This window comes from Streptomyces sp. NRRL F-5755 (assembly GCF_001279365.1).
GTDB lineage: Bacteria > Actinomycetota > Actinomycetes > Streptomycetales > Streptomycetaceae > Streptomyces > Streptomyces rimosus.
This window is the reverse complement of record NZ_LGCW01000264.1, coordinates 1-57,433: the sequence shown is the minus strand read 5'-3', so window position 1 is coordinate 57,433 and position 57,433 is coordinate 1. Positions and strand designations below refer to the sequence as shown.

The window sequence follows — 57,433 nt, the reverse complement described above, 5'->3', positions numbered from 1 at the left end:
GCCCGAGCGTTCCGCGATCTCGGCCACGCCCGCCGAGCGAATGCCTTCCCGGTAGAAGAGGTCGCACGCGGTCTCCCACACACGCTGGCCGGCCGGCGAGTGCCGCGGTTGCCCGTCCGCCATCACAACTCCTCGAAATGGTCGCCGCGTTGCCGCCGACAGCGGAATCGGAGGCGGCACCGCACCCGTGCGTACCGATCGGTACGCATGCGACAGTACCGATCGGTACGCAGGGCGTCAAACCGCCGGTTACCGGCGGCCGGAAGCAGCGGCGAGTTGGGTGAGGTCCACGGAGTCCGCGCCCTGGTTCGGTACGGGAAGGAAGAGGCAGGCGGCGGCAACGGCCGCCAGTGCGGCGGCGAAGCAGACCATTCCCGTACGGCCTCGGGCCCAACGGGCCTTGAACCGTATCGGGTCCTCCACCAGGACTTTGGAAAGGAATCCGGCCGCGAGGGAGACGGGGACCAGGACCGCCGTACGGCCCCAGCCGCCGAATCCCAGGAATTTCTCGGAGAGCAGCAGATAGACCGGCCAGTGCCAGAGATAGAGGCTGTAGGAGATGCTGCCCAGCCATCGCAGGGGCCGGCTGCCCAGGAGACGGCCGGCCAGGCCGTCCGGGGCGTGCGCGAGAAGGGCGATGAGGAGGGCGGCGGCCAGGGCGTGGAGGAAGAGGCCGCCCCGGAAGAGGAAGGGCGAACTGGGGCCGTCGGTAAGGAACCAGTACGCCCCGAGGCCGCACACCAGAACGGCACAGAGGCCGCCGGCCAGCCGACCGGGCACCCTGGCCAGCAGGCGACGGGCCGGAGCGGTGGCCATCAGGGCGCCCAGCAGCAGCGAGAAGGCGCGGGTGTCGGTGCCCTCGTACACGCGCGTGGTGTCCGGACCGTGAGCGAGCGCGATCATGACCGCAAGGGAGATGACGGCGCCTGCGGCGGCGACCACCGGCACCAGACGGCGCGTGGCCCGACCCCGGGCGAGGACGGCGACCACCACCGGCCAGACCACGTAGAACTGCCACTCGACACCGATGCTCCACAGGTGGCTGAAGACGCGGGTGTCGGCGTCGTTCCAGTAGCCGACCTGCTCGCTGATGAAGTGCCAGTTCATCGCCTGGAGCGCGGCCCACGGGCCGTCCTCCAGGGCGAAGCCGAGCAGGTACGGCGGCCCCACGGCGACGAGGAGCAGCGTTACGGCGATCATCACCGTCAGTGCGGGCAGCAGGCGGCGTGCCCGGCGTTCCCAGAAGGCGGCGAGGTCGATGCTGCCCCGGCGGTCACCGGCCTCCTTGAGCAGCAGACCGGTGATCAGGAAGCCGGACAGGACGAAGAACAGGTCCACGCCGAGGAAGCCGCCGCCGAAGTGTCCGGCGTGGAAGAACAGGACGCCGAGAACGGCCAGGCCGCGCAGGCCGTCCAGGGGTGCGATGTGCCGGGCCGTCGGGCGCGGGCGGCGGCGTTGGCCGGAGCGGTGGGAGGGCGGCGTGGTCGTGGGCGTGGTCATCGGCATGTACGGGTCCTCGGGGCAGCAGGGAGCGTGGGAGACGGCGGCCGAGGGCGCTGCTCCGGCTGCTGGAGCAGCGCCCTCGACGCGTTGGCGGGCGATGTGGTCCGCTCACCGCCGTCGGTCCCGGTGCACCTCCGTACGTACGGACGCGGCACCCGGGCGACGGCGTACGGGCATCAGCCGCACTTGAGCTGGCCGTAGACCTTGGAACCGGTCCAGGGGCCCTTGGCCCACTTCTCCGGGGCCGCGGGGGTGAAGGAGTAGTGCCTGCTCAGCTGGCCCCCGAACCAGTTGGCGAAGGCCGCGGCGCCCTGCTGGCAGGTGTGGATGCCGTCCTGGCTGCGCTGGGCCTTGGCCGCGGTGCTGTCGGTGCCCCACAGGGCCGCGGCGTCGAAGAAGCGGGCCTGGCCCGCGTTCTTGGCGGCGGCGTCCTGGGCCGCCTTGGGCGCGGACTTGATGGCGGCCTCGTGGCTCTTGTAGAAGTCGTCGATCTTGAAAGGCGGCGCGGAGACGATGACGAGTTCGGCGCCGGCGTCCTTCGCGACCTTGGCGAGGTGCTCGTACGAGCTGGTCTGCTGGGCGGCGGTGCCCCAGTCGTACGTGGTGACCTGGTAGGCGATGACATCCGGGTGGAAGGTTTTGACCGTGTTGGCCAGTTCCTTGTAGGTGTCCTCGGCGAACTTGGCGGTCGGGCCTTCGCCCTTGACGACCGTACCGCCGCCCGCGGAAGCGATGGACTTGAATTCCGCGCCGCCCGCCTTGACGGCGGCTTCGAGGGCGGGCGCTTCGGCCTCGGCGATCGAGTCGCCCATCCAGAGCAGCTTCGAGAGCGGCTTTCCGCCGTTCTTCCCGGCGGGCGGGGCGGAAGCGGCGGAGTCGGCGTTGTCGCCGTTGCCGGACACCGAGTTGCCGCAGCCGGTGAGGGCGACGAGGGACACGCCCGCGATCAGAAGGGCCCCGGCGGCCAGTGCGGGGCGCCCGCGCCGCCCGGGACGGCGCGGGGAAGCGGCGGGGGCGGGGAACTGCTGCTGCGATGATGACGGGCTGTCCGCGATGTGCTTGCTGTGCATGTTGTCGAGGTAAGCACGGCGCACGGCCCGTGCGGGGGCCTGTCATTCTCCGGTCACATACCGCGGAAATCTCCGTCATACGGCGGTCACGGGGCGGCGGAATTCCGGCTCAGAAGGCCCGTCGGAAGCGCGCTCGGCCTGCTGTAGGGGACGTGTCACCCCTACGCGCCGGAGAACTTCTCCGCGCGGTCCCGGTGCCAGTCCGCCACCAGCTTTCCCTGAGCGGGGCTGATGGCCGATCCGAGCATCCGGCTCAGGCGCTCGACCTCTTCCGCGAGGCGCAGGTGCACGCGCCGCGCGTGCTCACGGCAGGCCAGGCACGTGACACGGTCCGGGCGCGGCGAGGTCATCGCATAGGGAACCCGCAGCCCGCATCCGGTGGTGACCCGGCTCGGCAGGTCGCCGGCCAGGCCGAACGTGGCGGCCAGCATCGTGCGGGCAGCGGCATCACCGTGCACCACCTCCGACTCGACATGGATGTGCGGATCGTTCCCTGTCACGGTGTTCCCCCCGGTGCGACGACTCGGCTCAGATCGCCCCCAGCGCCGTCATCATGCCGAGCCCGTCCGAGACGACCCAGTATTCGGCGAAACGGCCGTCGACGACGCGGAAGATGTCCTGCCCGGCGAAGGAGACGCGGGTGCCGGGCTCGGCGGTGGCGCCGGGGATGCCGCCACGGTACGAGCCGTGGAAGGTCCAGTGCGCGGCCACCAGACCGTCGCCGATGACCGGGCCGACGTCGAGGGTGTTGCGGATATCGGTGAAGTACGCGTGCGACCGGCGGATCTGGTCGGCCGCGCCCTTCGGCCCGTGCACGTCCATGGTGGGCCAGTGGCCCACGAAGTCGGGGGTGAAGATCTCCTCGGCCACCGCGAAATCGCCGTGCCAGAGATCGAAGAGCCAGCGGCGGTAGAGCGTTTCGACGACGTTCATACCGCCATTTTGTGTACGCGTACGCAACGGGTCAACCACCGGCGGCCGGACGCGCCGCGCAACGCTGCGGCAGCGTCGCCGTCAGCGCCGTCACCAGCGTGGCGAGATCGTCGGCGAGGTGGCCGCGGCGGTCCGGGGACAGCCAGTACGGGCGCAGCGCGGCCACCGTGGGATACCGCTCGGCATCGGCCTCGGCGGGCAGGCCGACCTGGTACGGAGAGCGCCCCTCGGGATGCGCGGCGTGCTGCGCGAGGTCGCCGAGGACGAAGTTCCAGACGATCCGGTTGGCCGTGGCCGCCTCCTCCAGCGACAGGCCGCAGGCCCGCCAGGCGGCGTAGATCTCCTCCAGCAGCCACAGGACCGAGGGAGCCATCAGGTCGCCGCGGGCCAGTACGTCCACGATCCAGGGCCGGGCCGCCAGCTCGTCGCGCTGCCAGGTCAGCAGCGCCAGGAGGCGGGCCCGGGGCTCGTCGGGCAGGGCGGGCCGGGGCAGATCGGTCACGATGCGGTCCAGAAGCAGCACGAGGAGTTCGTCCTTGTCCCGTACGTGCCGGTAGATGCTCATCGGGGAGCTGCCCAGCGCCTCGGCGACCCGGCGCATGGTCAGCGCCGCGCTGCCTTCCTTGGTGACGACGTCGAGGGCCGCTTCGATGATCCGGTCACGGGAGAGGCGGGCCGGCCGTCCCCGGCGCCCCGGCCCCCGCCCGGTGGCCGCGCTCCGTTCCGTACCTGCTGTGCTGTGGTCGCTCACGGGAGCAGTGTGGCATTGGGGGGCGGCGGGGCCGGTTCGCGAGGAGACGGCCTACGGGCGGCGGCGGGCGGCGTACGCAGGGGGACCGCTGGTCGGTCTCCGGATCCGCAGGCACGTTTCCTCTGTCCGGGAGACGATCACGCCCCCACGGACTCTCCGGCCTGGCGTTCCGCCGCCCGCTGGGCCAGTTCGGACCAGTTGTCCGAGCAGGCACGGGCCAGTTCGGCGACGGTGCGCCGGCAGTCCGCCGGAATGTCCGCGGTGATCCTCTCCCACTCCTGGGGGCTGACCGCGTGGATGCCGAGCAGCCGCAGCAGGGTGCGGCCGGTGTCGCTGTACCGCAGCGCCGGATCGCCCTTGAGGCGCCGCACGGTCCTGCTCCGGTCCGCCGCGGGCATCCGTACGGGCGTCACCGCACCGGCGCTCCCCCGGCGCCGGCCGGCGGGCCGTCCGGGGCCCCGCTGTCCACCGCGCTGGCCGCGCGGGCCACTGCGCCGTCCCGCGAGCAGAGGTTCCTCGCCGCGTCGGATCCGGTTGCGTACGTCGCGCGCGGTTTCCGGTGAGATGCCCGTCGCCCGGGCGATCTGACGGAGCGAGAGGTCGGGGTTCTCGGCGATGAGGTCACCGGCCAGCTTGCGGCCCTCGGCGCCGTCGAGCGGCCGGAACCGGCCGTCCTGGCCGACGCGTCCGCGCTCCGGCGTCGCGCCGCCCGGCATCTTCCGGCGGACCTTGGCCACCGTGGCCGGGGCCAGGCCGACGATCGCGGCGATCATCCGGTTGGACCAGGTGGCATGCGAGGTGATGATGCGTTCGGCCGCGCGCTTGCGGTCCGCCTTGGTCAGCGGCAGTCCGTGGGCGCTGTTGGACTCGACGGCGAGGACGAAGGCGTCCGCCTCGTCACCGTCGAAGAACCGGACCGGAATGGTCTCCTGGCCGCGCCGCAGGGCCGCGCGCAGCCGGTGCATGCCGTCGATGACCCGCATCGTGTCCCGGTGGACGACGATGGGCGGCAGCGGTCCGTCGGCCACGGCCAGCAATTCGACGTGCTCCGCACTCTCTCCCGCGATCCTCGGCGAATCACTCACCGACAGGGCATTGATTTCGACCTCGGCGACCGTGTTCAAGTCGACCTGCGACTCCCCGGGTTCCAAAGCTTCCCTCCTAGGCTCGCGTTCGCCGTTGACTGCCTTTGTTCCGGAGTACCGGACGGCTTACGGCCCGCCCCCTCTTTCCGGGGAGGGCCGACGGCGGCGGACGGTGTTTCGCCTTGCGTCTGCGGATTGCGGAGCAGCGGAGGAAAGGATTCGCACGGTACGGCGCGTCCGCGTCGGGCCCGGTCCCCCGCTTCGGCACTGCTCGGCGCGGCGGGCCGGAAACCGGCGGCCCGTCCCCAAGCCGATGGCCCGCCGCCGCGCCGCCACGGCCGGTCGTCGCCGGTCGGCCGTGGGTGCCCGGCGACTCCGGCCGGCGCCGGTGCGGATTCCGTACCGTGCGCTCCTGGCTCGAAGTCGCCGTCGTAGTGATGATGCTGAGGCGGCCGACCGGGCCCGGGAAGAGGGCCATTGTCCAGGTTTTGTCCAGCACTTGTCCGGCCTGCTCAGCCCGGGTACGGGCCTGGGGCCCGGACAATTCCACGAGGTTTGTTCGGAAGGAATTCCCTGAGACAAGTGTGAGAACGCGCGCGGGAAGACGGCTGCTACGGGGGCCGGTTACGGAAGCGGGCCCGGGCAACCGGCCGTTGCGCGGGGCGGCAGGTCCGCCCCGCGCATTGCCCGGCCCTCTCCCCTACTGGCCGCGGGCGCCGAACACCTGCGTCCAGGTCGGTCCGCCGGACCCTTCGTGGGTGCCTATGCCGATTTCCTTGAAAGCGCAGTTGAGGATGTTCGCCCGGTGGCCGGGGCTGTTCATCCAGCTGTTCATCACCTCGGCGGCGGACCGCTGCCCCCGGGCGATGTTCTCCCCGTACGTACTCCACTGGTATCCGGCGGCCTTGATCCGGCCGCCCGGGTCCGTGCCGTCCGGACTGGTGTGGTCGAAGTAATTGCGCGCGTCCATGTCCTGCGAATGGCGCCGGGCCGCGGTGTCGAGCTGGCTGTTGCCCCGTACGGGCGCGCAGCCCTGCTTGGCGCGTTCGGTGTTGACCAGAGCGGTGACCTGCTGCGCGAACGGCGACTGGCCGCTCGCGGAACCGCCGGCCGGAGCGGGCGCGGCGGACGACGGGCGCGGGGCCGGGGCGGCCGATTCCGTGGGGGTCCGCTTCTTCCTGGGCGTGTGCGGCTCCTTGGAAGGGGAGGCCGGAGCGGACGGAGTGGGCGTCGGGCTGTGGCTCTTCCCGGAGGGCGAAGGGCTCGCGGAAGGGCTGCGCGGCGGCTGCCCCGCCAGCGGCGCCGACTCGGGCTCGGTGGCGGCGCGGGTGGCACCGGGTTCCTCGTCCGGTCCGGAAGTGATCAGCGGGAGGACGCCGCCCACGGTGGCGAGGGCGGCGGCAGCCACGGCGGCCGCGGTGACGGCGCGCCGGCGGCGGACACGGCGGCTCTCGCGCAGCGCGTCACGGAGTTGCGCGCGTCCACCGGCCGCGGTGGGGCCGCCGCCCACCGAGGGAGCTGCCGACCCTCCTGCCGCCGGGGCCATGGCGGGCTGCTGGGTGGTCGCGCCCGCGAGGACCGGGGACTCCAGGGTGTCCGGCGCGAGCGCGGCGGCCAGCGGCACCAGCGCGAGGCCGACGAGCAGCTTGTCCGCGGGCACCAGTCCTGAGGAGAAGGAGGAGCAGACCGTGCACTCGCGGGCGTGCCGCGCGATGCGCTTACGCCACAGCGCGGAGGGCACGCCGTCCCACTGCTCGACGACGGTTTCCAGCAGCACGCACCGCGGGTTCGCGGACAGCGCGCGCACCACCACGCGGGAGGCTTCGAGCTGGGTCTTCATACGCTGGACCCGTACGGCCGTGTGCTGGGGCGAAAGCTCCATGGCCGTGGCGACCTCGGCGCGGGTCAGTTCACCGGCCGCCTCCAGCCACCACAGCGACAGCAGGGCCCGGTCGGTCTCGTCCAGCCAGCGGGTGGCTTCGGCGACCTCGCGGCGCTGCCCGGACAGGCCGAGGCGGACGATGGTCAGCCCGACGAAGTCGGCGCGGGGGTCGGCGACGTCGTAAGCGGCGTCCAGGCCACCGTCCACGGGTGCGGCCTGGTCCTGGCGCCAGTGCGCGCGTATCTGGTTCATCGTGATGGCCACCAGCCAGGACCGGAAACTGCCCGGATCGCGCAGTTCCCCGAGGCCGGCGAGGGCCCGGAGCATCGTCTCCTGCGCCACGTCGTCCACGTCCGCGTGGCCGTGCAGCGCGCGTCCCACGATGTTGTACACCAGGGGCATGGACTCGGTGACGAGCCGGTCCCTGGCCTGCCCGTCCCCGGTCTGGGCGGCGGCGATCACCGCAGGGTCGAGTTCGCTGCTCACGCTGTGTCCACTCTCTTTCGACTAGGGCCTCTTGCGTCCCACACCCAGGAGATGCTGCGGCGACCGGGCGGATAACAGAAATCGAGCAACCGTCCGCGGAAATCGTACGGAGCAGCGATGCGGTGGGGGTGGCGGGTCCTGCCGTACGGGCCGCCCGAGGCGGCGGACGTCGCCCGTACCGGGCCTGTGACCAGGGACGCAGCGGCGAAGCCGGAGGCGGGTCCCGCCTCTTCACCGGCGGCGCATCAGCACAACACCGGCGAATTTTTCCCGTGCGGCACGCATCCTTCAGTCTGTCTCCCGCGTCTCACGAGCGAGCCACTTCCTCATGTGGCCGTACTACAGGTACAATTGGAGAATTTGCATTGAAAACTGGCATTAAGGGCGTACGTCGTCTGTCCGCGACGGCCGTCACCGCCGCGGGTGCCGTGCTGATGGCCGGAGCGTTCGCCGCTCCGGCACAGGCCGCGGCACCCGGGGCCGCCACCTTGCGGGCCGCGGCGACCAAGGCCGCCGAGCAGGCCCGGGCGACGGCCGGCACGCCCAAGGCGCCCACGATCACCGCGGCGGGCGGGTTCGTGATGAACAACGCCACCGGCGCGGCCGCGTTCACCAAGGCGGCGGACTCGCGCCGTTCCATGGGGTCCACGACCAAAATCATGACCGCGCAGGTGGTGCTGTCGCAGCGCAACCTCAACCTGGACGCCCAGGTCACGGTCGACAAGGCGTACAGCGACTACATCGTCTCCAAGACCGCCTCGTCGGCCGGCCTGATCGTCGGGGACAAGGTCACCGTCCGCCAGCTGCTGTACGCGCTGATGCTCCCGTCCGGCTGCGACGCGGCGTACGCGCTCGCCGACAAGTTCGGCAGCGGGTCCACTCGGGCGGCGCGGGTGCAGTCGTTCATCGGCCAGATGAACACCACGGCCAAGAACCTCGGCCTGAACAACACCCACTTCGACTCGTTCGACGGCATCGGCAACGGCGCGAACTACTCGACGCCGCGCGACCTGACGAAGCTGGCCTCCAACGCGATGAAGAACGCCACGTTCCGCACCGTCGTGGGGACCAAGTCGACCAAGCAGAAGGTCACCACGAAGACCGGCGGCTACCGCTACATGTCGTGGACCAACACCAACAACCTGCTGGGCAGCTACGCCGGCACCATCGGCGTCAAGACCGGTTCGGGCCCGGAGGCCAAGTACTGCCTGGTCTTCGCCGCCACCCGGAACGGCAAGACCGTCATCGGTACGGTCCTGGCCTCCAGCTCGGTGGCCAACCGCACCGCCGACGCGAAGAAGCTGCTGGACTACGGCTTCGCGAAGTAGCGGACGGCAGGGGCCTGCCCGCGGCATCCGGCCGCGGGCAGGCCCTTGTTGTTGCCGGGGAGCGGTGGCGCGCGGACTCTTCTCCTGCCGTCGGTCCGGGAGGTTACGGCTGTTGAGTGCCGAATCGGGGTGCAGAAGTCTTCAGGTCGACACGGTGGAATACCGCATTCCCCGGGCCGTCACGGGTCTCTAGCGTCATAGCCATGACCCAATCTCTGCGAACGCTGAGACCGCCGTCCCTGTCACCCCGCCGCCGCGGGCTGCCGGCCCTCGTCTGGACGGTCGGCCTGCTGCTCAAGATGCTGGGTCGAGGTGTGGCCGACGATGGCCGACACCACCGGCCCGGAGCGCAGGCGCAGCCAGGTGAAGACCGGCAGGACGAGGACGCAGCCGACGACCATCACGAACACGGACACATACCAGTGGCGTCCGGGATACTGCCCACCCATCAGGAGCGTGGACAGGTGCCACAGCACGAAGGCGGCGCCGGTGCCCCCGTACGCCCACACCAGGCGCGCTCCCTTGCCGCGCCCGGCGAGATGCGGGAAGAGACAGCCCTGCCGGCCCAGTTCCTCGCCGAAGAACAGGGGCAGCGGGGAATGACCGGCTGGCCCGGCTGGACAGCCACCGGCGCGTTCGTCGCCTTCCTCGCACTGACGGGGCGGCTGCGGCCGGTGCGGTACGGGGAGCAGCGGGGTGCCGGAACGGCGGGCGCCGTCACTGATCGGTGGCGGGTGAGCCGGACACCACTCGACAGCTGGAAACGGCGGGAGGGGTGGCCGCCGTGGGGGTGGCCGCCGTGGGGATGGCCGCCGTGGGGATGGCCGCCGTGGGGATGGCCGCCGTATGCGTGGCGGAAACTGCCGTGGCGGCGGATTTTGCGCGTTCCTCCTCGTAATTCGTCCAGTCCGCTGGCGGCCATGTCGCCGTGCGGGCCGCCAGCGCCTTGTCGATGCTTTCCCGCAGCCCCTCTCCGAAGAAGTCGGAAACCTGGCGCACCAGTTTCAGCGCCTCGATGGTGCCGGAAGTCAGGGGCCTGGCCATGCGGTCGGTGCCGCCCGGCACACTGCGCGGCGAGATATGCGCGCTGTTCGTCGCCCGCAGCGCGTGCGCGTGCAGACCGGCGCAGGCGTAGCCGATCGCCAGGGCGATCCGCCGCACCGCGTCGTCCGCACCGCGCGACAACTCCCCGGCGCCGAGAAGTGTCTGATGGGGGCTGCCGGGGCCTTCGTCCCCGTCCGCCGTGCGGGGCGGCAGCTTCTTCTCCTCGGCGACGAGCAGCCGGTGCGCCCGTTCCATGACGGCTGCCACAAAGGCCAGTTCTTCCAGGTCGATGGACTGGGTCATGGTGATCCTCCCCTGCCGTGTGCGTTACAACGGCACCGTAGGATCGGCCGGTCCCATACATGACCCGATCCGGCAAAAGCAGACCCATTGGAGTTACGGGCCGGGCTGCCTCCGGTATGTCAATCCTTACGTCAGTGCGCGATGGAGTCGATCAGGTCGCGCGCCCCCTGGCGCAGCAGGGCGACCGCGACGGACGTGCCCAGGGTCGCCGGGTCGAGCGGCCCGGCCCACTCGTGGGCGTTGAGCACGGTCTTGCCGTCCGGGGTGAAGACGCAGGCCCGCAGCGACAGTTCTCCGTTGCGCTCGGTCTTCGCGTAGCCGGCGATCGGCGAGTTGCAGTGCCCCTGGAGGACGTGGAGGAACATCCGCTCGGCCGTCGCCTCCCGGAAGGCATCCCGGTCACCGAGCGCGCTGACCGCGTCGATAGTGCCGGTGTCGTCCTCACGGCACTGCAAGGCCAGGATTCCGGCGCCGATGGGCGGGCACAACGTGTCGGCCGGCAGGACCTCGGTGATGACCTCGCGCCGGCCGATGCGCTCCAGCCCGGACACGGCGAGCAGCAGGGCGTCGGCGTCCCCGGCGTGGAGCTTCTCCAGCCGGCGGTTGGCGTTGCCGCGCATCGGTACGCAGGTGAGGTGCGGATAGGAAGCGGCGAGCTGCGCGATCCGGCGGACGGAGGAGGTGCCGATGCGCGTACCGGCGGGCAGCCGGTCGAGGGTGAGACCGCCGGGGTGGATGAGCGCGTCGCGGATGTCGTCGCGCTTGAGGAACGCGGCGAAGGTCGTGCCGGCGGGCAGCGGCCGGTCGGCCGGCACATCCTTGACGCAGTGCACCGCGAGGTCCGCCTCCCCGGCCAGCAGCGCGGCGTCCACCTCCTTGGTGAAGGCCCCCTTGCCGCCCAGCTGGGACAGATCACCCATCCAGCGGTCACCGGAGGTGGTGACGGGCACCACCTCGGTACGGGTCGCCGGGTACCGGGCGGTCAGTTCGGCTCGTACGCGCTCCACCTGAGCGAGTGCCATGGGCGAGGAACGCGAGACGATGCGGATCAGTTCTGGGGCGGGCATGGCGTACACCATAGGGCGTGGGGTGGGGCCGGGGTGCGGTCACTTGGACGCGGGGCGGCACATCGCCCCTCATAGGGCGTCGCTTCGGGCGCGCTCGTCCCGGTGGTGATGTCCGGGCGGGATGCCGGGTGGTGATGTCCGGTGGGGACATCGGGGGCGCGTCCCGAAGCGGGTGGCGGAGCGCGGCGTCACCCCGTTCGCCCGCCCCGGCGTGCGGACCGGCGAGGGCTGGGTCAAGGTCATCTCGTCAGGTCCACCTACATCATCTTCAGGAGAGTCACATGCTTCGTAACGTCGCGATCACCCTCGCCGGTGTCACGGCGGCCGGATTCCTGGCCGCCGGGCCCGCTGCCGCAGACCCGCACGGCGGCGGTGCCGCGGGCGGCGCGTACGGCTCCGGCGCCTACGCGTCGCAGAACACGCTCGGCGGATACCGCCACTACAACGTCGGCGGCCCCTCGGGTGTCACCGCCACCGGCGCCGAATACGCCCACAGCAAGGCCGCCGGCGAGTTCGACTACGGCCGCTACTTCAAGGCCGTCTGGCACTGAGCCCGGTCCCGCTCGCGTCGGTACGCCCGACGGTTGCGCCCCGCGTCCGTGCTACGGCGCGGGGGCGCGTCCGTGCCGTCCGGGCCCGCCGACGGCCCCGTGGCAGCAGCCGGCCGTCACCCCTCCCCTTCTCGCACACACGTCGATGCCCGTCATCGAGGCATCGCGACGGCGGTCGCTGCCACGCACGAAGCCGGTGCCACGGGCCCGGCGCTCCGTGGCGGACGACGGAACGCAGACAGCACGGCCCCCTGCCGGCAGCACGCGGGCAGGGGGCCGTGCTGGTGTCTGTGGTGGCTTGGACGTCCGGCGTCAGCTGTGGCTCGTCTCCGGGGTCTCCAGGACGAAGACCGGGATCTCTCGGTCGGTCTTCTTCTGGTAGTCGGCGTAGTCGGGGAACGCCTCGACCGCGCGCCCCCACCACAGGGCCTTCTCCTCGCCCGTCACCTCACGGGCCACCAGGTCCGTGCGGACCGGGCCGTCCTGGAGTTCCACGCGGGGGTCCGCCACGACGTTGTGGTACCAGACGGGGTGCTTGGGGGCGCCGCCCAGGGAGGCGACCACGGCGTAGGTACCCTCGTGTTCCACCCGCATCAGCGGCGTCTTGCGGATCTTGCCCGACTTGGCGCCCCGGGTCGTCAGGACGATGACGGGCAGGCCGCGCATCGTCGTTCCCTTGGTGCCGCCGCTGCTCTCGTACAGCTCGACCTGGTCGCGTACCCACTTCTCCGGGCTCGGCTCGTACTCGCCCTCAAGTGGCATGGCATCCGTCCCATCGTCGTCGTCCATGGTGCTTCGGTGTCCTACGGTCCCGGCCCCGGCCCACCGGACCGTCCGCGACCGACCTGACCCTTTCTCAACACGAGGGGCCTACGCAATCATCCCGGCGGGTGTCGTGGCTGGTGACGGGCTTGAGACGGGGGTGGCCGACGGTGGCGGGCGGCTGGGGCGGGCCGGTGAGGGGCCGTTAGGGTCGTGGGCATGGTGACGCCGGTGATACGCGCGGAGACATGGGACGGGACGACTGTCGACGCCCCCTCCGAGGAGAAGCTGTTCGATCTGCTCAGCGAGATGAACCTGCGGCACCGGTTCGTGATCGTGGACCGGCTCGACCGCGGGCAGCCGGGTCAGTACTACATGCAGGTCTATCTGAACGACGACATGAGCTGTCAGGTGGAATACCGGGACGGCGGGCCCGCCCGGCACTTCCAGGCGCATGTCCCCGGCCCGTTCGACCACCGGGGTCACGAGGTCGTGGCGTCCGTACTGACGGCCTGGGCTGCCGACCGGCCCGGCTGGCGGGAAGCGCTGGACTGGACGCCGCGTCACTGAGCCGGGTCCCAGGCGTGCCGGGCGCTCCGCATCCCACCGCCCTCCCCTTCTATCGACCCGGCGCGCCCGCTCCTGCCATCGCCGCCTTGTGCTGACGGCCTGCCAGGCGGGAGCCGGATTCCCGGCGGGTTGTCCTGCGAAGGAGGGGGACGGCCAGGAGGAAGCCGGCGATGGTCCATATGGTGAGTATCAGGGCGACCATGGGGAGTTCCCAGGAACCCGTCGGCTCCGCGGCCAGTGCGCTGTCGGGGAGGAGTGCTGACCGCAGGCCCTGTGCCATCCACTTGAGGGGGAACAGGGACGCTATCTGCTGCACGATGTGGGGCATGCGGGTGATGGGGAACATCGTTCCGGAGGTCACGAGCAGCGCCATGGCGGGCAGCATGATCAGGGCGAGCGCTTCGCGGGGGTTGGGCAGGACGGCGCCTATGGCCGCGCCGAGCGGTACGACCGCGAGCAGACCCAGGCCGGTGACCCAGACCAGGGTGAGCCACTGGGCGGGGGTGGCCGGCAGCGGGCCGTCGGCCAGCAGCGCGCCGGCCGTGAGCAGCAGCACGAGGGTGCCGACGGCCAGGCCGAGGATCAGCAGCGCCTTCGCCACCAGGTACGCCGGTATGCCGCCCGGTGTGGCGCGCAGCCGCAGGAGTACGCCCTCCTCGCGCTCGGTGACGAGCATCTGCGGGATGTTCAGCACGCCGAGCTGGAAGAGCAGATAGGCGGCGAATCCGGCCATCATCAGGTGGCCCATGGGCAGCTCCGTGCCGGGCACGGAGTCGCTGATCGTCACGGCGAGCACGATCGCCACGACGATGTTGACGAGATGGCCGCTCAGCTCCTTTTTCGTGCGCAGGAGCTGGCGCAGTTCGATGCCCCCGCGCCGGGCCCCCGCCCGCAGATATCGCTGCGGTCCCGTCCCCCTCATGCGGCCTCGTCCTCTCGGTTGCGTGCGTTCGCCGGGTGTGCGTGTCGGTTCTCGGCGTTGACCATGTGCAGGTAGGTGTCCTCCAGCGTCGGGCGGCGCACCTCCAGGTCGGCTATCGGTCCCCCGGCCTCGCGGTGCAGTTCCCACACCAGCTGGGAGGGGTCGTCGGTACGTTCCCGTCGCGGCGTCCCGTCCCCGTCCGTCCAGCGCACCTCCGCACGCGCCGCGGCCTGGCGGGCCAGTTCGGCCGGGCTGCCGCAGACCCGTATGCGGCCGTCGACCAGCACGGCGATACGGTCGGCGAGGCGTTCGGCCTCGATCAGGTCATGGGTGGTGAGCAGGACCGTGACGCCTTCGTCGCGGGCCAGTTTCTCGACCAGGACGTGGAAGTCATGGCGCGCCTCCGGGTCGAAGCCGGTGGTGGGCTCGTCGAGGAAGAGGAGTTCGGGACGGCCGACGATGCCGAGGGCGACGTCGAGGCGGCGGCGCTGGCCGCCGGAGAGCCGGCTCACCTGCTGGTCCGCCTGGCCGGTCAGGCCGACGAGTTCGAGCAGCGCGACGGGGTCGCGCGGGTCGGGGTAGTACTCGGCGAAGTGGCCCAGGAGTTCGCCGACCCGCCATCTGGCGTGGTCGCGCCAGGACTGCAGGACGAGGCCGAGCCGTCCGCGCCACGCGTCGTCGCCGCGCACCGGGTCCGTGCCGAGGACGCGGACCTCGCCGGACGAGCGCCGGCGGAAACCTTCGAGGATTTCGACGGTGGTGGTCTTCCCGGCGCCGTTCGGGCCGAGCAGGGCGAAGATCTCACCGCGGTGGATGTCGAGGTCGACGCCCTGGAGCACGTCTCTGGAGCCGTAGGACATCCGCAGGTCGCGGACCCGTACGACGGGTTCGGTCACGGTCACCGGCGGGCCTCCGTACGCGTCGAGGCGGATTCCGTCCCCGCGGCACCGCTACGCCCGCCCGCCCCGGAGTCCGCGTGGGCCGAAACCGTTTCGGACCCGGACGCCGACGCGCTGCCCGGTGGCGGGCTCTTGGTGGCGCCTTCGACGATCGCGCGCAGGGCCGCCACGTGCCCCTCGAACGCGCTCCTGCCCCGGTCGGTGAGCCGGACCTTCGTACGGCGCTTGCGCCCGCCGCCCTCCTTCCGGATTTCCAGGTATGCGGCTTCCTCCAGCGTGTGGAGCTGCTTGGAGAGCGCCGAGTCGCTGAGCGAGAGGCTGTCCCGGATGAAGGGGAAGTCGGCCCATTCGGTGGCGGCGAGCAGGGCGACCACCGAGAGCCGCGTGGACGGGTGGATCAGTTCGTCGAATCCGGAAGGGGTGCTCATCGGCCGCTCCCGTCGTAGTTGCGTACGGGGGCGAAGGCCCACCGGTTGGCGGGCGCCGTGACGAGCAGGAAGAGACCGGCGCACACGGTGGCCTGCACCAGGCTGCCGTAGGCCAGATCGGCCCACTCGACGAGCCAGCCGGTGACCAGGATGCTGCTTCCGCCCGCTATGGCGCTCGCGAAGAACACGGCGGTCGTACGCCAGGTGTAGCGCGATCGGTGCAGTCGCATGCGGGACTTGCGGGCGGCCCGTACGCCCATGGCTCCCAGCGCGGCCACATACGCGGCGAGCACCACCCAGACGGCCCACCCGGGCAGGTCGAGTCCGCTGACCGCGACGAAGACCCACATGGCGGCGGCGACCGGCAGGTAGGACCGCCATCCGTTCCCGGAGCAGCGCTCCAGTTCGTCGTAGACCCGCTCCTGCGGGACGCGGATCCGTTGCAGATCCGCCCAAGCGCGTTCGGCGTCGACCGGTGCGCTCATGCCCATCGCCTCCCCAAGACGTTGACGTGCCGAATCGGAATGCCTCGGCAGCCAACCCCGCACCGCCGACTTTCCCACCAGGAAAGTTAGCGCAGACTTTCCTGTCGGGCAAGTCAAAAGTCGATACGGCGCGAAAGGGGCCGCCCAGCACCGCTCTCAGGCGATCCAGTGCGGGCGGCGGTTCGTGAACGAGGAGGTCAGGCCGTCGGCGAGGGTGGCGGCCATGCGGTGTACGGCCTCGCGAAGGGTCTCGGGCGGGGTCGTGTAGGGGATGCGGAGGCGCTGCTCGAAGATGCCCGGGTCGGTGGCGAAGTAGGCGCCCCCTTCGATCCGTACGCCGTAGTCGAGCGCCCGCTCGGCCAGCGCGGCGGCGACAGGCTCGCCCAGGTCCACCCAGAGGGACAGGCCGCCGGGCGGCAGGTGCCAGGTCCATTGCGGGAGGTGTTCGGCCAAGGCGGAGGTCAGGGCGGCGCGCTGACGGCGCGACTGTTCCAGGCGCTGGGGCAGCAGTTCCTCGGAGCGGTCCAGCAGGTCGAGGGCCAGGAGCTGGTCCAGGACCGAGCCGCCCATGTCGGTGGCAACCCGCTGACCGGCGAGTTCGGTGACGAGCCGGGCCGGGGCGCGCAGCCAGCCGATGCGCAGGCCCGCCCAGTGGGTCTTGCTCATCGAGCCGGTGACGATGACCTGGCCGGTGCCGCCCGGCGCGGCGTGGCAGGCGAAGGGCGGCGGGGCGGGTACGTCGAGGGCGAGTTCGGTCAGGGTCTCGTCGATGACCAGCCAGGTGCCGGAGCGTTGCGCGGCGCGCAGGGTGCGGGCGCGCTGCCGCTCGGGCATCAGGCAGCCGGTGGGGTTGTGGAAGTCGGGGATCAGGTAGGCCAGCCGGGGCGCCGCGTGGCGCAGGGTCGCCTCGATGGTCCCGGTGTCCCAGCCGGTGTCGGTCACGGGGACCGGCACGGTGCGCAGCCGGGCGCGCCGGATGGCCTCCAGGGCGTTCGGGTAGGACGGGTTCTCGACCATGATCCGGTCGCCGGGCCGGGCCAGCAGTCCGAGGACGAGGGTGAGCGCGTGCTGCGCCCCGGAAGTCACCAGGATCTGTTCGGGCACGGTGGCCAGGCCCCGCCGGGTGAAGCGTTCGGCGATGGCGGCGCGCAGTTCCGGCAGGCCGTAGGGGTGGTAGCCGGGGGTGTCGACGTGTTCGGCCAGTTGCGGGGAGACCCGGGCGAGGGCGTCGGTGAGCGTCTGCCGGGGCAGGTTGGGAGCGGCCCTGGCCAGGTCGATCGCGGTGTCGTGCGGGCCGAGGAGCCGCGCGACGCCCCGGGGCGCCCGCCCTTCGGGGAGGGCGGTCCAGGTGCCGGAGCCCTGGCGGCTGTGCGCGTAACCGCTCTCGCGCAGCAGGTCGTAGACGGCGGTGACGGTGGCGCGGCTGGTGTTCAGGGCCGTGGCCAGCTCCCGTTCGGCGGGGAGTCGGACGTGCAGGGCGATGCGTCCGTCCAGGATCAGCGTGCTGATCGCCTGGGCCAGGTGGCGATAGGCAGGGCGGGCCTCCGCCGGATCGGGCAGCAGCGCGGCCAGTTGCCGGCTTCCCAGGGTTCGGTCCGTGCGCCCGCCCCCGTGCGCGGGCTGAGTCCGATTCGTATGCGCCATGCCACTCCCCTGGCCGTCCCGGACCACGCCGTCCCTCTGGTGTCAGCCGGCTCGCGCCGTACCACTCCCCGCGAATTGGCCATGTTCTCCAGGCCAATCACTGTACAGAGTCACCCCAATGGCCTCGCAGGCGTACCAGCGCACCGGCGAGCAACGGACGAGTGGAGGCGGTCGGCCCATGCGGCAGGGACACACGGAAGAGGTCCTGTACGAGTGCGCGGAGCGGCGCGGTTACGAGAACGGGCCCGTCGGAAACCGGGCGCCCCTGCCCGCCGAATCGCGGACCGGCCCGCCGGGGCCTTCCTCCCGGCTGCCGCCGCTCACCTACCTCCCCCTCACCGAGCGCCCCCTGTGGCGACTGCCCCAGCTGTTCATCGGCCTCGCCCTCTACGGGTTCAGCCTTTCGCTCATGGTGCGGGCCTCGCTGGGCGTCAATCCCTGGAGCGTGCTGTACGACGGGCTGGCCCGCCGCACGCCGCTGAGCTTCGGCATGATCAGTGCCGTCGTGGGCGTCCTCGTGCTGTTGCTGTGGATTCCGCTCCGGCAGCGGCCGACGTTCGGCACCTTCGCCAATGTCGTCGTGCTGGCGTGCTCGTCCGACCTCGGCCTTCGGCTCCTGCCCGAGTACTTCGGGCTGCCCGCGCGGATCGGGCTGCTCGGCGGCGGTGTCCTCCTCAACGGCCTGGCCGTCGCCGTCTACGTGGGCGCGCGTTTCGGTCCCGGCCCCCGGGACGGCCTGATGACCGGAGCGGCTGCCGCGACCGGGCGCTCGCTCCGGGCCGTCCGTACGCTGATCGAGGTCGCCGTGCTGGCCGTGGGATGGGGGCTCGGCGGGAGCGTGGGGGCCGGGACCGTGCTGTACGCGTTGGCGGTCGGCCCGGTGACCCAGTTCTTCGTGCCCTGGTTCGCGTGCCGGAACGCCGCCGAGCGGCGGAGTCTGCCGCGCCGGAGGTGTCGCGGCGCCCGTCGGCGGATACACCGGTTCTCCGTACGTGGATGATCAACGACCGGGCCGTACGCGCGCCCCGCGCCCCTCAGGAGACACGGTATGAGCAACGAACCGACCATGCGCACGATCACGCAGGACTCGCTCGGCGGCCCCGAGGTGCTGTACCTCACCCAGGTGCCCCGGCCCGCGCCGCTGCCCACCGAGGTGCTCGTCCGGGTGCACTCCGCCGGGGTGAACCCGGTCGACTGGAAGACCCGGCAGGGCGGCGGCATGGCGCAGGTCCTCGGGGATCCGCCGTTCCGTGTGGGCTGGGACGTCAGCGGCGTCGTGGAGGAGGTCGGCTTCGGTGTGCACACGGTCGGGGTGGGCGACGAGGTGTACGGGATGCCGTGGTTCCCGCGGCAGGCCGGCGCGTACGGCGAGTACGTGACCGCGCCTTCGCGGCAGTTCGCCCGCAAGCCCGCCGCGCTCGACCACGACCACGCGGCCGGCGTACCGCTGGCCGCGCTCACGGCCTGGCAGTCCCTGGTGGACGCGGCGCGCGTCGAGGCGGGGCAGCGGGTGCTGATCCATGCGGCTGCGGGCGGTGTCGGGCACTTCGCGGTGCAGTTCGCCAAGCATCTGGGCGCGCAGGTCATCGGTACGGCCCGGACGGCGAAGCACGACTGGCTGCGCTCGCTCGGCGCGGACGAGCTGGTCGACTACACCAAGGAGCGTTTCGAGGAGGCGGTACGGGACGTCGATGTCGTCATCGACCTGGTGGGCGACGAGCATGAGGAGACCAGCACGCGTTCCCTGCGGACGCTGCGGCGCGGCGGCACGCTCATCGCCGTCCCCTCCGGTGCCTCGCCCGGCCTCATGGAGAAGGCCCGCGCCCAGGGGCTGCGGGCGAGCGGCTTCCTGGTGGAGCCGGACGGCGCGGCGCTCACCCGTATCGGTGACCTCATCGACCAAGGGGCGGTGTCGGTCGAGGTCGAGGACGTACTGCCGCTGGCCGAGGCCGGTGAGGCGCACCGGCGGGGCGAAGAGGGCCGTACTCGGGGGAAGCTCGTGCTGCGGGTCGCCTCGTAAGGGCGCGCGGCCGCCGCCCGCCGGGGATAACAGCGATTGCCTTATTCCATCGCGTTTTTACGCGGACAGCGGGTCCGCAGGCATCATCCGACCGGTTATTCCGGAAACGGAATGTGCTGCGTACCCGGCCGGCCGCGGAAGCGGCGGCTTTACGCGTCGACCCACTCGTGCGACTGGGCCTGCTTGAGGAGGCGCTGGCGGGCCTGGAGGATCTGCTCGCCGGTCATGCTCGGAACGCCCGTCACGAGGAGTTCGGTCACCTCGTCGAGAAACTCCTGTGCGGAGAGCGTGTCGCAGAGCACGCCGTCCTCGAAAGGCCCGTCGGAAAGCGGGTTCTGGGAGCGGTGCGAGCCGCCGGAGCGGCCGGGGGCGCCTTCCAGGAACCGTACGTTGGACGCCTTGGGCCCTCGGTCGCCCTCGTCCACCAGGAATTCGACCTTGACGCCGGGAGCCATCAGTCCCTTGTCGAATTCGAGGTCGTTGACGTGCACGAAGACGTCTTCTCCGCCGTGGTCGGGAACGACGAATCCGTAGCCGCGTACCTCGTCGAACCTGATGACCTTGCCCGAAACCATCACAGTGCCCCAAACCCCAATTCCACAACTGCCCGCAATTTCGCATGCACCCGCCGCCGCAGGGGCGGCGCCGTTCCCGCCGGGCGCACCGGCGGAGGTAATCGCCGGGGGCGGGGACGATTCGGTGGATGTCCCGCCCATACTATTGCCGAGCCGCGGCGGAACGTCCAGCCCGGTGCCGACCATGACTCCCACCGGCGTACGCGGGGCGGCGCACACCGGTACGCGGGGACGGTACCGGTACGACGGGACGGCACCGTCCCGTCGGATCGGTACCGTCCCGGCGCGGGCGGGTCACTCGGCTCATTCGGCCAGGGCGGCCCGTACCTCCTCGGCCAGCAGGGACACATAGTCGGCGGCCCAGCCCTCGATCGTGGCGTGGTCCCACAGGTCGGTCGAGTACTCGACGTATCCGGCCAGCGCGTCGCCCGCCGGGACGAGGCCGAGGTTGAACTCCGACCGGGAGGCCGGGACGGCCAGGTCCTCGACGGCGGCGGTCACGCCGGGCAGTTCGATGTCCGTCTCCAGGGAGTTCTGGTACTGGAACCCGAGCGGCACCCGGTCCGGTATCTCGACCCCCAGGTCCTCGCGCAGCGCCTTGGCCAGCCTGCGCAGCGGCATGACATGGTCGATGGCCTCGGTGGTGGTGAGCGTGACCCGGCGGACCAGCCCGGTGAAGGTCTCCTCGGCCGCGGTCCGTACGCGCAGCGGGAAGCCCGCGACCGTGCAGGCCATCAGCGACTCGAAGGCACGGCGTTCACGGTTGGCGTAGGACACTAAGAGGACCGTTTCCGGCTTGCCGGACAGCTTGCCTGCCAGCCGCCCCAGAGCCGCGATGGTGACCGCGTAGGGGGTCGTGCCGCACTTCCTGGCCAGCCGTTCCACGTCGGCACGTACGTCGGCGCCCACGTGGAACAGGACGACGCGCCCCTGTCCGCTCAGGCTTTCCGGGCGCGGCCGGTCCAGGGGCAGGCCGTGCGGAAAGGACGCCCCTTCCAGTTCGCGGGCCCAGTACTTCAGGACGCGCTGGTCGGCCTTGTCCCCGATGGTCTCCCGCTGCCAGCGCGCGTACTCGGTCGGCTGCGGCACCGTACTGGCCAGGGTGTGGGGATCGCCGGTCACCGCGGCTCCGTAGAGGGCCGCGAAATCGCTGAGCAGGATGCTGACGGCCCAGCCGTCGCAGGTGGAGTGGTGCAGGAGGAAAAGCAGGACCCAGGTCGACGGGCCGGTGCGCAGCAGGCGGAGCTTGGGCGCCACGCCTTCGGTGAGGTCGAAGCGGGTCTCGGCAACTTCCGCGCTGATCCGCTTGACCTCGGCCTCGGCGGCTTCCTTCACGGCCCCGTCCGCGGCGTCGCCCGGGCCGGTCAGGTCCTCGACCGGGAGGTCGACCGGTCGCGGCCGGAGGATCTCCTGCCACCACTCCTCGCCGTCCTTCACGAACCGCGTGCGCAGCGACTCGTGGCGGGCGCAGAGCTGGGTGAGGGCGGTACGCAGCGCCGGTATGACCAGGTCACCGGTCAGGGTGATGCGCAGGGCGACGTTGAAGACCTGCGGCAGCGCGTGGCGGTGGTGCTGCTCGATGAAGTTCCGCTGCTGGAACGTGGCCGGGGCCCGGCCGACCACTTCGGAGGCGGTGTCCGCGGCGCGGGCCGGCTCCCCGGTGTCCCCGCTGTCTCCGGCGTCCGTGGACTCCCCCGCCAGGTAGGCCGCCATGGCCCGTACGGTCGGCTCCTGATAGAAGCGCACCATCGGGTACTCCTGGCCGAACACCTCCCGGGCCCGGTTGACCAGCCGGATCGCGGCAATCGAGTGGCCGCCCAGGTCGAAGAAGGACGTCTCCGGGCCGATGGCGTCGGCCGTGAGGTCGAACTCGTCGGCCCAGAGGGACCGGAGACGGCCCTCCAACTGGGAGCGGAGGCCGACCTCCGCACTGGTACCGGCCCCGGACCGCTCGGCCGACGCCCGCACAACCGACGGCCGCGCACCCGTAACGATCTCAGGGTCCGGCAACGCCGCACGCTCCAGCTTCCCGTTGCCCGCGAGCGGCAGCGCGCCAAGCACCGCCCAGGACCGCGGTACGAGGTATTCCGGCAGCCGGGAGGCGAGGTCGCGGGCCAGCCGGTCGGCGTACGCCTGGCGGCCGGCCGCGGTGGTGGTGTCCTCGGCGATCCGCTCGGCCGGTACGGCGTAGGCCGCGAGGTACGCCTCGCCCCGGCTGGTGCGGCGTGCCAGTACGGCGGCCTCGCGCACGCCGTCGAGGGCGTTGAGCGCGCGGGCGGTCTCCTCCGGCTCGACCCGGTAGCCGCGGATCTTCACCTGGTCGTCGAGGCGCCCGCGGAACTCCAGCGCGCCGTCCTCGGTCCAGCGCACGAGGTCACCGGTGCGGTAGTACACGGTGGCGGCCGAACCGCCGCCGCCCGCCCCCGTTTCCGCGCCGCAAGGATCCCCGCCGAACCGTTCCTCCGTCAGCTCGGGCGCGCCCAGATAGCCGCGCGCCACGCCCGGCCCGCCGACGTACAGCTCCCCCACCGCGCCCTGCGGCACCGGCGCGCCCGACGCGTCGAGAACCCGCAGGCGTACGTTGTCGGCCGGGCGGCCGATCGGGATGGCGGCGGTGCCGGTCTCCGGCGTCCGCGGGCCGACGGTCTCGGTGGTGCAGAGCACGGTGGTCTCGGTCGGCCCGTACACGTTGACCGTTTCGTACGCCACGTCCGGATGCGGCCGGGTGCGCAGCACGTCACCGCCCAGCAGCAGGTGGCGCAGCGGCGGCTGTTCGGCGGGCGGCAGGGAGAGCAGGGCCTCCCCGAGGGCCGTGGGCAGGATCGAGAAGGTCACCCGCTCCCGCGCGTACCAGCGGGCGAGCGTGAGCGGGTCCGTGCGGACCGTGTCGTCGGCGATGACGACCGAGGCCCCCGCGGTCAGCGCGGGCCAGATCTCCAGGACCGACGCGTCGAAGCTCTGGCTGCACACCAGCGCGCTGCGGTCGGCCGAGGTGAAGGCGAAGCGTTTGTGGTGCCACTGGCAGAGGTCGACGACGCTGCGGTGCGGTACCGCGACGCCCTTGGGGGTGCCCGTGCTGCCGGAGGTGTAGATGACGTAGCACAGGGACTCGGGACCGGTGGCAGCAGTGCCATCGGCGACACGGCCGACAGTCCGGCCAGGGCCGGGGCGGTCGGTGACGTCGATGACGGTCACCCCGGCGGGCAGATCGAGTGCGTCGGCCGCGGCACCGGTACTGAGCAGGACGCGGGCTCCGCATTCCGCGATCACCGTGGCGGCGCGGGCCCGGCCCAGTGACGGGTCCAGCGGCACGTACGCCCGGCCGGACTTCAGTACCGCGAGCATGGCCACGACGAGGTCGGCGGAGCGGGGCAGCCACAGGGCCACCACCTCGTCCGTACCGCTGCCCGCCGGTGCGGGGGCGCAGCGCTCCCCGATGACCGCGGCCAGCCGTTCGGCCCGGGTGTCCAGGTCGCGGTAGCTGAGGAGGTCATCGCCGCAGCGGACGGCGGTGCGGTACGGGGCGTCCGCTGCGCGCCGGGCGATGAGTTCATGGACGGTGGCGCGGGTCACCGGGCGGAGCAGGCCGTGCTGCCATTCGGCGGGCACCGGCTCGACGGCGGGCGCGGTCGTCCCGGCGGGGCTCTCGGCGCGCCGCGTCTCCGTGACGCCGAGGCGGGACAGCGGCGTCCTGGGGTCCCGTGCGGCGGCTTCGAGCAGATCGCGGAAGGTACGGAAGAAGCCGTCCACGGTGTCCGCGTCGAAGAGGTCGGTGTTGTACTCCAGGTGGCAGCGGATGCCTTCGGGCTGGTCCGTGAAGTACACGGCGAGGTCGGTGAGGGCCTTGTCCGGACCGGCGTCGATCACGGTGGCGCGGACGCCCGGCAGGTCGAAGCGGAACGGGTCGCTGCTCTCGAACTCGGCGAGCACCTGGAAGACCGGCGTGCGGTCGGTGGTACGCGCCGGGGCCAGCTCCCGCACCACCGTCTCGAAGGGCACATCCGCGTGGTCGTACGCGTCCAGGGCGACGCCCCGCACCCGGTCGAGGAACGCGCCGAAGTCCGGGTCGCCGGACAGGTCGAAGCGGAGCGCGAGGGTGTTGACGAAGAATCCGAGCAGGTCCTCGGTGCCCTGCGGGCGGTCCGATATCGGGGTGCCGACGACGATGTCCCGCTGTCCGGTGACCCGGTGGAGCATCGCGGTGAAGCCGGCCAGCAGCGTCATGAAGAGGGTGCCGCGCCGCTGCCTGCTCAGGTCCCGCAGCCGGGCGGACAGTTCGGGGTCCAGCCGGTGGAAGACGGCGCGGCCGTTGGACGTCATGGCCGCGGGGCGCGGGCGGTCGCAGGGCAGCTCCAGGACCGGCAGTTCGCCGCCGAGCGTGCCGAGCCAGTACTTCAGGCCGGCGGCACCGCGGGAATCGGCCGACGTGCTCAACTGGGCGCGGGCATGGTCCGCGTACGTGCTGGTGAGCGTGGGGAGGCCCGAGTCGGAGCCGTCGTGCGCGGCCCGGTAGAGGGCGGACAGGTCGCGGGCCAGGACGGTGGCGGAGGCCGCGTCCACGACGATGTGGTGCAGGGAGAAGACCAGGACATGCCGCTCCTCCCCCAGCTTGATCAGCCGGGTGACGAACAGCGGCCCGTCCACGAGGTCGAAGCGCCGGGCGCTCTCCGCCTCCAGGACGGCACGGATCGCGGCGTCCTCACCGGCCGGGCCCGCGTCCGTACGGTCGAGCACCGCGAAGTCCGGTGCGGAAGGGGGCAGGACGAGCTGGCAGGGCTCGTCGTCGATCTCGCGGAAGACGGTCCGCAGCCCCTCGTGCCGCGCCACCAGCTCGCGCAGCGCGGTGCGCAGCGCGGGGATGTCGAGCGGGCCGTCGAGGCGGATGGCCTTGGTCTCGTTGTAGGCGGTGCGGCCCGGCAGCATCCGTTCGAGGAACCAGATGCGCTGCTGTCCGGGCGAGAGCGGGGCGGCGATTTCGTGTACGGGCTCCTCGGCCGCCGTACGGGTGGGAGCGACCGGTGCCTCGGCCGTCGTACGGGCGGGCGGCGCGGTCTGGCAGGCGGACGGCCGGGGCATCGTACGGACATCCGCGCGCGGCTCGTGGTACCGGCGGCGCAGCGTGTCGATGTGGGTGAGGCCGGTGCGCAGCGCGTCGGGGGCCACGCCGAAGTCGACCAGCGAGACGATCTCGTCGGCGCCCGCCGCGCCGACCGCGTCCACCACCGGGGCGACGGTGTCGGCCGTGCCGATGAGCGCCCGCTGGTCGCAGTAGCGGTCGTAGGCGCGGTGGAAGAGCACGTCGAGGTCGTCCTCGCTGAGCGCGGCCAGGTCGACGTTGTGGCCGAGGCTGTTGGCGACGTTGCCGAACAGGGAGAGCGAGGCGCGCATGTAGCGCGCCAGCGGCTCGTACGCCTCGGTGCGCGCGGTACGGTGGTCGGCGGCGAGGTAGGTGTGCAGCAGGACGGCCACCCGTCCGGCGTCCGGGTCGAGGCCGTGTTCGGCGCGGATGCGGCGGTACAGGGCGATGTTCTCGGCGAGCTGCTCGACGCTCTGGGTCATCAGGTTGGTGACCACGCCGACGTCGTGCCGGGCGGCTGCCGCGTACGAGGCGGGGTTGCCGACGACCGCCGTGTACAGGGGCGGGGCGTCCTGGACGGGGCGCGGGAACAGGCGGACCTCGGTCTCGCCGTCGCCGCCGGCACGCCGCACGGCCTCGCCGCGCCAGAGCCGGCGGACCTGCGCCACCTGGTCGTACATCATCTCCTTGTGCCGCCCGAAGCGCTCGGGGAAGAAGACGAAGTCGTTGGCGTGCCAGCCGCTTGCGCAGCCGATGCCGACGCGGCCGCCGGAGAGGTTGTCGGCCATCGACCACTCCTCCGCGACCCGGACCGGGTCGTGCAGGGGCAGCACGACGGAGCCCGCGTTGAGGCGGATGCGCCGGGTCTCGCGGGCGAGGGCGGCGACGAGCACGACAGGGTTGGGGAACAGCCCGCCGAAGGAGTGGAAGTGCCGTTCCGGCATCCAGAGCGCGTGGAATCCGTGCTGGTCGGCGAAGCGGGCGGTCTCCAGGATGTGGTCGTACTTGCCCTGGCCGGTGGTCGGTCCGGCGTCGTCCTGGGAGTCCTGGGGGTAGTCGCCGAAGAAATAGATACTGAAGTCGGGGGTGCGGCGGGCGCGTACGGAGGGGACGGCGGCCTTACGGGCGGCGGCCGCGTTCCAGGCCACGCCGGGGGCCGCGTCCACCACGCGCTTCTCGGGCCGGGGCGCCGGAGCGGGAGCGGTGGCCTGCGCCGGCATCGGAGCAGCCTGAACCGGCTTCGGAGCCGCCGGCACCTGCTTCGGAGCAACCGGCACCGGCTTCGGCCCGCCAGGGAAGAAGCCCGCCCCGCGCAGTTCCCGCAGCGAGCCGCGCACCGCGTCGGCGATGAATTCGATGTCGCCGTCGGAGTGGGCGGTCGACAGGAAGAAGTTGCGCCATTCCCAGACGTGCACTCCGCGCAGCATGAGGTGGTGGTACAGCAGCTCCATGTCCGCGCGGTGCTCGAAGCGGAACTGGGAGCCGAAGTGGCTCACCCGCAGCGGGAATTCCTCGTCCTCAAGGAAGCGGTTCAGCGAGCCCGCGAGTTCGCCGGTGCGGGCGTTCAGCCGTTCCTGGAGCCGGGGGCTGTGCTCCTTGAGGTGGGTCAGTACCGCGCGGGCGGCGACCATCGACACCGGATGCTGGATGTAGGTGCCGCCGAAGAACGTGGTGTCGGCGGGCGGGTAACTGGCGTCCCCGTACTGCCAGAAGCCGCCGTCCACTCCGTCCATGATGTCGGCGCGGCCCGCGATGGCGCCGATCGGGAAGCCGCCGCCGAGCAGCTTGCCGTAGGTCGCGAGGTCGGGGGTGACGCCGTACAGCTCCTGGGCGCCGCGCGGCGCCGGGCGGAAGCCCGTCAGCATCTCGTCGAACATGAGCACGATGCCGTGGCGGCGGGTCAGCTCGCGCAGCTGCCGTACGAACTCGACGGGCTGCAGCGACGGGTGGCGGCTCTGTACGGGCTCGATGATGACCGCGGCGATGTCGTCCGCGTGCGCGGCGATGGCCTCCAGGCTCGCGGGGCTGCCATAGTCGAGCACCAGCAGGTCGGCGACGCTGTTGTGCGGGATGCCGGTGGAGACCGGGACGGTGGTGCGGTCGGCGCCGGTGCCGGCGGAGCGGCCCAGGACGTTGTCGGCGTGGCCGTGGTAGGCGCCGTGGAAGGTGACGATACGGCTGCGGCCGGTGGCGGCGCGGGCGAGCCGGATCGCGGCGGAGTTCGCCTCCGTACCGGAGTTGGCGAACGCCACCCGCTGCATGCCGGTCAGCTCCGCCAGCAGTTCGGCGGCCTCGCCGGTCTCGACGTTGCGCGGGCCGAGCTGGATGCCGCGGGAGAGGTGCTCGCGGACCGCCTCGCTCACGAACTCGGGTTCGTGGCCGAAGAGGAGGACGCCGAAGCCCATGGTGATGTCGACATAGCGGTTGCCGTCGACGTCCTCCAGCCAGGAGCCGCTGGCCCGGCGTCCGGCGATCGGGTACAGCATCTCCTTGGTCTTGCTGCGGAAGCCGACGACGGCGCGGCTGTCCGCCAGTACCCGGCGGTAGCGCTGGGCGATCTCCTTGGAGGTCGCGGTCTTGGCCGTGTAGCGGCGTACCAGGTCGTCGAGGTGGGCCTGCTGGGCCTCGGAAGCGGAGCCGCCCACCATGCCGGAGGCCCGGGAGACGGTCACCCGGGGACCGTGCACGCGCTGCCGCCGCTCGGCGGCCGGTTCCTCCCGCTCGGCCGGCTGCTCCGTGTTCCCGGCCCCGGCCGCCGCCTCGATCCGCTGCGCGATCTGCCGGGAGAGGTCGGCCATGGCGGCCAGGTCCTGGTCCACCGCCGCGCCCGCGGCGCTCAGGCCGGTCACTGCCCGCCCGCCTTTCCGTTGGCCACGCCGCCGCCGGTCAGGGCGCTCGTCGCCTGCGCGGTCAGCAGCTGGGAGAGCTGGTGGATCTGGGACATCATCTGGAGCTGAATCTGGGAGAGCTGCTGCACCTGACGGACGAGGTCGGTCAGCTCGGCGCGCGTCACCGGGTGTTCCGGGCCGGACGGCACGGCGGGCGCGGGCTCCTGAGCGCGTACGGGCTCGGCAGGCGCCGCGGCGACGGGCGGTTCGTATCGTACGGGCTCCTCGGCGACCGGCGGTTCGTACCGTACGGGCTCCTCGGCGACCGGCGGCTCGTACCGTACGGGCTCCTCGGCGACGGTCTCGCCCGACCCTGCCGAAGCACCCGACCCGCCCGAAGCGCCCGGCACCCCCGAACCACCCGATCCCCCCACCATCCGCCCCACGATCAGCTCCGCCAGCTGCCCCGGAGTGCTCGCCTCCTCGAACAGTTCCCGCATCGCGACCTTGACCCGGTGTTCCTGCTCCAGCTCGCGCAGCACGCTGATCATTTGCAGGGAGTCCGCACCGAGGTCGAAGAAGGAGGTGTCCCCGGTGACCGCGGCCGCGTCGTGCCCGAGGTGCTTGGCCACCAACTCGATGACGTGCGCGAGCACCCGCCCGAACACTGCCTCGTCCTGTGCCACGTCTTCCTCTTCTCTCGATGGTTCTCGCGGGGGTCGACCGGCCGGGACGACGGTGAGCTCGGGTCCCGTCCAGTGGTCGGTGTGCTGGAAGCGGTAGCCGGGCAGTGCGGTTCTGCGGCCGCCGGTTCCGGCCAGCAGGACCGGCCAGGCCAGGTCCGCGCCCGTGCAGTGCAGCTGCGCCACCGCGTCCCAGAAGGGTCCGGTCCCGGCGCCGCGGCGCAGCGTCGGCACCGCCCGTACGGTGGGCAGGGCGGTACGGGCGAGGCCGCTGAGCGTGGTGTGGGGGCCGAGTTCGACCAGTGCCGCGGGGCCGGCGTCGCCGAGCGTGCGCAGTACCGCGTCGTACCGCACCGGCTCGCGTGTCTGCCGTACGAAGTAGTCGGCGTCCGGCACCCAGCCGGGTTCGTGCAGACGCCCGTCGAGGCCGCTGACGAAGCCGGTCGTGACGGGCCGGAGAGTGACGCTGTCGAGCAGTTCCCGGAACTTGTCCAGGACCGGGTCCATCAGCGCGGTGTGGAAGGCGCGCGTCACCGGCAGCCGCTGCCCGGGGACGCCGCGCTCCTCCAGGAGGGCCAGCAGCCGGTCCACAGCCGTGACGGGGCCGGCGAGCACGTGCCGCTGTTCTCCGTTGACGACGGCGAGTTCGAGGCCGGTGATCTCCGTGGCCAGGCTCTCGGCGGTCCGCAGGTCCGCGGACACCGCGGCCATCGCGCCGGGGGCGCAGTGCTCCTGCATCAGGCGGCCGCGTTCCGCGGTGAGCCGCAGGCCGTCCTCGACGGACAGTGCGCCCGCCGCGCAGAGGGCCGCGTACTCGCCGACGCTGTGTCCGGCGACGGCGTCCGGCACGACGCCCGCCTGGCGCCAGAGTCCGGTGAGCGCGTATTGCAGGGCGAAGAGGGCCGGTTGGGCGATGCGGGTGTTTTCGGTGGTGGTGCGGTCGGCGGTGGGATCAAGGAGCACGTCGAGCAGGGAACTGCCGTACAACCGCTGGTGGTGGCGCTCGCAGACGTCGAGCAGGTCGCGTACGACGGTGAAGCGCTCGTACAGCGGCTGTGCCATGCCGGGGTACGGGCTGCCCTGGCCGGTGAATTGGAAGGCGATGCCCGCGCGCGCTTCCCGAGGGGCTTCGCCGGTCGTTACGGCGGCGGGCCCGGCCGGGGCGCCGGTGCCCGCGAGCCAGCTGTCCAGGGCCGCGGCGAGGCTCGCCGGGTCCGTGCCGCGGACCGCCAGGCGGTGCCGGTGGTGGATGCGTCCCGCGGCGGTGGTCACCAGGTCGGCGAGGTCCATGTCGGGATGGCGCGTCAAGTGGTCGCGCAGAGCCTCTGCATTGGCTGTACGGGCGGTCTCCGACTGGCCGGACAGGACCACAATGCCCGGAGGGGCCACTGTGGCGGAGCGGGGCGCGGGTTCGGGGGCCTGTTCCACGATGACGTGGACGTTGGTGCCGCCGACACCCAGCGACGTGACGCCCGCCCGGCGCGGTGTGTCGCCCTGCGGCCAGGGGCGGGCGGCCTCGGGGATGTAGAAGGGGCTGCTGTCGAGGTCGAGCGCGGGGTTCGGCTCGCTGAAGTTGGCCATCGGCGGGATGACGCCGTGCTTGAGGACGAGCAGCGTCTTGATGAAGCTCGCCAGTCCCGACGCCACGTCGAGGTGGCCGATGTTGGCCTTGACCGAGCCGAGGGCGCAGTAGCCGGTGCGGTCGGTGTCGGCGCGGTACGCGGAAACGGCGCCCTCGAATTCGATCGGGTCGCCCTTGAGCGTGCCCGTACCGTGGGTTTCGAGGTAGCCGACGGTGTCCGCGCCGATGCCCGCGTGCTCCAGCGCGCGGCGGATGGCGGCGCGCTGGCCCGCCGCGCTCGGTGCGGTGTACGCCTGTTTGGACGCGCCGTCGTTGGTGATGCCCCAGCCGCGGATGACGCCGTGGATCGTGTCGCCGTCGGCCACCGCCCGGTCCAGGCGCTTGAGGACGACGGCGGCGACACCGGTGCCGCCCACCGTGCCGTCCGCCCCGGCGTCGAAGGCGCGCAGGCGGCCGCTCTTGGAGAGGATGGAACCCTTGACGTACTCGTAGCCCAGCACCTGCGGTACGTGGACGGCCGTGGCGCCCGCCAGCGCGATGTCGCTGTCGCCGGTGACCACCGACTGCGCGGCCAGCTGGAGCGCGGCCAGCGAGCTGGAGCAGCCGGTCTGGACGCTGACGGCGGGGCCGGTGAGGTCGAGGCGGAAGGACACACGGGTGGCGGTGAAGTCGGTGTAGTTGCCGACCATGACCTGCATCCGGGAGAGCCAGTCGTCGCCGATGGGGCTCTTCAGGACGTTGTTCAGGAGATAGTTCTCCATCGTGTACAGGTGGTATCCGGTGGTGGCGAAGACACCGGTGCGCAGCCCGTCGCGCTCTCGCGGACAGCCGGAGTCCTCCAGGGCGTGGTAGGCGCACTCCAGGAACATCCGGTGCTGCGGGTCGGTGAGCTGCGCCTCCCGTCCGCTCATGCCGAAGAACGGGGCGTCGAACCCGGCGATGTCGTGCAGGATGCCGCTGGCGCCGACGAAGTCGTCCGCCCGGTACTTCTCGGCGGGTACGCCGGCGGCCTCCAGTTCCGCTTCGGTGAACCGCCGTACGCAGTCCCGCCCGTCGCGGACGGCCCGCCAGAACTCCTCGGGGGTGTCGGCCCCCGGGAAGCGGAAGGCCATGCCGATGACCGCGACCTGCGAGCCGGCCGGTGCGTTCATGAGGTGCCGCCCTCCGCGGCGGTCACTTCCCGGCCGGGCGCCGGGCCGCCGCTCTCCCGGGCCGGTGGTTCCTTCGGGAACAGCGCGCGTCCCCGGGACAGCACCACGAGCAGGGCGACGCACAGCACGATGGCCAGGCCCTGGAACGCGCCGACCACCTGAAGCGGCGAGTAGCGCTCCAGCAGCGCGGCGCTGACGATCATGCCCAGACCGAAGCCGCTGTTCTCGGCCGAGGCGGACAGGCCGAAGAGCCGGCCGCGCTGCTCGTCGGGGGCGGCCTGGAGCCGGGAGACGTACGCGATCTCCGTGAACCCGTCGGCCATGCCGGCGACGAGCGCGGCGACCGCGGCGGGGACGGCCGGCAGGCCGCTGAAGACCACGATGAACGCCGCCGACATCACACAGGAGCCGAGGGCGAACGCACGCTCCCCCGGTGACCACCCGGTCTTGCGGGTGCGGCGGGAGCAGACCTGCTGTGCGACGATGTTGCCGATCGCCCAGGTCGCCCAGAACTGGCTGACGAAGGTGGCCGGATGCGACGGGTCCAGAGCGCTGGAGTAGATGGGCAGCGCGACGTTGTGCGACGAGGAGCCGAGGCCGTCGGCGGCGCGGACCGCGACCATCACCGCCAGCAGGGGTGCCGCTTTCAGGAGCGCGAGGGAAGCCCAGCGGCCGGTGCCCGCGGCGTCCGCCGCCGTGCTCCCGTCCGTACCGTCCCCGGCGGCGGCCCGGGTGCGGATGGGCAGCAGGAACAGGATCGTCGCGGAGACCGCGAAGGTGCCGGCGTCCAGCGCGAAGGCTGCGGTGTAGCCGAACTCCGCGACGACCACGCCCGCCGACGCGAAGCCGGCGATCATGGCCAGCGACCGGCCGGTCACCAGCAGGCCGTTGGCCCGGGTCCGCAGGTCGGCGCCGACGATCTCGGGGACGCTGCTGCGCAGCGCCACCTGGGAGAGCGTCGAGCAGGCGCCGGTTCCCACGGCCAGCGCGAAGAGCAGCGCCACGCGCGCGCCGTCGGGTGCGAGCAGCAGCAGTACCAGCGCGGTGGCCTGGGTCAGGTCCGCGCACACCATCAGCCGCTTGCGGTCGTGGCGCGATACCAGGCGGCCGCTGACGAACCCGGACAGGACGCTGGTGATCAGGCGTACGGCCATGAACAGACCGGCGGTCAGCGCGCTGCCCGTCACCTGGTAGACGAAGACGTTCAGCGCCACCATGTTCAGGTAACTGCCGTACGCGGAGATGGCGTTGCCGACGACGAGCAGCCGGAAGTGCCCCACTCTGGATGTCCCCCTCAACGCCCGGTGCCGGCCTGCGGCCCCCGCGCCGACGGCGGAGGCGTCAATACGGTCGCCCGGTTCGCGGGGCGCCTGGAGACGCATCATCCGGTGACTTGACCCGCGCTTTACCCGGCGTGTAGGGGGCGGCCGGACGGGCCGGTGGACTCCTTGCGTTTTGCCGCGTCCGTGGTTAGATCAATCCGCATGTCACGGGGGGTGTGCCACCCTCGCGCGACACCGTCGGCAGTTCCGCTCCGCAACGCGCGGGAGGGCGCACCATGGCCGGTCCCGCATGGGCCGTTCCCCCTGACGACGAGCCGATGAGCCCGTACGGGCCCCACCGGGCGGCGGCCGTACCACGGCCTCGCGCCGCCCCGCCCGCGCCGCCGGACCGACCGTCCTGAAGTCCGCGGGCCGCCGGACCTTCCCTGCTCCTCCGTCACCCCCTTGGAGAAGAGATGTCGGATCACAGTGCGCACACCATGTCACCGGTGCTGTCCCCGCGGGAGCGGGAGGTGCTGTCGTACATCGCCGACGGTCTGACGTACGACCAGACGGCCAGGCGGCTGGGTATCAGCGTCCACACGGTCAGCACGTATCTGCGCCGTATACGGGCCAAGCACCCGGCGCCGACGCTCGCCCACCTCGTACGGCTGGGCCTGGCGCAGCACCGCGGCTGACGGTTCCCGGCCGGACGGGCATCCCGGCACGCGATATTGGCCGGATCCCGTCCCACCAATGGCCGATATCCGGACAACCTCACATGTGACGGGTCACCGCCTTCCCTCGTGCCCCGTGCGCGAACGGTCGGTGGCAGCGGGTTTTCCCCGGCGGCGGTGGGTACCCGCCGCCGGACGCCGAACCCGACCGAAGGGGCGCCTGTTGGCCACGTGTTGCGCAGCACCGGTACCGCGGGCCCGGCCTGCCCGTACCGGTGTCCCCCGAAGGGACCAGACCCGGACGTGGCGTCCCGGCGGCACGCGGGACCCCGTGGTGAACTGCGGGAACGGCGCCGGCCGTGCGGGAAGCGCGCCCGGCCCGTCCGACCGCGGCGGCGCCCACCGACCGGTCCGACGGAAGGACGTGTGATGCGCCGTATCCGGGCGGGGGTTCCGCACGGCGCGGTCGAGGCCCGCGCCGTGGACGCCGATGTCACGGGCGCCGTCGAGCGGATGCTCGACGGGGTGCTCGGCGAGCGGCTCGCGGACGCCGCGGCGGCCGACGCCCTGTTCGCGCGCGATATCGCCGAACGCGTCGCCCGCTTCACGCTGGGCGGCGGCAAGCGGCTGCGCGGGCGGTTCGTGTGGTGGGGGCTGCGGGTCTGCGGGGGCGGTGATGAAGCGGCCGGGGCGGCGCTGCGGCTGGCCGCAGCGCTCGAACTCCTCCAGACCTGCGCGCTCGTGCACGACGACGTGATGGACGGGGCCGAACTGCGCCGGGGCGGCCCGGCTCTGCACGCCGAGGTACGGACGCAGTACGGGCACCGCGCCGGGACCGGTGACGGCGGCCGGTCCGCCGCGGCGTTCGGCCGGTCCGCGGCGATCCTGGCCGGCGATCTCGCGCTGGCCTGGGCCGACGACACCGTGCTGGACACCCGCGTCCCCGGCCACGCCCGGTCCGCGGTCCACGCGCTGTGGCGCACCATGCGGACCGAGATGGTGGCAGGCCAGTACCTGGACCTGCACGCCCAGGCCACCGCGTCCCACTCCCCCGCCCGGGCGCTGCACACCGCCCGTCTCAAGAGCGCCCGCTATTCGGTCGAACGGCCGCTGCTGCTGGGCGCCGCCCTGGCCGGCGCGGACGACCGGGCCACCGGCGCCCTGCGTGCGGCGGGCCGCTGCGCCGGCCTCGCCTTCCAGCTGCACGACGACCTGCTGGGCGTGTTCGGCGACCCGGCGGAGACCGGCAAGCCGTCGGGGGACGACATCCGGGAGGGCAAGCTGACCTACCTCACCGCCGTCGCCCGCGCCCGCGCGGAAGCCACCGGTGATCACGCGGCGCTCGGCGTCCTCGACGCGGCACTGGGCGCCCCGGACCTGACGGCCGCCGACATGGACCGCGTACGGGAGGTGCTGGTCTCGACCGGGGCCCGGGCCGCGCTGGAGGACAAGATCGCCCTCCTCGCCGACCGGAGCACGGCACATCTGGCAGACCTGCACGGCGCCGACCCGTCCGCCTTCCGCTCCCTGCGCGATCTGCTGCGCGCCACATCGGGCGCGCGGACGCCGGTGGCGGCGGCCCAGGGAGGTGAACGGTGAAGACCGTATCCGGGCACACCGACCACGTCGTCGTCATCGGCGCGGGCCTGTCCGGACTATCCGCCGCGCTGCACCTGCTCGGAGCCGGACGACGGGTGACCGTCGTGGAACGCGACCCACAACCCGGCGGCCGGTGCGGCCTCCTGGAACACAACGGCTACCGGATCGACACCGGCCCGACCGTACTGACCATGCCGGACCTCGCCGAGGAGGCGTTCGCGGCGGTCGGTGCCTCGATGGCCGGGCGGCTGGAGCTCGTTGCGCTGCACCCGGCCTACCGTGCGCGGTTCGCCGACGGCAGCGCACTTGACGTGCACACCGACGCGGCGGCCATGGAGGCCGAGATCGAACGGTTCGCGGGGGCCCGGGAAGCCGCGGGCTACCGGCGGCTGCGTGCCTGGCTCGGGCGGCTGTACGCGGTCCAGATGCGGCGCTTCATCGACGCCAACTTCGACTCGCCGCTGCAACTGCTCCACCCCGACCTCGCGCGCCTCGCGGCCCTGGGCGGCTTCGGGCGCCTCGACGCCCGGATCGGCCGGTTTCTGACGGACGAGCGGGTGCGCCGCGTCTTCTCGTTCCAGTCGCTGTACGCGGGCGTGCCGCCGGCCCGTGCCCTCGCCGCGTACGCCGTCATCGCGTACATGGACACGGTGGCCGGGGTGTACTTCCCGCGCGGCGGGATGCACGCGCTGCCCCGGGCCATGGCCGACGCGGCGGCCGAGGCGGGCGCGGAGTTCCGGTACGGGCATACGGTACGGGCGCTGGAACGTTCCGGCGGCCGGGTCACCGCCGTCGTCACCGACACCGGGCGGCTGCCGTGCGACGCGGTGGTGCTCACCGCCGACCTGCCCGAGGCGTACCGCCTGCTCGGGCGCCGGCCGTGCCGCCCGCTGCCGCTGCGCCGCTCCCCCTCGGCCGTCGTCCTGCACGCGGGCACGCCCGCGACCTGGTCGGAGCCGGGCCACCACACCATCTCGTTCGGCGCCGCCTGGCACCGTACGTTCCACGAGCTCACCCGGACCGGGGCCCTGATGAGCGACCCTTCGCTGCTGCTGACCCGGCCGACCGCCACCGACCCGTCGCTGGCCCCGCCGGGCCGCCATCTGCACTACGTCCTGGCGCCCTGCCCGAACACCGACGTCGGGCCCGGCGCGCACACCTGGCGCGACCTCGGCCCCCGCTACCGCACCGCGCTGCTCGCCGAACTCGAACGGCGCGGCTTCACCGGCCTGGACGCGGCGGCCGAGGCGGAATGCCTGGTCACCCCGGCGGACTGGAGCCGCCAGGGGCACGGCGCCGGCACCCCGTTCTCCGCCGCGCACACCTTCGCGCAGACCGGTCCGTTCCGCCCGCGCAACCTCGTACGGGGCACCGAGAACGCCGTGCTGGCCGGGTGCGGCACGACGCCGGGCGTCGGCGTGCCGACCGTGCTGGTCTCGGGGAAGCTGGCCGCCGCTCGGGTGACCGGCGGCGGCTCCGCACGGCGCGCCCGGGTCACCGACCTCGGCGCGCGCCGCCCCGCCCGTACGCCGGAGGCAAGACCGTGACCGCCCGGGAACTCGACGCCGCGGGCATCACCGAGCCCGCGCTGCGCGCCGCCTACACCCACTGCCGCCGGCTCAACGCCCGGCACGGCAAGACGTACTTCCTGGCCACCCGGCTGCTGCCGGTCGCCCGGCGGCCCGCCGTGCACGCCCTGTACGGCTTCGCCCGCTGGGCCGACGACATCGTCGACAGCCTGGACGACGACGCCACCCCGAAGGAGCGCGCGGCGGCCCTGCACGCGCTGGAGGCACAGCTGCACGCCGGTCTCGCGCGGGGCGGCGGCGACGAGCCGGTGGTACGGGCGCTGGCGCACACCAGCGCCGCCTACGGCATCGACCCGGCGTACTTCACCGCCTTCATGGCCTCCATGCGCGCCGACCTGGTGGTGACCGACTACCCGACCTACGCGGACCTGCGCGGCTACATGTACGGCTCGGCCGAGGTGATCGGCCTTCAGATGCTGCCCGTGCTCGGCACGGTCACGCCGCGCGAGGAGGCCGCGCCGCACGCCGCCGCGCTCGGTGCGGCCTTCCAGCTCACCAACTTCCTGCGGGACGTGGGCGAGGACCTGGACCGGGGCCGCGTCTACCTGCCCGGCGACCTGCTGGCCGCGCACGGCGTGGACCGCGAACTGCTCCGGTGGAGCCGTCTGACCGGCCGCGAGGACGCGCGGATCACCGCCGCGCTGCGTGCTGCCGCCGACCTCACCCGCGGCGTCTACCGCCGGGCCGCGCCCGGCGTCGCCATGCTCGCCCCGGCGTCCCGGCCGTGCATCCGCACCGCGTTCATCCTCTACCGCGGCATCCTGGACGCCGTGGAGGCCGACGGCTACGCGGTGCTGCACCGCCGCGCCGTCGTGTCCCGTCCGGTCCGCGCGACCGTGGCCCTCGACGGGCTGGTACGGGTGACCGCGGCCCGTACCCATGCCAGAACCGTCGCACCGGAAGGCAGCACCATGGACGCTCCCCGACGCGGCCGGTACCCGCTCAGCCTGCGGCGGCGGCCCGTGGCCTGGGAGCGCCAGCGGCCCACCTGGCAGGACGCCGCGCCCAGTGTGATCGCGGGCGCGCTGGAACGCGCCAAGGCCCGGCCGTCCGGCAACTGGTACGCCGTGGGCGCCTCCCGGCAGGTCGGCCGGGACCGCCCCCTGGGCCGGACCGTCGCCGGTACGGAGGTGGTGCTGTGGCGCGCGGCCGACGGGCGGCTGCGCGGCGGTCCGGGGGCCTGCCCGCACCTGGGGGCGCCGCTGAAGGACAGTCCGGTGCGGTGCGGCACGCTCGTCTGCCACTGGCACGGACTCGCCCTGGACGGCGGCCCGTTCGCCGGGTGGGAGCCGTATCCGGTGTACGACGACGGGGTGCTGGTCTGGGTGCGCCTGGACCACGCGGGCGGTGAGGAACCGCTGGACCGGCCCCGCGTCCCGGAGCGCCCGCACGCGGCCGCCGCCGTCGCGGCCGTCCACACCGGGGTCGGGCACTGCGAGCCGGACGACGTGGTCGCCAACCGGCTCGACCCGTGGCACGGCGCGTGGTTCCACCCGTACTCCTTCGTCGACCTGACCGTGACGGACGGCCCGGCGGGCCCCTCGGACGCGTTCACCGTGGACGTGTCCTTCAAGGTCGCCGGACGTCTGGTCGTCCCCGTACGCGCGGAGTTCACCGCTCCGGGACCGCGCACCGTGGTCATGCGGATCACCGAGGGCGAGGGCGCGGGCAGCGTGGTGGAGACCCACGCCACCCCGCTCGGCACCGACGCGTCCGGCCGACCGCGCACCGCCGTCGTCGAAGCGGTCGTCGCGGCCAGCGACCGCCCGGGCTTCGCGGTGGCCCGCGCGGCGGCCCCGCTGCTGCGCCCTTTGATGCGGGCCACGGCGGGACGGCTGTGGCGCGACGACATGGCGTACGCGGAGCGGCGGTGGGAGCTGCGGCGGGCGGGGAGGTTCCCGGGGTGAACGTGCGCGGCGCACACGCCGGTGACTCGCGGGCGCCGACCGTCACCCCCAGGTGATCCCACGCGCCCCTGCGTCACCCGTAAGGGGCAACGGCAAGCAGGCGTTGACGCTGGCAGCATCGTTTCCGGACGCACCGCGCAGCCCACCGGGCACCTGTGGTGTCCGACGGCCGCGCGGCACTTCTGCGGGAAGGAGACACACCATGCCGGAAACCCAGGAAGCATACGAGACGGTCGAATACGAGGCGCCGGAGCTGGTCGAGGCCGGGGACTTCACCGAGCTGACGCTCGGGTTCCACGGGCACCACTGGGACACCTTCGGCGGGCGCGGCCACGGGTGGTGGTGATTTCCCGCTCGGCCCCGGGGCCCCGTCGCGGTGCGGCGGGGCCCCTCCCCTGCCCGGCAACGGGTGCGCCCGGCTCTCAGGCCCCCGCCACCCGCGCCATCCCCCGCAGCACCGCCGACCGGCCCCGGTCCGGCACCGTCCACAGCGTCTGGCCGCGTACGCCCCACCGCGCCAGCAGCGCGTTCGCGGCGAGGAAGCCCGTGGTGGCCGCGCGTTCCATCAGGGCCACCGGAAGGTCCGTACGTACGAGATCGCCGGCCACCATCACCGCCGGGTCGGGCGTGCGGACGGTGGGGCGGTCCTGGTAGCCGCCCACCGGGAACAGCGGGCAGTCGGCGCGCCATTCGTGCTGCGCGTCGACCACCTTCGCCCCACGGGTCTCGGGGTAGACGCGCGACAGCTGGTCCAGCAGCCGGTCCTGCTGGGCCCGCCGGTCGGTGTCCGTACGCAGCGCGTACGCGTGCAGTTCGACCACCGAGCCGCCGGTGCGGGACGCCCAGCGGGCCGCCTCTCCCTCCCAGCGCTCCAGCACGCTGACGTTGTCCAGCGCGCCGAAGCCGCTGGTGCCGAGGAAGCCCGGCCGGTCCGGGGCGACCGGCCGGTCGAGCCAGAGCCGGGAGACGAGGAACGGCGGCGCGGTCCGCAGCCGCCGCACCCGCTCGCGCCAGTCCGGGTCGCCCAGCCGGGGCGAGGCGGCGGCCAGGCCGCGCAGTCCGGCGGTGTCGAGGGCGAGGACCACCGCGTCGTGGCGCGCCGCGCCGTGGGAGCCCAGTACGGTCACGCCGCCGTCCGGGCGGGGCTCGACGGTCTCCACCGCGCAGCCGGTGTGCACCGCGACGCCGTGGCCGGTCAGGTAGCGGCCCAGCGGCTCCCACAGGGCCTGCGGGAACGGTTCGTCGGGCACGTCGAACAGCAGCCCTTCGCTGGAGCCGAGGAAATAGATGTGGAACATCAACGCCATTTCGGCGGCGGACAGTTCCCCAGGATCGGCGAAGAAGCTGCGGGAGAACACCTCGAACGCCAGGTGGTGCGCTGCTTCGGGGAAGCGGATGCGGTCCAGGAAGTCGCGCGCGCTGACGCCGTCCAGGCGCTCGTAGACGCCGGGTGTACGGACGTCGAGCAGCGGCAGCGCGGCGCGCGGGTTCATCCGGGCCATCTCGCGCAGGGTGAAGGTCGGGCTGAGCAGGGCGAAGCCGAGCGCGCTCCACGGCGGGGTACGCGGCACATGCGCGAAGCTGTCGCGCAGGCCGCTGCTGTGGCGCAGCGGGTAGTCGGGCAGCCCGGTGAGCATGCCCAGCGCCGGGTCGGCCCGGCGCAGCAGACCCCGCAGGTTGTAGTACTGGCGGAAGAAGGCATGGAAGCCGCGCGTCATCGTTGCGCGGAAGCCGTCGGCGAGCTGCACCTGACGGCCGGACAGCCGCCCGCCGAGGCCCGCCTCCCGCTCGTACAGCGTGACCCGTACGCCCCGCTCGGCCAGCGCGGTGGCCGCGGCGAGCCCGGCGATGCCGCCGCCGATCACCGCCGTGTGCGGTGCCTCGCCGCTGATCCTGGCCCGGCCCGGCGGGGGCGGCACGACGCGGGCCCGCCGGTCCCGGCCCCGGCGCGGCGCGGCGGGGCGGGCGGAGCGGCGGGAGCGCCCGGCGGCGGTCGGTGCGGCGTCAGGCGGCAGGGTCGTCATCGGGCGGTCTTCTTCCTGTCGGGGGCGGGGCGCTGCGTGCGGGGGTGTGACGTACGGGCGGGCGGCGGCGCAGCCTGGGCAGTTCCGCCACGGTGCGCAGCATGGGCCGTACGGGAGTATGCAGGCCGATGGACAGGTCCTCGCGCAGGCGGGTGCCGCCGTCCAGGAAGCGCAGCAGCCGTTCCATCGGTACACCGCGGAACAGCCCGGTGAAGAAGTCGGCGCCGTCGATGCGCCCGCTGTCCAGGGCCCGTAGCAGGACCGCGTCCATCAGCCGCGACCTGGCGGAGTGCGGGGGCGGCGGGGCCGGGGTGCGGCCTTGGTGGAAGGCGGTGGCGATGGCCCGGGTCTGGCGCTGGACGGCGGCGAAGGTGTAGCCGGTGGACGGCCGGGTGGCGCCGCCGGCGGCGCCGATACGGAAGACGCGGGGCCCGGCAGCGCGCGGGAAGCGTGCGTCGGTCATCGGGATGACGCCCTGCTCGGAGGCGGTGATGCGGTACGGGCCCAGCGCGCGGACCTCCGTCAGGTAGTGGCGCAGCGCGCGGTGGTAGGCGGCCTCGTCGAGCGGGGCGGCGGAGAACTCGGTGTACTCGGCCAGCGCTTCGTACGGGCCGAGCGGAAGGACGTAGCCGAACGACAGGCCGTGGTCCGGCTGCGGGGTGCGGAAGTCCATCAGGTCGGCGGTCGTGGGGTCGAACTCGGGGCGTTCGGTGCGGATGAACCAGCCGTGGAAGTGCTGGAGGAGGATGGTGCGGGCGGGCGGCAGGGCGGGCAGCGGCCGGGAGTCGAAGACCCAGCGGGCGCGCAGCCGCAGGGTGCCGCCCTCCGGTGTCACGCCGCGGACCTCGGCGCCGTCCGGCAGCGCGTGTACGTCCTCGACCACGGCCGTCAGCCGGTCCGCGGCCGGTGCAGCGGCGAGCCGGGCTCCCACCAGCTGCTCGAACGCGCCGGAGCGCATCATCTTGTACCGCAGCGGCCCGGGGCGCCCGGTGACCTGGGCGCCGTCGGTGCCGTGCACGCGCAGCCGGTCCCAGGAAGCTGCCAGGACGCCGTCGTACTCGCCGCCGGGCGCCTCCCAGTAGCACCAGGTGCGCTCGGGGGGACGGAGCGGTCCGGGCGGCGCGTCCACGACGGTCACCCGGGGGCTGCGGGCCCCGGGCGGCGGGGCGCAGAGCCGGTGGGCGAGGGACAGGCCCGCGGCGCCGCCGCCCACGACGGCCACCTCCGTGTCGTACACGCCGACTCCCTCCCGTCCCGCCGGGCATCACGTCGTGCCCGCACCGCGCCGACGGGCACACCAGGTCCTCGGGTGCCCGTCCGCACGGTTTCTACCGGGGGAAACGCCGTCCCGGCCACTACCACGCCGGTCGCCGGGCGAAGCCGCCCGATCGGAAGTCCGGCCCGCGCGCGGGCCGCGGAACGGAGAAAGCCCCGGCCAGACGGGGGGAGCTGGCCGGGGCAGTCGGGGCACGGGCGGGACTCCGGTCGCCTGGTCGGCGAGGGTCCAGCAACCCCGTGATCAATTGAACGATAAACCACAGGACGCCTTTCCGCCAAACCGGACGGATGTGACGCATATCGCGCACCCTCCGACCAGCCCCGACGCACGCGCCTCAGCGCCCCCGGTGCCGGGCCTTCGCCTTCTCGCGCGCCCGCGCCCTGCGCCGCTCGTCCTCCGCCGCCCGCCGCCGCTTGGCCGCGGCCCGGTTCTCGGTCTTCGCCTGCGCGAAACTCCGGGCGAGGGCTTCCTGCGCGGCGGTGCTCACCGGGCGGGCCGCCTGCTCCCGGGCGGCGGCGCGGGCCAGCCGCTTCGGGTTCGGACGGTACGGGCGCGCGACGGCCGCCGCGTCCACGGCGGGCGCGGCGAGCGCCCGCGCGATCAGGGCGTCCGCCCCGCGGAGCGCGAAGGCCAGCAGCTCGGGGCCGGTCGGCTCGGCGCCGAAGACGTGGCGGGCGGCGCGTACGCCGTCCGGCCCGGCGATCTCCAGAACGCCGACCCAGTAGGGGTCCTCGAAGAACACGGTGAACGTGCTCGGCATGGTGTTGTCCTCCCATGGTGGTGCGTGAGAGGACGAACCGGACACCCTGGGAGGGAGGTTACTGACCCCCACCCTGCGAAGGGGTAGGGGCGCCCGGACTACCGACCGGGCCGTGTTTTCGTTCGTCCTGTACATGATCCGGCCACCGATTGTGCGGGCGGCCGCCTCAGCGGACAACCGGTTTTCGGATGGTCACAGCCGTACGGCCGCCGCGCGGCAGAAACTGCCCGCCGCGCGGCGGCCGTCAGGGGATCAGGTGATCAGGGGGAAGGCGTTCAGGAGGCCGGGACCGGCCGGGCCGCGAAGCCGTTGCGCCACAGGGCGTCCACCCGGGCGCGCTCCTGCGCGTTCGGGTTGGTGTTCTGGCAGGACGGGCCGGGGCCGCCGCCCGACATCAGCTCGCTGCAGGGGCCCGAGTAGTGGTCGGGCAGACCGAGCACGTGGCCCGTCTCGTGGGCCACCACGCGGGTGGAGTTGTACTGCTGGTTCTGCCGGTAGTCGAGGAATATGTAGCCCCGCCCGTGGCCGTCGGTGCTCGCGTAGGAGCCGCGGGCGTCGTTGCCCTCGCGGTACGTGAAGTCGGCCCGGGAGCCTTCCTGGAGCTTCACGTTGCGCACGGAGCTGTTCCAGATCTGCGTGCTGCGCGCTATCTGGCTGCGGAAGGTGGGCGCGCTGGAGGCGTTGTACGTGACGGTGACGGCCAGGACGCCGGGGTTGGCGGCGCGCTTGGCGGCGGCCGACTTCATGACGGCCTGGAAGAACGCCTTGTTGGCCTTGGCCTCTTCGGCCGAGCCGGCGTACTTGGCTACGGAGGCCGCGGTGGAGACGCTCGCGCCGGAGGGGGCGGCGGGAGCGGATGCGGCGGTGGCGGGGACGGTACCGAGGGAGGCGGCCAGGCCGAGGCCGAGCACGGAGGTGAGAACCGTACGCATGGGTCTCATGGGGGAAACCTCTTCATCCGTGGGAGGGATTTGGTACCGGGATTGTGAAGGAATCAAGGTCCCCATGGATGACAGCTATTGGCGATAGCACTGCGACATCGCCCCGCCCGCCCGACCGTTCGGAAGGTCACAACGGCCGTGCCACGACAGGGTGGTGTGGGTGCGGAAGGCGCCGTTCACATCTGCGGCATGGGAACGTGGCACCTGCCCGCGCCATCACGCTCTCCGTCGAATGACGTAGGCGGTCTACGATCGATGCGGGCGCGGCCGCCCGCACGAAAGGGCGTCAGCGGGGCAGCGGCCGGGCGCGGTTGAGGTTGAGCAGCGGCGCGAGGAGATCGCCGTCGCGTTCGCGGCGCGCCGCGACCTCGTCGAACAGGAACGTGAGCTGCCCGGGGTCCGTACAGGCTTCGACCTCGTCCCAGGTCACGGGCGCGGAGACGGTGGGCAGCGCGCGGGCGCGCACCGTGTAGGGCGCGGCGGTGGTCTTCGACGCCGAGTTCTGCGAGAAGTCGATGAAGACCTTCCCCGGCCGCAGCGCCTTGGTCATCCGGTGCACGACATGGCCGGGCAGGGTCCGCTCGGCCTCGACGGCGATGCCCTTCGCGTACGCGGTGACATCCTCCGAGGGCGTCGGTTCGATCGGCACGAGGATGTGCAGGCCCTTGGAGCCGCTGGTCTTGGCGTACACGTTCAGGCCGTCGGCCAGCAGGCGCTCGCGCAGCCACCGGGCCACCCCGCAGCACTCCACGATCGTGGCCGGCTCGCCGGGGTCGAGGTCGAACACGAGGCGGTCGGCGACGCGCGGCGTATCGGCGGGCCACTGCGGCGTGTGCAGCTCCACGACCAGATTCGCGGCCCACATCAGGGTCGGTACGTCGCGTACCAGCACCTGCCGCCGGTTCTTGGCCGTGCTGCCGGGTACGTCGCAGGTCTTCACCCATGCGGGCGTCCCGGGCGGCACGTTCTTCGTGAAGAACGTCTCGCCGTCGGGACCGTCGGGATACCGCAGGAAGGAGACGGGCCGGTCGTGGATATGGGCGAGCAGCGCGCCGGCGGTGGTGGCGTAGTAGTGCAGCAGCTCGCCCTTGGTGGTGCCGGTCCGCGGATACAGGACCTTGTCCAGGTTGGTGAGCGACAGCCGCCGCCCCTCCACGACGGTGATTGGCGACATACCATGACAATCCCATACGAATCCCATGCGAGGGGATGAGACATGCGATCGGTGTGGAACGGGTCGATCTCCTTCGGGCTGGTCAGCATCCCCGTGAAGACCTACAGCGCGACCGAGCGCACGGCTTCGGTCTCGTTCGTCCGCATCCACGCGAAGGACGGCGGCCGGATCCACTACCGCAAGGTCTGCGAGCTGGACGGGGAGGAGGTCCCCACCGAGGAGGTCGGCAAGGGGTACCAGGCCGCGGACGACACGATCGTGCCGATCACCGACGAGGACCTGGCCAAGCTGCCGCTGCCGACGACCAAGACGCTGACCATCCTGGCCTTCGTCGGCGCGGACGAGATCGATCCGCTCCAGCTGGACAAGTCCTACTTCCTGGGGCCCAACGGTGTCGCCGCCACCAAGCCGTACGCGCTGCTGCGGGACGCCCTGGAGCACCAGGAGAAGGTCGCGATCGGCAAGGTGGCCATGCACGGGCGGGAGACGCTGGCCATGCTGCGGGCGCACGACGGGGCGATCGCCATGCACACGCTGCTGTGGCCGGACCAGATCCGCTCGGCACATGCCGTCGCGCCCAGCGAGAAGGTGGAGATCCGGGAGAACGAGCTGGCCCTCGCCGAGACCCTGATGGACTCGCTCGGCGAGCTGGACGAGTCGGAGCTGCACGACGACTACCGGGAGGCCGTCGAGGAGCTGGTCACCGCCAAGCTGGAGGGCGGCGAGCCGGTCGCGCCCCGGGCCGCCCCGCGCGGCGGCAAGGTCATCGACCTCATGGCCGCGCTGGAGAACAGTGTGCGGGCGGCGCGGGAGTCGCGCGGGGAGGGCGGCGGCGCCGGGGAGGACGCGGACGAGGCGGACCGGGCCTCGGTCACGCCGATCGGGAGCCGCAAGACGACGAAGAAGGCCGCGGCGAAGACCGCGTCCGGCAGCGGCGCCAAGAAGACGGCGGCCCGCAAGACGTCCGGGTCCGCGGCCAAGAAGTCCGCCTCCGGCAGGTCGGCCGCCTCCGGCGGGAAGAAGAGCGCGACCGGCGGTAAGAAGGCCGCGGCGAAATCCTCGGCCTCGAAGTCCGCCGCCAAGAAGAGCACCGCGAAGAAGAGCAGCAGGAAGGCGTCGGCCTGAGGGTGCGGGGCGCGGGCGGGCCCGGAGCGGGGCCCGGCAGGCTTAGAGTCGGTGCATGGCTTCAGACGAGGGAACGGTGCGCGTCGACAGCTGGATCTGGTCCGTCCGGCTGACCAAGACGCGTTCGATGGCCGCGACGGCCTGTCGCGGTGGGCATGTTCGGGTCAATGGCGAACGGGTGAAGGCCGCCCACGGGGTGCGGCCGGGCGACGAGGTGCGCCTGCGGCACGCCGGGCGCGAGCGCATCGTCGTGGTCTCGCGTCTCGTAAGCAAGCGGGTCGGCGCCGCGGTCGCCGCGGAGTGCTTCGTCGACAACAGCCCCCCGCCGCCGCCTCGCGAGGAGATCATCGCCGTCCCCCAGCGCGACCGGGGCACCGGCCGACCCACCAAACGCGACCGGCGCGAAATGGAGCAGTTGCGGGGCCGCTGAGAGCCGGGCGTTCCCATACGGGCGAAAGGGTGGCCGTACGGGAACGCCCGCCTCACAGCTCTCTTTCGTCGACAACAGCCCCCCCCCCACCGCCGCCTCGCGAGGAGATCACCGCCGTCCCCCAGCGCGACCGGGGCACCGGCCGACCCACCAAACGCGACCGGCGCGAAATGGAGCAGCTGCGGGGCCGCTGAGGGCCGGACGTTCCCATATGGGCGAAAAGCCGGCCGTACGGGAACGCCCGCTCCGCTCACAGCTCGCTCAGGTACACCCAGGCGCCCTCGTCGCGTACGAAGCGGCTGTTCTCCTCCTGTGCGCCGGGCTCGCCGCGCAGCGTGTAGTGGGCGCGGAATTCCACGGTGCCCTCGCTGTGGAACGCGCTCCCGCCCGTCGTGCCGAGGATCTCCAGGCGCGTCCACCGCTGCCCCGGCTCGAACTCCACGCCTGCCGGGCGCGTCGCGGGGTGCCAGGTGCGCAGCAGGTACGGGGCGTCACCGGCCGCGAAGGCGCTGTAGCGCGAGCGCATCAGCCGCTCGGCCGTCGGCGCTGCGGCCTCGCCCCGGTGGAAGCGGGCGCAGCACTCCGCGTAGGACGCTTCCAGGCCGCAGGGGCAGGGGGAGGCGGGGTCGATCGCCGGTCGCCGGCGTGCGTGGTTCTTGGACACCTCTCGATTGTGACCGCTTCGGATGCCCGGCCGGGCGGCGGGGGCCGGGGCCGGTGGGCGGCGGTCAGCCGGTGGCGCCGCGCAGCCAGCCGTCGACCGTGGCCGTCACGGCGCGGGCGAAGCGGTCGATGCCCGGCGACCGCACGGGGCACGGGCGGGGCGTGGTGGTCGTCGGCGCCAGGCAGAAGTGCAGGGCGTCGTCGGAGCGGTGCAGGTCGGTGGTGCCGCCGCCGGGGGCCGGGTGGGTGCAGTACGCGGGGTGGGCGCGTTCGTAGGCGTCGCAGGGCAGTTGGCGGGTCCAGCGGTAGCGGTCGCCGGCGGGGCCGAGCGTACGGCCCGCGTCCGCGTAGAGGTCACCGGCCGCGGCGGCGCGGTCGGCGTACAGGGCGTTGATGCGGCGGATGCGGTCCGGGTGGAAGGCGTCGGGCCCCTGGGAGGCCCAGACGATCTTCGGCCGGGCGAGGCCGGCGTCCCGTGCCGCCGCGGCGATCTCCCCGGTCAGCGCCCGCGCGTCGGCCGCGTACCGCTCGTAGTAGCCCGCCGTGCCGTACGTGGCGCCGGCCATGCACGGCGTGTAGCCCCAGGCGTTCCCCCAGAACTGGAGGATCACGACGCGCGGCCGCACCGTCCGTACGAGCGTCGCCGCCTTGTCCCGGGCGGGGACGAGCGACTTGCCGCGCCAGGACGTGAGGTAGTCGCACAGCGTCGTGCCGGAGTGCGGGGCGGCGTGCAGCGTGGCGCGCCCGGTCGCGGCGAGCCGTTCGGCCAGGGCGTCCTGGCTCTCCACGGCCAGGGAGTCGCCGAGGTACAGCGCGGGGACGGCCGGGCCGGGCGGCTTGCGGCCGGGGGTGGTGGGGTCCGGCGGCGGTACGGGCGTACCGCCGCCGGGTGCCGGTGCGGTCGCGGCGGGGGGCGGGGCGCCCTCGGGTGCGATCGGCGCGTCCGTGGGGTCGGAGGCGAAGACCATGCCCCAGCCGAAGGCCCCGACCAGGGCCAGGGCCACCACGGTGAGCAGCGGTACCAGCCAGCGCTGGGTCATCGGGCCGCCCCCGGTCGCGTCGCGTGTACGGCCGGTGGCTCATGTCAGGTGCACTTCACACCGGCACGGGCAGACCAGGGAAGCACACCGGGAGCCGGGTGAGAAGACCGCCCGGCTACTCGGCGAGCGCGGCCGGCAGGGCCCCGTGCCGCCGGTCGGCCGGTGCCGGGATTTTGCCGCAGAACTCCGCCTCGATCACGTTGACATAGAGGGCGCCGTCCGCCAGCCAGTCGCCGTTCATGTTGAACGTGAGCCGGTGGCCGCCGTCCCGTGTGGAGACCGTGGCGGACATCGAGCCGTTGGTGCGGCCCGTCTTGCCCACCACCGGCACCCCGCAGGACAGGGTGATGGTCTCCACGCCGAGGCCGAACGCGAACCCGTCGCCCGTCGGCACCGCGTCGAGCAGTTCCCTCATCTGCGCACGGGGCAGCAACTGGCCGCGCATCAGGGCATGTTGGAAGGTGTTGAGGTCCCCGAGGGTGGAGATCATGTCACCGGACGCGCCCAGCCAGGTCATGTTCTGCTCGGTGGCGTCGTGAATCGGCGCGTCGGGGGCCGGGTCGTGCAGCCGGGAGTAGGCGACGGGGTGCGGGTCCGGCATGCTCGCGTCACTGCCGGGGAACGAGGTGCCGCGCAGGCGCAGCGGCTCGATGATGCGGTGTTTGACCTCGTCGGCGTACGGATGCCCGGTCACCGCCTCGATGACCATTCCGGCGAGAACGTAGTTGGTGTTCGAGTAGCTGGCCTTCTCCCCCGGCGCGGCGACCGGCGGATACTTCAGCGCGATGGCGACCAGCTCTTCGGGCGTGTGGTTGTCGTAGCGGTGCTGCGGGAAACCGCTGCCGGAGGAGTTGGTCTGGAATTCCCGGTCGCCGGTGTGGCTGGGCAGGCCGCTGGTGTGGTTGAGCAGCCGGCGCACGGTGATCGCGCGGCCGTCGTTGCCGTTGCCGCGCACCAGGCCGGGCAGCCACGTGTCGACCGTGTCGTCCAGGCTCAGCTGCCCTTCGGCCTCCAGTTGGAGCAGGACGGTGGCGATGAACGGCTTGGTGATGCTCGCCGCCCGGAAACGGTCGTGGACCGAGCGCTTGCGCCCCGTATCGACGTCCGCGGCCCCCGCGGAGCCGAACCATCTCTCCTTCCCGTCGCGGACTTCGGCGGCGACGCCGGGTATGCGGCCCGCTTCCACCAGTTGGCGGAGGGCGGCCCGGGTGGCTTCGTGGCCGTGGCCGGGCGCCCGCGGGGCGGGCGTCGCCGCGTACACGGGTGTCAGGGCCGTGGTGGCCAGTGCGGCGACGGTGGTGAGGGCGAGCAAGGCGGTGCGTAAGGTCCGCTGCTTCATGGGCGGTGTCTCCGGCGTCTTGAGGGAGCCGAGCGCATCCCTGTGGCGGGGAGGACGCCGGAGGGCGGGCCGGGGTTGAAGCGCCGGAGGTGCGGCCGCCGTGCGGTGGTGCGGGACCGGCCCCATGATGGAAGCAGCGGAGGCACTGCCGGCCCGGTGGTCCCTCCGGACCCGAGCGATCTTTCGGGAGGCGCCATGGACAAGGACAGCACTCCGGATTCCGACGAGGCCCGCGCCGCGCGGCTGCGGGAGCTCTACACGGGCGGTGAGCGCCCGTTCGATCCGGAGGACCTGGTCATGGCCAGGGGACTGGAACCGACGCCGGAACGGGTCGAGGAGGCTCGCCGGCTCATTGAGGAGAAGGGGGCGGCGGCCATCGAACGGTATCTGCCGTAGCCCCGGCGGTGGGCCGCCGCAGGGGCTCAGCCGTGGTGCGCCAGGGCGGCGATGTGCTCGCGGTAGGCGGCACTGTCCGCCTCGCTCAGCGGCAGCCGGCCGTCGCCCGCGAGGTGCGACGGGAGGTAGGTGGCCTGCTTGACCGCCTGGTGGAGCGGGCCGGGCAGATTCAGGAGGAACTGGCCCCGCTCGGCGGTCTCGATGACCATCCACGAGCCGGAGCCCCGGTCCTCCGGGGAGGTCGGCTCGATCGTGCTCACCGCCGTCACGGTGAGGGTGGGCGGCATATCGGTGGCAGTGCCCGTCCTGTTCTCGTGCTGGGTACTCATGTCCCCTCCCTAACAACCGGGGGCGGGCCGGGGCCAGCCGTGGCGCCGAGTCGTGTCTCACAGTGGCCGGGGGAATGCGGGCCGGGACCGCGGAAGGAAAGGTGAGCGACGCAGATGGGCCGCAGAAGAGACTTGGCCAAAGTGACCCCTCCGCTCCGCGCCGCGGGGCCCCGATCACCGATCATGGCCGGCATGAGCGAGGAGACCCACACCACGGGGCCGGCCCCGGAGGCGGCACGGCGTACACATGACCGGGAGCGACGGCGGGCGCGGCTGGTGCTCGCCGGGCGTGCGGAGAGCGCGGAGGACCTGGCGATGCTGATCGATGCCCTGGGGCTCGATCCCGCGGAGGATCAGGAGACGCCGCCCGGCAGGAGCGGCTGAGCACGTGAGGGAGACGGCCGGTCCTGCACCGCGGAAACCGCCGGCTTCGCCGTCTCCCCGCAAGCAGCCGGGCCCGCCGTCTTCACGCGAAGCGGCGGGCCCGGCCCCTGTCCCCGGCGATTTTCCGTCAGGTGTCCCCCTCCATGGCCTCCACCAGGGATTTCGGCCGCATGTCCGTCCAGCGTTGCGAGACGTGGTCCAGGCAGCCCTGGCGTGTGTCCTCGCCGTGGACGACGGTCCAGCCGCCGGGCAGTTCGGCGGCAGCGGGCCACAGGGAGTACTGGTTCTCGTCATTGACGAGGACGAGGTAGGCGGCGTCCGGGTCTTCGAACGGGTTGGTCATGTGCGGCTCCTGAGGTGTGTCGGCGGGACGGGTCCGTACGGGGGTGGTGCCGTGCCGGCGAGTGCGGCGGCGAGGACGGGACCGATGCGTTCCAGGGCGTGCGGCTGCATCATGTGGCCGTGTTCGCAGCGCACGTCGTGGGTGTGGACGGTGCCGGAGACGTACGGCTGCCACGCCTCCGCCGGCCAGTGCGCTTCGCCGCGTTCGGGTTCCGCCTTGAACAGCAGGAGGTCGCCCTCGTAGACGGCGGGCCGGAAGGTGTACCAGCGCAGGCGGGTGTTGTCGGTCAGGGTCTGTGCCACGGCCGTGACGAGGGGTTCCTCCAGCAGGGCGGCCAGCGCGCTGCCCTGGCCGCGGAGGATGTCGGCGGCCCGTGCGGGGTCGAGGCCGCGGTGGGCGGCGCCGGGGCTGACCGCGTCGGCGAACAGGTAGGCCACGTCGCGGGCGGTGTGGCGGGGCAGGACGCGGTCGGGCTCGACCTGGAGGGGTGCTGCGTCCAGGAGGGCCAGGAGCGCCACTTTTTCGCCTTGTTGCTGGAGGCGGGTGGCCATCGCGTGGGCGACGGCGCCGCCGAAGGACCAGCCGAGCAGGTGGTAGGGGCCGGTCGGCTGGACGGTGCGGATGCGGTCGAGGTAGTCGGCGGCCATGGCGTCGATGGTGGCGGGGCGGGCGCCGGGTTCGGTCAGGCCGCGGGCCTGGAGTCCGATGACGGGGCGGTCGTGGAGGTGGCGCAGCAGTCCGGCGTACGGCCAGCTGATGCCGGAGGCGGGGTGGACGCAGAACAGTGGCGGGCGGCTGCCGCGCGCTCGCAGCGGCAGCAGGACGTCCAGGGCGTCCGCCGTCGTGGTGGACGCCTCGTGCAGGGTGCGCAGGAGTCCGGCGGGCGTCTGCGTCTCGAACAGGGCGCGGATTCCGGGGTCGGCGCCGAAGACCGTACGGACGCGGCTGATGAGGCGGGCCGCCAGCAGCGAGTCGCCGCCGAGGTCGAAGAAGCCGTCGTCGGCGCCCACCGCGGGCAGGCCGAGGATTTCGGCGAAGAGCGCGCCCATCAGTTCTTCGGGCGGGGTGCCCGGTGGCCGGCCGCCTTCCGGGGCGGTGATGTCGGGGGCGGGCAGCGCGCGCCGGTCCAGCTTGCCGTTGGCGGTCAGGGGCAGCGCGTCCAGGAGGACCGCGGCGGCGGGGACCATGAACCGGGGCAGCCGCTCGCGCAGGAACCGGCGCAGCTGTGCGGGCTCCGGTTCGGTGCCGGGTGCGGGGACGGCGTACGCGACGAGCTGCTTGCGGCCGGGGGTGTCCTCGCGGACGGCCACGGCGGCGCGGTCCACGCCGGGGTGGGCGAGCAGCGCGGCCTGCACCTCGCCCAGTTCGATCCGTACGCCGTGGATCTTCACCTGGTCGTCCACCCGGCCGAGGTATTCCACGACGCCGTCGGGGCGCTGCCGTCCCAGGTCGCCGGTGCGGTACATGCGCTCGCCGGGCGCGCCGTACGGGTCGGCCACGAAGCGTTCGGCGGTGCGGGCGGGGCGGTGCAGATAGCCGCGGGCCAGGCCGGTGCCGGTGAGGTGGATCTCGCCGGGTACGCCGGGCGGCACCGGGCGCAGTGCGGCGTCCAGGACGTGGACGTGGGTGTTCCAGATGGGCGTTCCGGCGGCCACGTCGGGTCCGTCGGCGACGGCGTGCAGGCTGTCGCCGCTGGCTTCCGAGGCGCCGTAGAAGTTGACCAGGCGGGCGTGCGGGAGGGCGTCGGCGAACCGCTGGGAGAGGGCGGGCGGGAGGGCTTCGCCGCTGGTCACCCACAAGGTGCAGGTCGCCAGCAGGCCGGTGTCGCCGTCGAGGAGGGCGGCCAGCAGGCTGGGCACGACGGTGATGCGGGTGGCGCGGTGCCGGGCGACGAGGGCGGCCAGGTCCGCCGGGCTGCGGGCGGTGAGGGAGTCGGCGAGGACGACCGGCGCGCCGTGCAGCAGGGCGCCGAGCAGTTCGGTGGTGCCGTCGATGAAGCTCAGGGTGGTCTTGGCGAGCACCGGCTGTCCGGCGTGCCAGGGATACGTACGGGAGCACCACAGCAGCCGGTTGACGCACCCGCGGTGCAGGCCGACGACGCCCTTGGGGGTGCCGGTGGAGCCGGAGGTGTAGAGGACGTACGCGGGGTGCAGCGGCCTCAGCGGGGCGCGCCGGTCGGCGTCGGTGAGGTCGGTGTCCGGCAGGGTGCGCAGCGCCTCGTGCGTGGCGTGCTCGTCCAGGACGAGGCGCGGGGTGTCCGTGGCGGGCAGGGCCGGCGCGGTGGCCCGGTCGGTGACCAGCAGGACGGGCCGGGTGTCGCCGAGCATGAAGGCCAGGCGCCCGGCGGGGTAGTCCGGGTCGAGGAAGAGGTGGGCGGCTCCTGCCTTGAGGACGGCGAGTACGGCGGTGACCATGGCGGGCGTACGGGGCAGGGCCAGCGCGACGACGCTCTCGGGCCCGGCTCCGTGTGCGGCGAGCAGGCGGGCGAGGCGGTTGGCGGCGGCGTTGAGTTCCGCGTAGGTGAGGGTCAGGTCGGCGTAGTACAGGGCGGGGGCGCCGGGATCGGCGGCCGCCCGGTCCTCGAAGAGGCGCGGGAGGACGGTGTCGGGGACGCCGTGCGCGGTGTCGTTCCGTTCGCGCAGGGTGCGGCGTTCCTGGCGGGAGAGGATGTCGGCCTGGCTGATGCGCTGCCCGGGGTCGGCCGTCGCGGCGTCGGTGATACGGCGCAGCCGCGCCGTGAACGTCTCGATGGTGGGGCGGTCGAAGAGGTCGCTGCTGAACTCGACCGCGGCCTCGATCCCGGCGGGGGTCCCGTCGGGCGCGCGGTGCTCGGTGGCGTTGATCTCCATGTCGAGCCGGGCCGTGCCGGTGCCGGCGGGCATCGGGGTGATGTCCAGGCCGGGCAGTTCCAGGCCCCGGCCGGCGGCGGGCTGCCAGGTCAGCAGCGTTTGGACGAGCGGGTGGCGGGCGGCCGTGCGGGGCGGGTTGAGGGCTTCCACGAGGCGTTCGAAGGGGACGTCCTGGTGGGCGTAGGCGGCGAGGTCGACGTCCCGTACGCGCTCGATGAGTTCGCGGAAGGTGGGGTCGCCGGAGGTGTCGGTGCGCAGGACGAGGGTGTTGACGAAGAAGCCGACCACCTCGTCCAGCGCTTCGTCGGTCCGTCCCGCGGCGGGGGTGCCGAGGGGGATGTCCGTACCGGCGCCCAGCCGGGTGAACAGGGCCGCCAGCGCGGCCTGTACGACCATGAACACGCTCGCGCCACAGTCCCGGGCGAGCGCGGCGAGCCGCCGGTGCGCGGCCGCGTCCCAGGAGAAGGCCAGGTTTTCGCCACGTCCGCCGGGCCGTGCCGGGCGCGGCCGGTCGGTGGGCAGCGTCAGCTGGTCGGGCAGGTCGCGCAGGTGCGCGGTCCAGTACCTGAGCTGTTCGGCGAGGAGGCTGTCCGGATCGTCCGGGTCGCCGAGGAGTTCGTGCTGCCAGAGGGCGTAGTCGGCGTACTGGACGGGCGGGGGCGGCAGGTCGGGGGTGCGGCCCGCGCGGCGTTCGGTGTAGGCGTGGGCCAGGTCGCGCCACAAGGGGCCGAGGGACCAGCCGTCGGCGGCGATGTGATGCACGACGAAGAGCAGCAGGTGTTCCTCCGGGCCGAGCACGAGGAGTTCGGCGCGGAGCGGGAGTTCGCGGGTCAGATCGACGGCCCGGCGGGCGGCCGTGCGGACGCGTGCGCTGACCTCGTCCTGTCCGGCGCCGGTCAGGTCGGTGAGGGCGACGGCGGCGTGCGCGGCGTCCCGGCCGAGCACCATCTGCCGGGGTACGCCGTCGGTCTCGGGCAGGACCGTACGCAGCACCTCGTGCCGGTCGATCACGTCCACCAGCGCGGCGCACAGCGCCGGAGCGTCCAGGGCGCCGGTCAGCCGCATGGCCAGGGGAACGTTGTAGGTGGCGCTCGGCCCCTCCAGGCGGTGCAGGAACCACAGGCGGCGCTGGGCGTGGGACAGCGGCACCGTGTCCGGCCGGGGAACGGGGCGGAGCGCGGGCCGGGGCCGCCGGGCGGCGCGCAGCCGTCCGGCCGTACCGGCGACGGTCGGTGCGGCGAAGAGGGCCCGCAGGTCGAGTTCGGCGCCCAGTACCGTACGGATACGTGCGGCCAGCCTGGTGGCCAGCAGGGAGTCGCCGCCGAGGTCGAAGAAACTGTCGTCCACCCCGACCGAGGGCAGCCGCAGCACCTCGGCGAACAGACCGCACAGCACCTCTTCCTCGGGTGTGCGGGGCGCGCGTCCGGCCGCCGGGGCGGCGAATCCGGGGTCGGGCAGGGCACGCCGGTCGAGCTTGCCGCCGACCGTGGTGGGCAGCGTGTCCAGCACCACGACAGCTGCCGGGACCATGTGCTCGGGCAGCCGAGCGCGCAGGAACTCCCGTACGGCGCCCGGCTCAGGGGCGGCGGCTTCCGGTGCGGCGACCACGTAGCCGACGAGCCGCGCGGTGCCCGACGCGTCCGTACGGACGGCGGCCGCGGCGCGGGCCACGGCGGGGTGGGCGGTCAGCGCGGCCTCGATCTCCCCCGGCTCGATACGGAACCCCCGCACCTTCACCTGGTCATCGGCCCGCCCGACGAACTCCAGCTGCCCGTCGGCCCGCCACCGCACCAGATCACCGGTGCGGTACATCCGCTCCCCCGGCACCCCGTACGGACACGCCACGAACCGCTCCGCCGTCGGCCCCGGACGCCCCACATATCCCCGCGCCAGTCCGGCGCCCGCCGCGTACAACTCCCCCGTCACGCCCGGCGGCACCGGCCGCAGCCCCGCGTCCAGCACGTACACCCGGCTGTGGGTGACGGGCGCGCCGATCGGCGGGGTGCCGGTGCCGTGCAGCGGCTCGCTGAGCGTGACGCAGACGGTCGCCTCGGTCGGACCGTACGCGTTGATCATGCGACGCCCCGGCGACCAGCGGGCCACCAGCTCGGCGGTGCCCGCCTCACCGCCGATGACCAGCGTCTCCAGGTCCGGCAGTGCCATCGTCGGCACGCCGGACAGCACCGTCGGCGGGATCAGGCAGTGGCTGACGCGCTCGCGGGCCAGGAAGTCCACGAGCGCGTCCCCGGCCGGCGGCCCGGCCGGCGGCACGACCAGCGTGGCGCCCGACGCGAACGCCATCAGCGTCTCCATCACGGAGGCGTCGAAGCTGGGCGAGGCGAACCGGAGTACCCGGCTGCCCGGCCGCAGCCCGAAGCGGGCCACCTGAGCGACGGCGAGGGCGTGGATGCCGGTGTGGGTCACCGCGACGCCCTTGGGTGCGCCGGTGGAGCCGGAGGTGTGGATGACGTACGCCGGGTGCGACGGCCTGAGGGGGGCGAGCCGGTCGGCGTCGGTGGGGTTGTGGTCCGGCTGCCCGGCGAGCAGGCCAGGCGTGTGCTCGGCGTCCAGCACCACACACGGCGGCCCGTCGGGCGGCAGTTCGCGGGCGGCGCCGGCGCTCGTCACGACGAGGACGGGCGCGGTGTCGCGCAGCAGGTACGCGATGCGCTCCCGCGGCAGCGCGGGGTCGACGGGGAGGTGGGCGGCGCCGGTCTTGGCCACGGCGAGGGCGGCCAGGACGGCCGCGGCGGACCGGGGCAGGCAGAGGGCGATGACGCGCTCGGGCCCCGCGCCACGGCTGATCAGCAGGTGGGCGAGACGGTTGGCGTCGGCGTTGGCCTCCGCGTACGTCGCCGACCACGCTCCCTCCACCAGGGCGGGCGCCTCGGGCCCCCGTGCGGCCCACGCCTCGAACAGCGCGGGAAGCAGCCCGGTCGGCAGCCCGCGTGCCGGACCGCTCCACCGGTGGAGCAGCAGGCGGCGCTCCCCCGGAGAGAGGATGTCCGCCTGCCCGATGGGACTTTCGGGCCGCGCCACGGCCGCTTCCAGGAGCCGCCGCAGCCGTACGGCCAGCCCCTCGGCGGTACTACGGTCGAACAGCGCGGTGGCGAACTCGAGCGACCCGTCCACCCCGGCGGGCGCCCCGCCCGGCGCCCGGCGCTCGGTGAGCCGGAAGGACAGGTCGAACTTCGCGGTGCCGGTATGCGCCTCCTCCTGCTCGACCGCGACGCCGGGCAGGGACAGGGCGCCTCCAGAGGGCGTGTCCACGGCCAGAGCGACATGGAAGAGCGGGTTGCGGCCGGGGGAACGGTCCGGGTTCAGGGCCTCGACCAGCCGCTCGAAGGGGAGATCCTGGTGCGCGTACGCCCGCAGGTCGGTCTCCCGGACCCGCCGCAGCAGCTCACGGAACGACGGATCACCGGAGGTATCGGTCCGCAGCACCAGCGTGTTGACGAAGAAGCCCACCACATCGTCGAGAGCCGCGTCCGAGCGGCCTGCTACGGGGGTGCCCAGCGGGATATCCGTGCCCGCCCCGAGCCGGGTCAGCAGCGCCGCCAAGGCGGCCTGCACCACCATGAACACACTCGCCCCGCACTCCCGGGCCAGCGCCACCACCCGACCGTGCAACTCCGCATCCCAGCGGAACGGCACCGTCGCGCCCCGGTGATCCGGAGCGGCAGGACGCGGACGG

At 73.0% G+C, this 57,433-nt stretch carries 46 protein-coding genes and 1 pseudogene (1 of these 47 cut by a window edge); 15 read left to right on the top strand and 32 right to left on the bottom strand.

The features are described 5' to 3' along the window. From ADK86_RS23165 to ADK86_RS23130, 8 genes are all read right to left on the bottom strand, one after another. Positions 1–123: the beginning of a TetR/AcrR family transcriptional regulator gene (locus ADK86_RS23165; RefSeq protein ID WP_053698309.1), read on the bottom strand. It extends 462 nt beyond the left edge of the window; the window shows 123 of its 585 coding nt (coding positions 1–123); it begins with the start codon at positions 121–123; its stop codon lies beyond the left edge, outside the window. 126 nt (positions 124–249) lie between these two features. Next, the gene (locus tag ADK86_RS23160) at positions 250–1,506 is read right to left on the bottom strand and encodes an acyltransferase family protein (RefSeq protein WP_078952201.1); all 1,257 of its coding nucleotides are present in this window, start codon (positions 1,504–1,506) and stop codon (positions 250–252) included. Between the two features lie 173 nt (positions 1,507–1,679). After that, the gene (locus ADK86_RS23155; RefSeq protein ID WP_234345972.1) at positions 1,680–2,573 is read right to left on the bottom strand and encodes an SGNH hydrolase domain-containing protein; all 894 of its coding nucleotides are present in this window, start codon (positions 2,571–2,573) and stop codon (positions 1,680–1,682) included. Between the two features lie 161 nt (positions 2,574–2,734). Next, positions 2,735–3,073: a hypothetical protein gene (locus ADK86_RS23150; protein ID WP_053698308.1), complete on the bottom strand. Its 339-nt coding sequence runs from the start codon at positions 3,071–3,073 to the stop codon at positions 2,735–2,737. A gap of 28 nt (positions 3,074–3,101) precedes the next feature. After that, positions 3,102–3,506, bottom strand: coding sequence for an ester cyclase (locus ADK86_RS23145; RefSeq protein WP_053698307.1), 405 nt, complete (start codon positions 3,504–3,506; stop codon positions 3,102–3,104). A gap of 31 nt (positions 3,507–3,537) precedes the next feature. Further along, complete coding sequence (locus tag ADK86_RS23140; protein ID WP_053698306.1) at positions 3,538–4,257, bottom strand: TetR/AcrR family transcriptional regulator; 720 nt, start codon at positions 4,255–4,257, stop codon at positions 3,538–3,540. A 137-nt stretch (positions 4,258–4,394) separates the two neighbouring features. Beyond that, on the bottom strand, positions 4,395–5,408 hold the full coding sequence (locus ADK86_RS23135) for a ParB/RepB/Spo0J family partition protein (RefSeq protein WP_053698305.1): 1,014 nt from the start codon (positions 5,406–5,408) through the stop codon (positions 4,395–4,397). Between the two features lie 634 nt (positions 5,409–6,042). Further along, complete coding sequence (locus tag ADK86_RS23130; protein ID WP_053698304.1) at positions 6,043–7,710, bottom strand: sigma-70 family RNA polymerase sigma factor; 1,668 nt, start codon at positions 7,708–7,710, stop codon at positions 6,043–6,045. 365 nt (positions 7,711–8,075) lie between these two features. On the opposite strand from ADK86_RS23130, the gene ADK86_RS23125 reads away from it, so the two are divergent. Beyond that, the gene (locus ADK86_RS23125; RefSeq protein ID WP_078952200.1) at positions 8,076–9,038 is read left to right on the top strand and encodes a D-alanyl-D-alanine carboxypeptidase family protein; all 963 of its coding nucleotides are present in this window, start codon (positions 8,076–8,078) and stop codon (positions 9,036–9,038) included. A gap of 242 nt (positions 9,039–9,280) precedes the next feature. On the opposite strand, the gene ADK86_RS41225 is transcribed toward ADK86_RS23125, so the two are convergent. The 3 genes from ADK86_RS41225 to hemC form a co-directional block, all read right to left on the bottom strand. Then, positions 9,281–9,607 (bottom strand): type II CAAX prenyl endopeptidase Rce1 family protein, encoded by a 327-nt coding sequence (locus ADK86_RS41225; protein ID WP_234345975.1) that lies wholly within the window; start codon positions 9,605–9,607, stop codon positions 9,281–9,283. 148 nt (positions 9,608–9,755) lie between these two features. After that, positions 9,756–10,385 carry a hypothetical protein gene (locus tag ADK86_RS42455; RefSeq protein WP_053698302.1) on the bottom strand — a complete coding sequence of 210 codons (630 nt, stop codon included), beginning with the start codon at positions 10,383–10,385 and terminating at the stop codon, positions 9,756–9,758. Between the two features lie 131 nt (positions 10,386–10,516). Then, positions 10,517–11,452 carry a hydroxymethylbilane synthase gene (gene hemC / locus ADK86_RS23110; RefSeq protein WP_053698319.1) on the bottom strand — a complete coding sequence of 312 codons (936 nt, stop codon included), beginning with the start codon at positions 11,450–11,452 and terminating at the stop codon, positions 10,517–10,519. A gap of 281 nt (positions 11,453–11,733) precedes the next feature. Between hemC and ADK86_RS23105 the strand changes: the two genes are divergently transcribed. Continuing rightward, positions 11,734–12,003: a hypothetical protein gene (locus ADK86_RS23105; RefSeq protein ID WP_063760909.1), complete on the top strand. Its 270-nt coding sequence runs from the start codon at positions 11,734–11,736 to the stop codon at positions 12,001–12,003. Between the two features lie 312 nt (positions 12,004–12,315). Here the strand turns inward: ADK86_RS23105 and ADK86_RS23100 are convergent, their stop codons facing one another. Continuing rightward, positions 12,316–12,765, bottom strand: a complete 450-nt coding sequence (locus ADK86_RS23100; protein ID WP_053698318.1) for a nitroreductase family deazaflavin-dependent oxidoreductase — start codon at positions 12,763–12,765, stop codon at positions 12,316–12,318. Positions 12,766–12,984: 219 nt separating this feature from the next. On the opposite strand from ADK86_RS23100, the gene ADK86_RS23095 reads away from it, so the two are divergent. After that, on the top strand, positions 12,985–13,335 hold the full coding sequence (locus ADK86_RS23095) for a hypothetical protein (RefSeq protein ID WP_053698301.1): 351 nt from the start codon (positions 12,985–12,987) through the stop codon (positions 13,333–13,335). Positions 13,336–13,384: 49 nt separating this feature from the next. On the opposite strand, the gene ADK86_RS23090 is transcribed toward ADK86_RS23095, so the two are convergent. The 5 genes from ADK86_RS23090 to ADK86_RS23070 form a co-directional block, all read right to left on the bottom strand. After that, entirely contained in the window at positions 13,385–14,257 is an 873-nt protein-coding gene (locus ADK86_RS23090) for an ABC transporter permease (RefSeq protein WP_053698300.1), read from the bottom strand. Further along, positions 14,254–15,117, bottom strand: coding sequence for an ABC transporter ATP-binding protein (locus ADK86_RS23085; RefSeq protein WP_053698317.1), 864 nt, complete (start codon positions 15,115–15,117; stop codon positions 14,254–14,256). Before ADK86_RS23085 ends, ADK86_RS23090 begins: the two co-directional genes overlap by 4 nt. Before the next feature lie 38 nt (positions 15,118–15,155). Next, complete coding sequence (locus ADK86_RS23080) at positions 15,156–15,584, bottom strand: transcriptional regulator (protein WP_053698299.1); 429 nt, start codon at positions 15,582–15,584, stop codon at positions 15,156–15,158. Beyond that, on the bottom strand, positions 15,581–16,069 hold the full coding sequence (locus ADK86_RS23075; RefSeq protein WP_053698316.1) for a hypothetical protein: 489 nt from the start codon (positions 16,067–16,069) through the stop codon (positions 15,581–15,583). Before ADK86_RS23075 ends, ADK86_RS23080 begins: the two co-directional genes overlap by 4 nt. A gap of 156 nt (positions 16,070–16,225) precedes the next feature. After that, on the bottom strand, positions 16,226–17,713 hold the full coding sequence (locus ADK86_RS23070) for a PLP-dependent aminotransferase family protein (protein ID WP_053698298.1): 1,488 nt from the start codon (positions 17,711–17,713) through the stop codon (positions 16,226–16,228). 178 nt (positions 17,714–17,891) lie between these two features. On the opposite strand from ADK86_RS23070, the gene ADK86_RS23065 reads away from it, so the two are divergent. Then, positions 17,892–18,713 carry a YczE/YyaS/YitT family protein gene (locus tag ADK86_RS23065; protein WP_053698297.1) on the top strand — a complete coding sequence of 274 codons (822 nt, stop codon included), beginning with the start codon at positions 17,892–17,894 and terminating at the stop codon, positions 18,711–18,713. Positions 18,714–18,761: 48 nt separating this feature from the next. Continuing rightward, positions 18,762–19,733: an NADP-dependent oxidoreductase gene (locus ADK86_RS23060; protein ID WP_053698296.1), complete on the top strand. Its 972-nt coding sequence runs from the start codon at positions 18,762–18,764 to the stop codon at positions 19,731–19,733. 149 nt (positions 19,734–19,882) lie between these two features. Here ADK86_RS23060 and ADK86_RS23055 read toward each other — a convergent pair whose 3' ends face one another. The 4 genes from ADK86_RS23055 to ADK86_RS23040 form a co-directional block, all read right to left on the bottom strand. Beyond that, positions 19,883–20,308 (bottom strand): cold-shock protein, encoded by a 426-nt coding sequence (locus tag ADK86_RS23055; protein ID WP_030593870.1) that lies wholly within the window; start codon positions 20,306–20,308, stop codon positions 19,883–19,885. Between the two features lie 303 nt (positions 20,309–20,611). Next, positions 20,612–28,234, bottom strand: coding sequence for a MupA/Atu3671 family FMN-dependent luciferase-like monooxygenase (locus ADK86_RS23050; protein WP_420718876.1), 7,623 nt, complete (start codon positions 28,232–28,234; stop codon positions 20,612–20,614). Next, a complete protein-coding gene (locus ADK86_RS23045; protein WP_053698295.1) occupies positions 28,231–31,629 on the bottom strand; it encodes a type I polyketide synthase in 3,399 nt (1,132 codons plus the stop codon). Before ADK86_RS23045 ends, ADK86_RS23050 begins: the two co-directional genes overlap by 4 nt. Beyond that, positions 31,626–32,909 (bottom strand): MFS transporter, encoded by a 1,284-nt coding sequence (locus ADK86_RS23040; RefSeq protein WP_053698294.1) that lies wholly within the window; start codon positions 32,907–32,909, stop codon positions 31,626–31,628. The genes ADK86_RS23045 and ADK86_RS23040 overlap by 4 nt, the downstream gene beginning before the upstream one ends. Positions 32,910–33,367: 458 nt before the next feature. Between ADK86_RS23040 and ADK86_RS23035 the strand changes: the two genes are divergently transcribed. From ADK86_RS23035 to ADK86_RS42450, 6 genes and pseudogenes are all read left to right on the top strand, one after another. Further along, positions 33,368–33,589 carry a helix-turn-helix domain-containing protein gene (locus tag ADK86_RS23035; protein WP_003980256.1) on the top strand — a complete coding sequence of 74 codons (222 nt, stop codon included), beginning with the start codon at positions 33,368–33,370 and terminating at the stop codon, positions 33,587–33,589. A 408-nt stretch (positions 33,590–33,997) separates the two neighbouring features. Further along, positions 33,998–35,167, top strand: coding sequence for a polyprenyl synthetase family protein (locus ADK86_RS23030; RefSeq protein WP_053698293.1), 1,170 nt, complete (start codon positions 33,998–34,000; stop codon positions 35,165–35,167). Then, positions 35,164–36,714, top strand: a complete 1,551-nt coding sequence (crtI, locus tag ADK86_RS23025) for a phytoene desaturase family protein (protein ID WP_053698292.1) — start codon at positions 35,164–35,166, stop codon at positions 36,712–36,714. The genes ADK86_RS23030 and crtI overlap by 4 nt, the downstream gene beginning before the upstream one ends. Beyond that, positions 36,711–37,652, top strand: a pseudogene (locus ADK86_RS41220) (phytoene/squalene synthase family protein); the annotation flags it as partial. The gene crtI and the pseudogene ADK86_RS41220, both read left to right, overlap by 4 nt. A 15-nt stretch (positions 37,653–37,667) precedes the next feature. Beyond that, positions 37,668–38,663 (top strand): DUF5914 domain-containing protein, encoded by a 996-nt coding sequence (locus tag ADK86_RS23020; RefSeq protein ID WP_053698314.1) that lies wholly within the window; start codon positions 37,668–37,670, stop codon positions 38,661–38,663. Positions 38,664–38,865: 202 nt separating this feature from the next. Beyond that, complete coding sequence (locus ADK86_RS42450; protein ID WP_107088541.1) at positions 38,866–39,009, top strand: lasso RiPP family leader peptide-containing protein; 144 nt, start codon at positions 38,866–38,868, stop codon at positions 39,007–39,009. A gap of 76 nt (positions 39,010–39,085) precedes the next feature. On the opposite strand, the gene ADK86_RS23015 is transcribed toward ADK86_RS42450, so the two are convergent. The 5 genes from ADK86_RS23015 to ligD all read right to left on the bottom strand — a co-directional run bounded on the left by ADK86_RS23015 (position 39,086) and on the right by ligD (position 44,841). Then, positions 39,086–40,687 (bottom strand): FAD-dependent oxidoreductase, encoded by a 1,602-nt coding sequence (locus ADK86_RS23015; protein WP_078952198.1) that lies wholly within the window; start codon positions 40,685–40,687, stop codon positions 39,086–39,088. Beyond that, entirely contained in the window at positions 40,668–41,924 is a 1,257-nt protein-coding gene (locus ADK86_RS23010) for a lycopene cyclase family protein (protein WP_053698291.1), read from the bottom strand. The genes ADK86_RS23015 and ADK86_RS23010 overlap by 20 nt, the downstream gene beginning before the upstream one ends. Positions 41,925–42,300: 376 nt before the next feature. Continuing rightward, positions 42,301–42,726 (bottom strand): YjdF family protein, encoded by a 426-nt coding sequence (locus tag ADK86_RS23005; protein WP_053698290.1) that lies wholly within the window; start codon positions 42,724–42,726, stop codon positions 42,301–42,303. A gap of 275 nt (positions 42,727–43,001) precedes the next feature. Next, positions 43,002–43,667 (bottom strand): snapalysin, encoded by a 666-nt coding sequence (snpA, locus tag ADK86_RS23000; protein WP_053698289.1) that lies wholly within the window; start codon positions 43,665–43,667, stop codon positions 43,002–43,004. A 286-nt stretch (positions 43,668–43,953) separates the two neighbouring features. Next, on the bottom strand, positions 43,954–44,841 hold the full coding sequence (gene ligD, locus ADK86_RS22995; protein WP_053698288.1) for a non-homologous end-joining DNA ligase: 888 nt from the start codon (positions 44,839–44,841) through the stop codon (positions 43,954–43,956). A gap of 42 nt (positions 44,842–44,883) precedes the next feature. Here ligD and ADK86_RS22990 point away from each other — a divergent pair, with 42 nt between their 5' ends. Next, the gene (locus tag ADK86_RS22990) at positions 44,884–45,966 is read left to right on the top strand and encodes a Ku protein (protein WP_053698287.1); all 1,083 of its coding nucleotides are present in this window, start codon (positions 44,884–44,886) and stop codon (positions 45,964–45,966) included. 55 nt (positions 45,967–46,021) lie between these two features. Continuing rightward, positions 46,022–46,396, top strand: a complete 375-nt coding sequence (locus ADK86_RS22985; protein ID WP_053698286.1) for an RNA-binding S4 domain-containing protein — start codon at positions 46,022–46,024, stop codon at positions 46,394–46,396. Between the two features lie 250 nt (positions 46,397–46,646). Here the strand turns inward: ADK86_RS22985 and ADK86_RS22980 are convergent, their stop codons facing one another. The 3 genes from ADK86_RS22980 to ADK86_RS22970 all read right to left on the bottom strand — a co-directional run bounded on the left by ADK86_RS22980 (position 46,647) and on the right by ADK86_RS22970 (position 49,438). After that, positions 46,647–47,060, bottom strand: a complete 414-nt coding sequence (locus ADK86_RS22980) for a YchJ family protein (RefSeq protein WP_053698285.1) — start codon at positions 47,058–47,060, stop codon at positions 46,647–46,649. 64 nt (positions 47,061–47,124) lie between these two features. Then, complete coding sequence (locus ADK86_RS22975) at positions 47,125–48,099, bottom strand: hypothetical protein (protein ID WP_053698284.1); 975 nt, start codon at positions 48,097–48,099, stop codon at positions 47,125–47,127. Between the two features lie 115 nt (positions 48,100–48,214). Further along, entirely contained in the window at positions 48,215–49,438 is a 1,224-nt protein-coding gene (locus ADK86_RS22970) for a serine hydrolase domain-containing protein (protein WP_053698283.1), read from the bottom strand. A gap of 195 nt (positions 49,439–49,633) precedes the next feature. Between ADK86_RS22970 and ADK86_RS22965 the strand changes: the two genes are divergently transcribed. Next, a complete protein-coding gene (locus tag ADK86_RS22965) occupies positions 49,634–49,834 on the top strand; it encodes a hypothetical protein (protein WP_003985593.1) in 201 nt (66 codons plus the stop codon). A gap of 26 nt (positions 49,835–49,860) precedes the next feature. On the opposite strand, the gene ADK86_RS22960 is transcribed toward ADK86_RS22965, so the two are convergent. Beyond that, positions 49,861–50,163, bottom strand: a complete 303-nt coding sequence (locus ADK86_RS22960; RefSeq protein WP_159393918.1) for a hypothetical protein — start codon at positions 50,161–50,163, stop codon at positions 49,861–49,863. Between the two features lie 192 nt (positions 50,164–50,355). On the opposite strand from ADK86_RS22960, the gene ADK86_RS22955 reads away from it, so the two are divergent. Further along, positions 50,356–50,547 (top strand): hypothetical protein, encoded by a 192-nt coding sequence (locus ADK86_RS22955; protein WP_125520498.1) that lies wholly within the window; start codon positions 50,356–50,358, stop codon positions 50,545–50,547. A gap of 127 nt (positions 50,548–50,674) precedes the next feature. Here ADK86_RS22955 and ADK86_RS22950 read toward each other — a convergent pair whose 3' ends face one another. Further along, entirely contained in the window at positions 50,675–50,890 is a 216-nt protein-coding gene (locus ADK86_RS22950) for an MbtH family protein (RefSeq protein WP_030593830.1), read from the bottom strand. Beyond that, the coding region (locus ADK86_RS22945) for an amino acid adenylation domain-containing protein (protein WP_159393917.1) at positions 50,887–57,433 on the bottom strand (6,547 nt) is incomplete at its 5' end. The genes ADK86_RS22945 and ADK86_RS22950, both read right to left, overlap by 4 nt.

What these genes read in the sequence shown, in the direction of transcription:
- ADK86_RS23160 (WP_078952201.1), bottom strand. Translation starts at nt 1,506, where the DNA reads ATGCCGATGACCACGCCCACGACCACGCCGCCCTCCCACCGCTCCGGC.
- ADK86_RS23155 (WP_234345972.1), bottom strand. Translation starts at nt 2,573, where the DNA reads ATGCACAGCAAGCACATCGCGGACAGCCCGTCATCATCGCAGCAGCAG.
- ADK86_RS23145 (WP_053698307.1), bottom strand. Translation starts at nt 3,506, where the DNA reads ATGAACGTCGTCGAAACGCTCTACCGCCGCTGGCTCTTCGATCTCTGG.
- ADK86_RS42455 (WP_053698302.1), bottom strand. Translation starts at nt 10,385, where the DNA reads ATGACCCAGTCCATCGACCTGGAAGAACTGGCCTTTGTGGCAGCCGTC.
- hemC (WP_053698319.1), bottom strand. Translation starts at nt 11,452, where the DNA reads ATGCCCGCCCCAGAACTGATCCGCATCGTCTCGCGTTCCTCGCCCATG.
- ADK86_RS23105 (WP_063760909.1), top strand. Translation starts at nt 11,734, where the DNA reads ATGCTTCGTAACGTCGCGATCACCCTCGCCGGTGTCACGGCGGCCGGA.
- ADK86_RS23100 (WP_053698318.1), bottom strand. Translation starts at nt 12,765, where the DNA reads ATGCCACTTGAGGGCGAGTACGAGCCGAGCCCGGAGAAGTGGGTACGC.
- ADK86_RS23095 (WP_053698301.1), top strand. Translation starts at nt 12,985, where the DNA reads ATGGTGACGCCGGTGATACGCGCGGAGACATGGGACGGGACGACTGTC.
- ADK86_RS23090 (WP_053698300.1), bottom strand. Translation starts at nt 14,257, where the DNA reads ATGAGGGGGACGGGACCGCAGCGATATCTGCGGGCGGGGGCCCGGCGC.
- ADK86_RS23085 (WP_053698317.1), bottom strand. Translation starts at nt 15,117, where the DNA reads ATGTCCTACGGCTCCAGAGACGTGCTCCAGGGCGTCGACCTCGACATC.
- ADK86_RS23080 (WP_053698299.1), bottom strand. Translation starts at nt 15,584, where the DNA reads ATGAGCACCCCTTCCGGATTCGACGAACTGATCCACCCGTCCACGCGG.
- ADK86_RS23075 (WP_053698316.1), bottom strand. Translation starts at nt 16,069, where the DNA reads ATGAGCGCACCGGTCGACGCCGAACGCGCTTGGGCGGATCTGCAACGG.
- ADK86_RS23070 (WP_053698298.1), bottom strand. Translation starts at nt 17,713, where the DNA reads ATGGCGCATACGAATCGGACTCAGCCCGCGCACGGGGGCGGGCGCACG.
- ADK86_RS23065 (WP_053698297.1), top strand. Translation starts at nt 17,892, where the DNA reads ATGCGGCAGGGACACACGGAAGAGGTCCTGTACGAGTGCGCGGAGCGG.
- ADK86_RS23060 (WP_053698296.1), top strand. Translation starts at nt 18,762, where the DNA reads ATGAGCAACGAACCGACCATGCGCACGATCACGCAGGACTCGCTCGGC.
- ADK86_RS23055 (WP_030593870.1), bottom strand. Translation starts at nt 20,308, where the DNA reads ATGGTTTCGGGCAAGGTCATCAGGTTCGACGAGGTACGCGGCTACGGA.
- ADK86_RS23045 (WP_053698295.1), bottom strand. Translation starts at nt 31,629, where the DNA reads ATGAACGCACCGGCCGGCTCGCAGGTCGCGGTCATCGGCATGGCCTTC.
- ADK86_RS23035 (WP_003980256.1), top strand. Translation starts at nt 33,368, where the DNA reads ATGTCGGATCACAGTGCGCACACCATGTCACCGGTGCTGTCCCCGCGG.
- ADK86_RS23030 (WP_053698293.1), top strand. Translation starts at nt 33,998, where the DNA reads ATGCGCCGTATCCGGGCGGGGGTTCCGCACGGCGCGGTCGAGGCCCGC.
- ADK86_RS23020 (WP_053698314.1), top strand. Translation starts at nt 37,668, where the DNA reads ATGGACGCTCCCCGACGCGGCCGGTACCCGCTCAGCCTGCGGCGGCGG.
- ADK86_RS42450 (WP_107088541.1), top strand. Translation starts at nt 38,866, where the DNA reads ATGCCGGAAACCCAGGAAGCATACGAGACGGTCGAATACGAGGCGCCG.
- ADK86_RS23015 (WP_078952198.1), bottom strand. Translation starts at nt 40,687, where the DNA reads ATGACGACCCTGCCGCCTGACGCCGCACCGACCGCCGCCGGGCGCTCC.
- ADK86_RS23005 (WP_053698290.1), bottom strand. Translation starts at nt 42,726, where the DNA reads ATGCCGAGCACGTTCACCGTGTTCTTCGAGGACCCCTACTGGGTCGGC.
- snpA (WP_053698289.1), bottom strand. Translation starts at nt 43,667, where the DNA reads ATGAGACCCATGCGTACGGTTCTCACCTCCGTGCTCGGCCTCGGCCTG.
- ligD (WP_053698288.1), bottom strand. Translation starts at nt 44,841, where the DNA reads ATGTCGCCAATCACCGTCGTGGAGGGGCGGCGGCTGTCGCTCACCAAC.
- ADK86_RS22990 (WP_053698287.1), top strand. Translation starts at nt 44,884, where the DNA reads ATGCGATCGGTGTGGAACGGGTCGATCTCCTTCGGGCTGGTCAGCATC.
- ADK86_RS22985 (WP_053698286.1), top strand. Translation starts at nt 46,022, where the DNA reads ATGGCTTCAGACGAGGGAACGGTGCGCGTCGACAGCTGGATCTGGTCC.
- ADK86_RS22975 (WP_053698284.1), bottom strand. Translation starts at nt 48,099, where the DNA reads ATGACCCAGCGCTGGCTGGTACCGCTGCTCACCGTGGTGGCCCTGGCC.
- ADK86_RS22970 (WP_053698283.1), bottom strand. Translation starts at nt 49,438, where the DNA reads ATGAAGCAGCGGACCTTACGCACCGCCTTGCTCGCCCTCACCACCGTC.
- ADK86_RS22965 (WP_003985593.1), top strand. Translation starts at nt 49,634, where the DNA reads ATGGACAAGGACAGCACTCCGGATTCCGACGAGGCCCGCGCCGCGCGG.
- ADK86_RS22960 (WP_159393918.1), bottom strand. Translation starts at nt 50,163, where the DNA reads ATGAGTACCCAGCACGAGAACAGGACGGGCACTGCCACCGATATGCCG.
- ADK86_RS22955 (WP_125520498.1), top strand. Translation starts at nt 50,356, where the DNA reads ATGAGCGAGGAGACCCACACCACGGGGCCGGCCCCGGAGGCGGCACGG.
- ADK86_RS22950 (WP_030593830.1), bottom strand. Translation starts at nt 50,890, where the DNA reads ATGACCAACCCGTTCGAAGACCCGGACGCCGCCTACCTCGTCCTCGTC.